Source organism: Sebaldella termitidis ATCC 33386, from assembly GCF_000024405.1.
In the GTDB taxonomy this organism is placed as follows: Bacteria; Fusobacteriota; Fusobacteriia; order Fusobacteriales; family Leptotrichiaceae; genus Sebaldella; species Sebaldella termitidis.
The window spans coordinates 230,687-288,357 of the sequence record NC_013517.1; the positions used below are offsets into that span (position 1 = coordinate 230,687).

Consider the following 57,671-nt stretch of genomic DNA (forward strand, 5'->3'; position numbering starts at 1 on the left):
GGATTCATTGGAAATAGTAAAAATGCTGAAAAAAGAGTTTCCAGAAGCCAGAATAGGAATGGGCACCATATTAAATGTGGAAGAATTAAAAAAAGCCGAAGAATCCGGGGCAGAATTTATTCTTACACCATCAGTGAATGAAGAGGTACTGAGATATTCCGGAAAAAATAATATTGATCTGATAACGGGAGTTTTTTCACCGAGTGAAGTCGCACTTGCTTTGAGATACGGCTTTAATTATCTGAAATTATTTCCTGCCATTGACCTTCCCGATTCATATATAAATAATCTCATGGGACCGTTTGATAAAGTGGAATTTATGGCTGTGGGCGGTGTAGAGAAAGATAATATAACAGATTTTTTCAAAGCAGGGTTCAAATCTGTGGGAATGGGATCAAGTCTTATAAAAAAATCGTATCTGGAAAGTAAGGATTGGGAAAAGTTGGAAAAGCATGTTAAGGAAATAGCAGAAATAATAGAAACTGTGTGAATTTCTCAGATAAATAAAAAAGGACTGTGCTGAAATAACAGCTGCATAGTCCTTTTTAATATTAAATTTTTATTTCCCGGTGTTATTCGGATACAACTGTAAAACGCTCCTGTAAATGCTTTGGGAGCTCGGCTTCATCAAGCATCGCTATTGCGTAATCTGCATAACTGATAGTGCTTAAACCTTTACTGTTAGTCATAAGTTCCTCGCCGCCTGCTTTATATTTCCCTGTACGTACGCCTTCAGCTGAAAAGTCTGCCGAAGGACTAAGATATGTCCAGTTAACATCTTTTCTTGTTCTAAGAGCATCAAAAGCCTCACCCATATTTGATGCCAGAGGCTTGAACATGTCCGGAAAATCAGGAGTATCCATTAAACGTAATTTATGTTCAGGATCAACGTACAGACTTCCAGCACCTCCTACCACAAGTAAACGAACTGGCTTTTCGGCCAGAATATCCGAAAGATGTGCAAGGGAAGTTTTATGCTGATACAGCTGATCTTCTGCCCAGACAGCAAATGCATCTATAACAGCATCATTTTCTTTTAGATCATCATAAGTAAGATCAAATAAGTCTTTTTCCAAAATTTTTACCTGTGTGTTATTTACTTTGCTGCTGTCACGTACCACTGCTGTTACCTCATGACCTCTCTCTAAAGCCTCCTTTACTATCAGACTTCCTGCTTTTCCATTCGCACCGATTACTGCTATTTTCATAATTTACCCTCCTGAATATTTATTTGATTTTTTATTTATAATAATATATTATAATAGTATGGATGAATTGTAAAGTAAGCACTTTTTTGTGCTATAGTATCTTTTGGGAAACTATTGTGATAAATAAAGACTTTTGGAGGAATGAAAATGAAAAAAGAATTACCTGCCTGCCCTGTTGAAGTAACACTTCAGTTAATAGGGGATAAATGGAAAGTACTGATTTTACGTGATTTAATGGATGGTACAAAGCGTTTTGGAGTATTGAAAAAAGGAATTAACGGTGTATCACAGAAAGTACTTACCGCGAATCTGCGTATGATGGAAACGAGTGGACTGGTTTCAAGGAAGGTATATGCAGAGGTACCGCCAAGGGTAGAGTATACTCTGACGAAGACAGGCTATAGTCTGAAGCCTGTTCTTGATGTGATGACTGTCTGGGGGGAAGAGTATAAAGAGAAAATGGAATAGATTTTTTAAAATAAAATGATCCTGTATAAACTAATTACACAGGATCATTTTATTTATAATTTACCTATATCGCACACACTTATCTGAACGACACATTTTTTACCGCCGTTTTTTTCACACTTTTTTATAGATTTTTCTTCTGCACGTTCTTTCTTTGTGGAATCTCCTTTAGTCCAGTAAATAATGGTATCATAGCCATAGATATTATCAGCTTTTGAATATGCAAGAGACCCGCATTGCTTGTAGCGTATTGTTCCTAAAAATTTACAGTTAGGACTTCCGCAGTTAGATAAAACATCAGTTTTAAGACTGTTTTTTGATCGGTAGGATGCTCCCCAGGCATATTCACCCGTGGAAGGATCAACAGCAATTGCTGCATAGTATTTGTCATCCGCAGTTTCGGTATATCCCCCGCCTGATGCAGGATAACACTGATTGTCACCGGGATTAAAGACTCCGTTGGGACCGCACATACTATCTGCTAAACTCATAACTCCGTTTAATAAAAATAAAGTTACAATAAAAAATAATATTTTTTTCATAGTAATCTCCTTTTAAAATCATTTTTTAAATAAGTTAATTATATAAATTATTTTTTTATTTGTCAATTGATTGTTAAATAAAGAATAATCTGGAATAATTTATAATTACAGAAGGTTCCATATAGTTTTAGAAGTGTATTTTTACAGTTGTTTTTCAGGAATAAAGAATTAAAAACGAAAGCATAAAAAACTAACCCAGAAACACAAATATATGATATAATTACATAACAGGAAAAAAAAGGAGAATATTATGAAACCAATAGTTGCAATAGTCGGGAGACCTAATGTAGGAAAGTCAACACTTTTTAACAAGCTGATAGGAGAAAGATTATCGATAGTAAAGGATGTGCCCGGAGTTACAAGGGACAGATTATATAGAGACGTTGAATGGTCAGGAAAAGAATTTACTCTGGTGGATACCGGAGGTCTGGAGCCTAAAACACAGGATTTTATTATGAGTAAGATAAAAGATCAGGCTCAGGTAGCTATAGATGAGGCAGATGTAGTTGTATTTCTTGTAGACGGGAAATATGGAATAACAGGTCTAGATGAGGAAGTAGCCGCTGTTCTGAGAAAGAAAGACAAGAAAGTAATAGTTGCAGTAAATAAAATAGACAATTATATAAAAAATCAGGATAGAATATATGAGTTTTTTGGTCTTGGATTCGAGGAAGTAATCGGGATTTCCGGAGAGCATAAGGTTAATCTAGGGGATCTTCTGGATGCAATAATAGGCAAGTTTGAGAAAATGAATACTGTTCAGGAAGAGGAAGTACTGAGTATAGCTGTTCTCGGGAGACCAAATGCCGGAAAATCATCACTTGTAAATAAGATACTGAATAAGGAAAGAAGTATAGTCAGTGATATAGCAGGAACAACAAGAGATTCCATTGACTCTGATTTCAGATATAAAAACAGAAAATACAGAATAATAGATACTGCCGGAATCAGAAGAAAATCAAAAATAGATGATTCTATAGAATATTACAGCGTATTGAGAGCGATAAAAGCTATTAACAGAGCTGATGTATGTGTACTTATGCTGGACTCTACAGAGCTTGTAACAGAGCAGGACAAAAGAGTGGCCGGCTTAATACATGATGAAAAAAAACCGCTGATAATAGCCATAAATAAATGGGATCTTATAGAGAAAGATAATTCTACTGTAAAGCAGTTTACAGAGCTGGTAAAAACAGAGCTTCCGTTTTTGAGCTATGCTCCGGTAATAACAATGTCTGCTTTGACAGGTCAGAGGGTTATGCCTATTCTGGATCAGATTAATGACGTATTTGAGGAATATAACAAAAAAATATCAACAGGTGTTCTTAATCAGGTACTTGGTGAGATGATTGCGGTTAATCCCGTACCTACCAGAAAGGGAAGAGCAGTAAAAATAAATTATGTAACACAGATCGGAGTGGCACCGCCAAGGTTTGTATTTTTTGCAAATGATCCCGAGCTTGTACATTTTTCATATAAAAGATATCTGGAAAATAAATTCAGAGAATATTTTGGCTTTGAGGGGTCACCTATCGAATTTATCTTTAATAAGAAGAGTGAAAGGAATTTTTAATGAATATTGAAAAGACAAAAGATAAGCTGGTTACACTTGTCTTGTGTTTGGTATGTTTATTTCTTATAACAAAGGTTCTGCCGTATTTTGTACCGTTTTTAAATGTAATACTCAGTGCTTTGATACCGTTTATTCTTGCTTTTGTTATTACTTATGTTCTTGAGCCGGCAGTGGAGTTTTTGGAGAAAAAACTGAATTTTAAGAGAATGAGTGCTTTTATGATAGTTTATTTTGTAGTGATGTTTGTTTTTATTGCTATGGTTCTGGCTCTTATACCGGAAGTGGTGAATCAGTTTAACAGCATGATAAGCTTTATAATAAACCATCAGGGAGAAATACAGCTGAAGGTCTCAAAATATATAGAGCACTCTCATATAAACATATCAGAGATAGTGTATAAGCTGAAGGAATGGTTTTTCAGATATATATTTAGTCTTCTGAATTCTGGAATTTCGCTTATAAAAGCATTTTTCAGTATAGTTTTTATGACTCCGATCTTTTTATTTTTACTTATGAAGGATTACCGAAGTCTGAAAATGAAGCTGAAGCTTCGGATACTGGAAGCTGACAGAAGAGATATAATAATAATAATGCGTAATATAGACGTGGTTCTGGGAAAATATGTCAAAGGCAAGCTGATAGACTGTTTTTTGGTTGGGACATTAGTGTATATTATTTTTTCAATATTAGGACTAAAGTTTGCCCTTTTATTTTCATTTATAATCGGGGTAACTAATCTGATTCCTTATGTAGGACCTGTGATTGGCGCAATTCCTGCCTGTTTGTTTGCTCTGCTTCAGTCATTTAATATATTTATAGGTGTTCTGATAGCAATAGTATTTATACAGACACTGGAATCAGTATTTCTTGTACCGTATATAACGAGTAAAACCGTGGAAATACATGAGATTACGACCCTTCTTGTTTTGCTTATAGGGGGAAGTCTTTTCGGGATAATCGGTGCCTTGCTGGCAATTCCGGTTTATCTTGTAATAAAAGTAATATATGAATATTATAAAAATAATAAAGGGGTATAAAATGAGAAAATACAGAGAAGTCAGAGAGATATTGATAATTCTGGTATTAGTCCTGCTGGCATTATATTTGTTTTTTCAAAATTACAAATATGTACAGAAACCGGTAAATATAGTAATAGGTGCATTGGTACCTTTTATTTCATCATTTATAATAGTTTATTGTCTTATGCCTTTTATAGACGTACTTTCAAAAAAATTAAGAATTAATAAAAAAATATCTATTGTTATAGTTTTCAGTATTTTTATTTTATTTCTTTTATATATAGTAATTTCGATACTTCCGTTAGTGATAAAGCAGTTTAACGGTCTGATCAGATATTTTGTCAATAATCAGGGACAGATTCAGAAAGAGATAAATGAATTTCTTGACGGAACAAATATTGACCTAAAATCAGTGGTGGGTAAAGTAAGGGAATATTTATTTTCCAATTCTATGAATCTCATAAATTCCAGTATAGCTTTATTTTCGGGATTATTTAGTTTTATGTTTATGACTCCCATTTTTACAGTTATGCTTCTGTTCAGTTATGACAGCATAAAAACAGGGCTTAGAAAAAGTCTTATCAGAAATAAAAAAAGAAATATACTTCCGCTTCTTAAAGATATTGATGACGCTGTAGGAAAATATATTAAGGTAACACTGCTTGACTGTTTTATAATAGGTACTCTTTCAAGCATTGTATTTTATTTTTTAAAGGTTGATTATATGCAGTTATTTTCAATAATAATAGGGGTAGGAAATCTGATACCGTTTATAGGGCCTTTTATAAGCATAGTTCCGGTTTTGATATATGCTGCAACTAAATCTCTGAATTTATTTATAAGTATTCTGGTGATTATTACAGTACTTCAGGGGATCGAAGCAAATATAGTAAAACCATGGCTGACAAGTAAATCTGTGAATATTCATCCTATAACAACTCTTCTTGTTATTTTGATAGGCGGTTCGCTGTTTGGAATAATAGGTGCTTTTATTGCTATACCGGTATATATCATAATAAAATTGATATTTCAGTTTTATAGAAAAAAAATTAAATAAGTAATAAAATAAAATATGAAGTGACGGCTGGAGTCCTTTATAAAAAGGGGAAAATAAAGAAAATAAATTAAAATCTTGACAAATGAGCTAAAAAGATATATAGTTGTAGATACAGGTAAGTGAAGGAAGTGAGAAATATGAGTAAATGTAGAAAAGAATCAAAATTTGATGACTGTCTATATTTCACTATTTCTAGATTATTCAGAATAGCGAATAAGTATGCAGAGGATGCATTCTCAGATCTAGAGATTTGCCCGACACACGGGTACCTGATGATACTTTTAGATGAACAGAGAGAAGGATTATCAGTTAGTGAAATAGCAGATAAGTTAGCAATTGCTCCATCCACAGTAACCAGATTTGTAGATAAACTTACAGAAAAGGGATTAGTGGAAAGAGAAAAAGAAGGAAAAAAGTCGTATACCAAAATTACAAAAAAAGGAATAGCAGAAATGGATTCAGTTTTTCAGGCATGGCAGAGAATTAATGACAAGTTCATAAGAAAAATTAGTAATCTTCCATATTTAAAAGGAATTTCAAAAGATATGGGACAGCTTGCTGACTATTTAGAGGAAGGCGAAAAATTTGAGATAGACTTTACAATTTAACTATGATTCATGTAAAATATTCCAGCTGTTACAGTTTGGGATATTTTTTTATTGATTGATTTTTGACTAGTTGTGTTATTATAAAAAATAATGTAATATATGAATACGGCAATATAAAATCAATCGGGAGGCGGACTTATGAAACTAAAAACGGCATTTATAGGATTTGGAAAAAGTACGACGAGATATCATCTTCCTTATGTTTTGAGACGGGATAATATTGAAGTAACAGCAATATACAGCAGAAAAAGAAAACCTGAACTTGAGGAAAATTATAAGGAATACAATATAGAATTTACTGATAATCTTCAGGATATTTTGAATAATAAGGAAATATTACTGGTTTCTGTGTGTTCTCCGCTTCAGACACATTATGAATTTGCTAAAAGATGTCTTGAAGCAGGAAAAAATGTGCTTGTAGAGAAGCCTTTTACAGAAACAACAGAAGAAGCAAAAGAGCTTTTCGATCTTGCAAAGGAAAAGGGACTGGTTATAATGCCTTATCAGAACAGGAGATTTGATTCTGATTTTTTGCTTTTTAAAGAAGCTCTGAAAAATAAAAATCTGGGAGAAATAGTGGAGATAGAGTCGCATTTTGACAGATTCAGACCTGAGGAAGCAGTAAAGCCCGGGACACCTGTAGATGGAGTATTCTGGGGACTTGGTTCACATGCATTAGATCAGATGATATCAATATTCGGAAAGCCGAAAAAAATATATTATGACATAAGAAGTCTGAGAGATAAAACAAAGCCCGATGATTATTACCATGTAGAGTTATTTTATGACAATATTAAGGTCATAGTAAAATCAAGCCATTTAGTACTGCTGGAATATCCCAAATTTATTATACAGGGAAAAAACGGAAGTTTTATCAAATATGGAATTGATAAACAGGAAGAATATCTGAAAGCCGGGACTATGCCATGGGAAAAAGGATTCGGGGAAGAGCCGGAAGAAAATTACGGACAGTTTGCATATATTGATAATGGAGGAAGAATGAGGAAAGATATTATGCACACTATTTCGGGTGATTATGGAAGAATATATGATAATCTTTATGAGGCTATCATAAATAAGAAAAAAAAGCTCATATCCGACGAGGAAGCACTTATGCTCTTGGAAATATTAACAATAGGAATAAAATGTCCTAATCCGAAAATTATAGACTTTAAATAGGGTAATTTTGTACAGGAGAGATGTTTTATAATTATGGATATTTAAATAATACTATAAAAGGGACTGTATCAAAATAGAATTTTTATAATTTAAATATGAAATAGTGTGATTTACACTATATTTATAAATAAATTCTGAATTAATTTCTACTTTGATACAGTCCCTTTTGGATGTTAGTAAATTTATTAATTAAAATACCGCTTTTAAGGATAATCCGATTCTAAAATCTTCCTGATCATGTTCTCCGGCTGAATATTCACCTGTTAAGAAAATTCCGTATCTTTCTTCTGCTTCAGTTCCTATTTCAGCTCTTGTTTTAAATGTACCGTATTCATCCTGCGGTTTTGCAAGATCGTGATATCCGTCTTCTATAGCTATTAATCTTGCTTTTTCTCTTTTATTTAAGTCAGCCAGCTCATATTCATATGCAATATCCAATACTCCTTTTAATTTCCATGCTGTTTTTGTTCCCAGCGGAATGGAGCTGTCTAATTTTATCCCTGCTTTTGGTTTTACACTCCAAGCATCATTTTTATCTATTTTTAGTCTCTCCAGTCCCTCTTCTTCGAATGTCGGTCTTATTACATACATAATTTCTAATCCGGCATACGGCATAATGTTACTATTTTTATTTATACCAAATTCACGCCCCAGAATATTATTCGATGTTAAGCTGTAAGTCTGGAAGCTTCCGTTAAGCTCCGATCTTTCTGAGGAATCCCAGTCTATATTTCTGTCTATATTATGATTGCTCAACCGTCCTGTAAAGTCATTTTTTACAATCCAGTCACCCGATTTGTATTTGCTGTGTATACCTAACTGGATAGTGTCTACCCATTCCTCACTGTCATTTCCGTCCTGGAATTCAAAGCCGGTATGAACATAGCCAAGTGAATATCCAAAGGTGTGTCTGTATGTTCTTTCGACTTCTCTGAGTGCCAGAGCACCTGCTGTTTCATAATCATAGTCTGTAACACCGCTTGTATTTTCCTTTACAGTTCCTTTTCCTGTGATTACATTTATTTTTACATTTTCTTTTGTGTTATTTTTGGAATTCTGCAATAAATCCAGCGAGCTTGTTAATATATCAGCTATTGTTTTTTCTCTTTGGTTTATGTTGGCGTAAATTTCTCCTGACAGGGCGGAAATATTATTTCTAAAGGCATTCTCATTGGTTATTTGATCAATTTTATCATAGATTTCACCTTTTTCATCCGTACCGCTTGAAGTCAGATAATTTTCCTCCAGTGTTCTGCCAAATTCTTCAAACCACAGCCCCTTTGTAAATAAATTATAATCTTTTCTTTCTGCATAAATATCGTAGCCGCCTTTTGAATTTTTTACCGTAGTTATATCCCATGTCAGCGATCCACTTTTCATAATTACTGCTCCTGTGGGTGTAGCTATTGTCCCGTCTTTTGTTAATATAACATTCTCTATTTTATATGTATTTGCTGTTGTTCCTTTTGTATAAGTGGGCGCTACTGTTATTGAGTCAGTTATGGTAAGAGAATTAGCCTGTAAATAGGGGTCTTTTGAAGTATAAATAATAAAATCATGCGGAACTGTAGTGTCACCCAGCTGTAATGTGGATGGATCAGGAGTTATAATAAGATTTAGACCTTCTAATTTGAAATTATCATTTACAACAACTAATCCGGATGTTTTCAATATAGGGTTTATATATATTGCGGCATCTTCATCTGCTTTGATTTCCTCTGATGTTCCTGTTACTAACGAATCTATGTAAATACTGCCGCTGTTTAAGACAATTGTTCCCGAGGCAGTTAATATTCCTGTACTGTTGGCTCCATATATCTGTATGCTTCCTTTATTATCTACCACAGAGCCGCTTAATGCATGGATTCCTACAGAATTATCACCTCTCATGATAATAGTTCCGTTATTTGTGATTGTAGAGTTTTGTAATGCTATCCCCGTAGAGTCATTTCCGGTTAATTCGATTAATCCGTTATTTATTGCATTTGAATTAATGGTATAAATTCCGAATGCGCCGTTTGAAGCTGATTTTATATTTCCGTTGTTTATTATCACAGGCTGATTGTCAATGTTTGCTTCAGAGCTGTCCGAGTATATTCCAACTCCGTTTTTACCTACATTTATATCAATACCTGCTCCGTTGGTAATTTTTGAATTGATTCCGTATATTCCTATGGAATAGTTGCTTGCTGTTGTATTAACTGAATTATCAGCATTAAGGACTACAAGTGAATCCCCTAAAGTTATGCTCCCTTTATTTGAAACAGTTCCGTTTTCCGAATATATTCCTGTGTTTCCTGTTCCGGAAATTCCTGTTATTGCTCCGTTATTTGTCAGGTCTCCGTTTAGTATGACAAAGCCGTTGCTGGCATTGCTTTTCATAAGGATATCCAGATTGTTTGTTATTCTGCTTGGACCTTCGGCATGAATATATGTGGAGCTGTCACCCAGTTCTACCTTTGCAGCTGTTGAAGCAGTATTAAGGATTCCGCCATTTTTAAAAACGAATCCAAATGAATTATCACCTATTTTTATATCATTAGTAGTGTTGATATCTATTGTTCCGGCTTGTCTGGAATAAACTCCTACTGACTGATTTCCTGTCTCCAGTGTGCTTCCGGCATTGAAAACAGCGGTACCGCCGCCGAAATATATACCGATTGATTCATTTCCTATTTTCAAAATACCGTTTTGATTTACTGTACTTTCCAAGTTATAAATACCTACAGATTTATTTCCTGCAATTATATTATTTGAATTAATGATTCCCGGATTTGAGCTGCTGTAATAAATTCCTGTACTGGAATTTAATATATCTGTAGAATCACCTACTGTAATAGTTCCATAATGATTAATAACTAAAGGATTATCACCTTTTGTATAAATACCTACTGACTGATCTCCTAAAAGCTTTATATTTCCGTAATTATCTACATTTCCGCTTATATTGTCAATATGTATTCCTATGATATCAGATTTTATTCCGTTTAAATCTCCATAATTGATTACAGTATTCCCGTTTTTCAGATATAGTGCATCTGAACCTTTTCCCACAGTTATATTTCCGGTATTTTCTATTTTAGAGCCTGCATCTTTTCCGCTGATTCCGGCAGAATTGTCTCCTACATTCAAGGTTCCGGAATTGTAAACACTTGCACCATTTTTAGCATATATACCTGTAGAATTATTTTGCAGATTGATATTACTTTCATTCACGGCTTCATATCCTGTATAACCTGCTATGAACGAAGCCAGAGACTGTCCGTTCACAGCTATTGCAGTTTGTCCGTCACCGCTTCCGTTAACTGTTACATTTGTTCCGAATCTTATTGTTGAATTTTGTCCTGTAATTCCAGTCACACTGCTGTTTCCCAGCTCTACTGTATTGTGATATGAATTGATAAAGTTAAATTGTGCTGTTTGCAGTACCCCTAAAATGAAAGAGGCTCCCGGGGCAGTATTTACTATACGCAGTTTTTCCCCTAGACTATTTATAGAACCGGCAGAATTAAAATAAAATACTGTATTGTCTGTTCCTGTTATATCTATGTCTATATTGCCGTTTGCTGTCAGATCTTTATCTCCTGTTATGTATAATCCCACTCCTTTGTTCCCGCTGAGATTCAGATTTAGTGAATTTATTTCGGTTTCAGTATTTTCAGTATATATTCCTATTCCTCCGTCGCCGGTATTTATTATCCCGTTTACTGTCAATACAGATCTTTGGGCAAATACTCCCACTCCGTTAATACTGTTTGACATATCAATTATTGAATTGCCGCCGAGAATAATTGCAGAATCTGTTATTGGTATTGCTGTATCTAAATTTCCTGCATATATTCCATAAGCCCTTTCATTTGTAGAATTTAATGTTATTAAGCCGTCATTTTCTATTTCTATTTTTTTATTACCATAAGACGGCGCAGATGTGCTTAATAAATTTGTCCCGTATATACCCACACCGGAAGAGCTTATATCTATAATACCGGTATTTTTTATTTTGGTACCGTTGGCACCTAAAAGTGCAATTGAATCAGAACCTGATATTTCTATTGTTCCGGAATTTATAATTTCTCCAAAATCGGCAGTTATTCCCACTGACTGATTTCCGGACAATATTACTGTGCCGCCGTTATTATTCAGGAGAATATCTGAACGAAGACCGCCGGGAGAATTCTTCTGTACTATTGCATATTGATTATCATCAGTTCCTGTTATTGTTATTCCAGAAGCTAAAGTTATCTTTGAGGAAATAAATTCAGACTTATTGTATGCATCGTATACATTATCCAGATTTACATTTTGGTCTATATTTAATTCTCCTTTATTTATAAGAAAAATATTATATCCCGGTGCTGAAGCAGAATCTACGCTTACCCTTGTTCCGGACAGCATACCAAGTGTTCCCGGAACCAGACTGCTTAAATTGCTTACTCCCCCTGTTGATTCTATTACAAATAATTTTGAGCTTTGATCTGTGAGCTTTATATTCAAAGCTCCGCTTCCTGTAAATATTGTATTCAAAAAAGTCTGAAGCCCCAGATCAGAGCTGTCTCCTTTTTGATAAAAACCTATTCCTCCGGCACCTATTTCTGCCTGTATAATTCCGGAAAGCAGATCAAAGGATCCCGTAGGAGTTGCTCCGGAAAAGGATGTATAAAATAAAATTCCATTGTTACCAGCTTTTAATAATGTGCCGTTGTCTAATTTTATTTTTGAATTTTCAGCATATAAAGCCACTGCTGACCCGGCAGTTCCTCCGGAAGCTTCTATAATTCCGCCGCTTACATTTGTTCCGGAAGGGGAATTTTTACTGTAAATTCCCACATTGTGATTTCCGCTTACAATTATACTTCCTGATGTCATATTGACATTTCCGCTGTTATTATATATTCCTACAGAATTATTCCCGTTTAGTGTTATTTCTCCGCTGTTTTCTGCACTGGCACCGGTCGTTACCACCATTCCCTGAACATTTTCGTAGTAGTTTCCGGAGCTGTCCTGCAAGGATTTGATGGTTCCGCTATTTACGGAAAGGGATGTTCCGTCAGCTCTTAAACCGGATGATTCTGAACCGTTCAGCAGTATTTTTCCTCTGTTTAATGCTTTACTTGATACTGTCTGATTAACAGCGTACATTCCTACAGAGGCTTCCCCTATTTTTATTTCTCCGAGAGTATCGTTTAATATTCTCGAACCCTCAGAAGCATAAAGGCCTACAGACTCGTTTTTCAAATTTATTTTTCCTTTAAATACCAGTTCATAATTCGGGTTCAGGGTGTCACTCCAGCTTCCGCCTGTATACAGTTCTTTTGAAGCAGCGCCTATTATTTTATTTTCTTCAGATGTTATCCGGAAACTGGTATCAAGTAACAAAGAAGCTCTGTCTCCGCTTATTACAGTACCGTTCAAACTATTATTCAAAGATTTTCTTATGATAATTTCATTATTCATAGCGAGGCTTCTGTTTTTTCCGATCATTCCTACAATAAAAGTCCCGCCGTCTGTACTTGTCAGCTCTATATTTCCTGTATTAAATGTATTAATACCGGCAGAGGTGTAGTCTTCGATGTTGTATACTGCCAGATCATTTCCGTTAAGCTCTATGCTTCCCATCTGCAGGAGTGAATTAACAATGCCTTCAAAGTAATATCCCACTGAATCCTGCCCCAGAGATTTTACACCGCCCGATCCTTCTAAAATACTGTCTTTAGCATATATTCCTATACCATGAATCCCTATTGTTATATTTCCTCCGTTATCTAGAAGGGCAGAATTAATTAATGAGATTCCTATATTTTTATTTACAGAAGCCGGGTTACTGTTCCCAACTATAATTTTTGAGTTTGTCCCTAAAGTCAAAAGAGACTTATTCGCAGGAACCGCACCTGAATTATCGAGATAAATACCGTATACCTCGGAATTCAAAGCTGATGAAGCAAGTATTTCCAATTTTCCGTTGTTGTTTATATTTATGGAGTTATCACCATAGCCAAGAACTGCTGCACTTGTAGCTGCTGTTCCGTCAAAGTAATTTCTGGCGTATATGCCTGCGGATTCCTTTCCGGATATATTTATAATACCGTTGTTTGTTACTATTGATCCGTTGGCAGCCAGTATTCCTGCCGAATCATCACCTGTGATGCTTATTATCCCTGTGGAGCTGTTATTTATCAAGCCGTAATCAACAGCTATTCCTGTTGCAGTTTTTTTTGTCAGGCTGATAGTACCGTTATTTGTTATTATTATATCATTTATGTCACCGGCTGACGGGACTGCTTTTTTATAGTTAGTCTGAGCAATGGCTGCCTGTCCGTCCTGCGAATCAGTTATTGTGTAGCCTGCTGCCAGAGTTACTTTTGATCTTGACATCTCTACACCGTCATAAGCATTTCCCAGAAATTTTAATGTGATATTCTTGTCTATTATCAAATCACCAAGATTTACAGAATATTCTTTATAGTCTGTTCCTGGGGCAGTGAGAGTAGTGTGATCTATCCCGTTCACGGTTCCTACAGAAGGGATTCCGGATAAAATAAGAGTATTCACCGGTTTATTCCATCTCAGCAGACTGGAACCATTCTTCATATTTAAAAACATAGTACCTGTACTTGCAGTACTTACCAGATTATTTAATATTCCTGATATTCCTGATAAAGATTCGCCTTCCACATAAAATGCCATTCCTCCGTTATCTATAACGGCAATAGGAGTATTGCTTATATTTAACTGACCAAGGGCTGCTGATCCGCCGGACAGGTAATTATACATAAGCAGACCCTCAGCACCTATGTAAAATGTACCGCCGGATACTTTTATAGTAGAATTATCTGCATACAGTGCCACAGAGCCGTCTTGGACTTCGATTGCCCCGCCGGAGATTTCTGTAACTGCCCTCTGTCCTTTTGAGTATACAGCCACTCCGCCGAGAGATTGTAATGAAACTGTTCCGCCGGACATATTAAAGTTTCCTTCATTAAATATTCCTGTTGATCCTTCGCCCTTGAAATTAATAATTCCGTTTTTTTGATATCCTTCATTCCCGGCTGTTATATATATTCCGGTTACACTATTTGAAAATATCCCCGGTGTTATTTCCTGAGCTGTGATATTTCCGTTGTTTACTGTTCCTGCTTCTGTCAGTGCACTTTTAGAGGCAGAGGAGTATAGACCGGCAGAACCCTCTCCTATTATTATATTTCCGTCATTTTGGGCTAATGAATCAATTCCTTCTGTATACATTCCTGCTGAATTTTTCCCTATACTGATTAGATTTCCAGCTGTTCCGCTGTTCAGAGCCTTGGCACCAGCTTTTGTGTATATTGCCGTCGAGTGTTTTCCTGTCAGTGTAATTATTCCGTTATTTATGATTTCGTATGCCCCGCCGGGATATGAAATCAGTGAATCCTTAGCTTCACCAGCTCCCGCTCCTATTGTATTAACACCATTTGATACCAGACTTGAGAGAGTATCCAGCAGGATAGTTCCGCCGCTGGTTCCAAAAATAGTAGCATTTTCAACATTTCCTATATTTAGAGAAGAATCATAGGTATAATTTATATCTCCGATGCTTCCTACGATAAATTTGTAAGGAGTAGTGAGCATATTTGTGGTGTTGTCAATATTTGCCGGACTAATATTAAATATTGAACCTGTTTCCGGACTGAATAAAGAAGCATTATCACCTGTTATGACAAATTGGGCTGTTTGAGAGCTGGTTTCATTATATTGGCTGTCCCCGGACAGGTATACTCCGACACCGCCGCCGTCGACTCTGATACTCCCTCCGGAAGCATTAATACGGCTCCCGTTTATTGCATAGATTCCTGTAGTATTCCCGGCTTCAATAACTCCTCCGTTTATGTTTATGATGGAATTACTGGTAAAAATGCCTACGCCTGTAGATGAAGAAGACATATTAATATTTGATCCTGTATTTAATGTTACTGTGGAATCTGTTAACAGGTTATCATTATGAACATATATTCCGGCTCCGGAAGAAGAGTTTTCACCGTTATATTTTATAATGCCGTTATTTGTTATATTTATCCGGCCGGTTCCATATGATACCGGAGTGCTGTCAAATTGATTTGTACCGTATATTCCTACTCCTGAACTATTGGCTCCGGCTGTATTCACATTTATAGTTCCGTTATTAGCAGTAATAGAACCGTTTGCTGTAAATATTCCGGTCGACTTGTTTCCTGATATTGTAATTATGCCGTTATTATTTATGGAAGTATAGTCTCCTGCTATTCCTGTAGAGTCATTCCCGCTTAAATATATAGTTCCGTCATTGGTTAATACTACTGCTCCGGTTCCTGAACTTCCTGTGTAGTTTCGCTGGGCTATTCCCAGCTGGCTGTTTTCTGTTCCGGTTATGGTATATCCGTTTGCAATACGAATAGAAGAAGATACGAGACTTATTCTCGGGAAATAATGATTTCCGGCTCCTGACAGAGAAATATTTTTGTCCACTATAATATCAGCTTTATTTATTACGAAATATTTATAAGTAGAGCTGCTTAAGTCATTTATGACAGCATTAGCAATTGAGGGTGTTCCAAGAGTGCCGGTAAGAGAATTCAGACTTAATACTCCTACAGGCTGATCCCATCCCACAAGGGTAGATCCGGACGACATATTTAAAGTTAAATTTCCGGAAGTTATTAATGTCGATATATCTGGTACATTACCTCCTGTTATGTAGAAAGCAGTTCCGCCGTTATTTATATTAACTGTTCCGGTTCCTGAAACGGCTCCTGTTCCGTTTTTATAAAAGAATAATCCTCCGCTGTTTACAGTGACCACAGGTCCCGCCATGCTGATAGTGCTGTTTTCAGCACTTAATGCCGCTGCACCATTGTTCACATTTATAGTGCCTCCTGTTATACTTGTGGTAGAAAGCGGTTTGGAATATATAGCAACACTCCGTGGTGAACTGGCTGTTATGCTTCCGCCGTCCATATTAAATGTACCTACATTATAAACACCGGCTGAGCTGTTTCCGCTGATATTTATTATTCCGGAATTTGTTCCTGCTGAAGTACTGTCAGCTACGACGATTCCCAGAGAAGAAGTACCTGATACTGATATTGTTCCTAATGCTGTATTTATTGTTTTTCCGCCGTTGGTAGAAAATAATCCCACGGAATTATTTCCTGATACATTTACGATTCCGGTACTTCCGTTATTTCCGACAGCTGTGTTGGCAGTACTTCCTCTGCCGTTTGCTATGATTCCTAAATTTCTGTTATCTTTTACATTTATTATATTATTATTTTGAGCTGTGGGGCTTCCGGCATTTCCGGTATTTACCGAGCCGTAATCCACCCTCATTCCTATATTGGATGTTCCGTTTATATTTATAATTCCTGAATTAATAATATTATCCGGTGCGGCGACCTTGAGAATCATCCCTGAATTTCCGTATCCGCCTGAAACATTTATGGTTCCGGAATTTTTAACTGCATTTGTATATGCTCTTATAGATTTAGTTCCGGTAAGATTAATATCTTCTATCACTGCCATTCCGGAAGAACGGGAGCTTTCGGTTCCATTATTACCGGATACATTTATAATTCCTGTATTGCTGAATACCATGTTTGTAGAATTTGCTCTTGAAGATAATTTTAATCCGTAACTTTCTATTCCGCCTATGTTTATTACACCCTGATTTGTTACTTTGATAGGCACATTTTCTGAACCCGGAGCATATATTTGCATTCCTATTGATTTTTCACCTCTAAAATCTATAAGCCCTGTAGGTTCATTTGTAAAAACATAGCTGTTTGATGAATTACTGTCAGCATCTTCATATGTGAGCATAAGTCCTATTTTATATCCGGTAAAGCCGGAAGAATCTCTGGCTACGGTTATTGTCCCGCCGCCGGCAAAGGGCGGGAGATTAAGATTAAGGTTTGAACCGACAGGAAGAATAGTATTCAATGCTGCTGAACCAGCTTCCTCCGCATCTGTTATCGTTTTTCTGTTTATTACCTCTCTTTTTCCCTGATTTTTACTGTAAGCAGCATCAGTCTGCACTTCAAAACCGATTACAAGCGGTCCTACTAAATTCATAGTTCCGTTATTTATAAGACTTGCATTATATACATTATCAAGAGTAGCGATTCTTGAGCCACCTACTAAAAAGCTCTGGGCATTCCATGATCTGCCGTTGTTTATTTCAGTAGTTTTTTGTGCAGCTGTAAGATTATTGACAGAATCAATGGTTAAGTTCGCAGTTAAAGTAGCTGAGCCTCCGGGGTTGCTTGTGACACTTCCATAATCAAAATATACTTTCAGTAAAGTAGAGTTATATGATGCTGTGCTTCCCCATGAGTAACGAATAGCCGGATTTCCGTTTGTTAACGCACCGCCGCCGAGATTTCCGATACTGCCTGCAGATATATTATAGTTGGTTCCGTTGCTTCCGAAAGAAATAGGATTGCCTCCAAAAGGACCGCCGTCAATTCCTTTGCTGTTACAATTTGTTATCATAAAATTGCAAAAGGAACCCAGTTTTATATTAAAAACCGGAGGACTTGCTAAAACCGGAGGGGTAATATTAAATGTAACCGGATTAAATTCATTCGCTGATACAGTTGGTACCTGGGGTGTTGATGGTTTCTTAACTTCCGGAATATCACTGACTTCAGGCGTCTGTATTTGAATTGTATTCGGCATTAATACAACAAATTTATTTAACTGCGGTGTGCCCACAGATATAACTGACGGAGAAGCCAGAACTTCTACATTAACAGTTTCCGGCATTTTCGGAGTGAATAAATTGATAATTACAGGTTCAAAATTTCCAATGTTTATTTCTGGGAAGGCGATGCTTTGTAAAGGGCTAAGATTAATCGAAGCTGGTGTATTTTCATTGACAATTATTGAAGATTTGTAGACTACAGAAGCGTTTTTTAAAGATTTTTGTATACTAGAAATAATTTCCCGTTTTGCTTCGGGAATTTCTAGGGAGTACTCACTCAAATAGCTGACATGGAAATCTTTTTGAGTGGAATTTCCGCCTCTGTGAGTATTTTCATAAAAACCGGTAAAAAATACCTGCCATTCCAAATATTCGGGCTTTACAATATAGTCTGACTGTTTGTACAGATCTTTTAATTCTTTGTTTTTAGCTGTTAAAATTTTTTCAATGATTTCATAATTTTTTTGATAAGTTAAATCTTCTGTCATAACATTATATAGTTTGTTATGATCAGAGATGGAATTTATGGTGCTCTGAGCTGATAATAAGGAACTGACAGCTATTAAAAATAAAAGCTTTTTCTTATTTTTCCACATAATAATCTCTCCAATCAACATAAAATTTTACGTAATTAAATATTTTTTGTAAAAACTAAAAACAATGTAAAACATTTTTATTCTTTACTATAAATAAAAAATAAAAATGTGTTCGTTTAATTAAATGGTAAAAATTTAGAAAAAAAATAAAATGTTGACTTGAAATAAAAAATATTTTTATTTAGTATATTTTTTATAAGTAATAATAGATTAAATAATATATGTGAAGATAAGTTATATTTTCTGATTAAAATAAAACTCGGTTAAATTTTATCATATAAATAAAACAAAATCAACTGATTATATATTTAATTAAATATTGCTGTAAATTATAAAATTATATATAATGCAGAGAAAATATAGTAAAGACAATAAAAAATAATACATAAAATATCTGGATTTAAAATAACCAAAAAGTAAAAAAAGAAATGTAGATTAGTAATATAGACAGGTTAGTATGCTTTTGAATTTTTATTTTGATTAATAAAAATAGTGAGTTATTTATTTTTTTATAATTTTTTTGGATAAATAGAGTAAAGAATGAAATTTTATAATGTTAATATATGAAGTTGATTAAGTAACTGAAAAATTAGAAATATAAAAAATAATATAGAAAAATCACATAAATAAATTTTACGATTATTTATTTATAGATGAGGTGGAAAAAGATTCTGAGGTATAAAAAAACCATCTCATAATATGTGAGATGGTTAAGATTCTTATTTTAAATTTATTTATCAGAAATTGCTTCTACACCCGGTAAAACTTTTCCTTCAAGATATTCAAGAGAAGCCCCTCCGCCTGTAGAAATATGTGTGAATTTATCTGCATATCCAAGCTGTATTGCAGCAGCAGCAGAATCTCCACCGCCTATTATTGTAGTAGCACCTTCAAGGTGTGCAATTGCTTCACATACACCAATTGTTCCTTTTGCGAAATTAGGCATTTCAAATACACCCATAGGACCGTTCCAAACAACAGTTTTTGCTCCGTTTAATTTTTCAGAAAAAAGCTTTATGGAATCAGCACCTATATCAAGTCCCATCCATCCGTCTTCTATAGCATCTACAGAAACAGTTTTGAACTCTGTATCATTTTTAAATTCTTTTGCAACAACTGTATCAATAGGAAGAACTAATTCTTTACCGTTTGCTTTTGCTTTCTCAAGCAGCTGCTTGGCAAGCTCGACTTTATCTTCTTCAAGCAGAGATGAACCGATGTTTTTTCCTTGAGCTTTAAGGAAAGTAAACATCATTCCCCCGCCTATAAGGATTTTGTCTGCTTTTTCGATAAGATTTTCAATAACACCTATTTTATCAGAAACTTTAGCACCTCCTAAAATAGCAACCAAAGGTCTTGCAGGATTATTTACTACCCCGCCTATGAATTCTATTTCCTTTTCCATAAGGAATCCGGCAGCAGTCTCAAGGTGACTTGCTATTCCTACATTAGAAGCATGTGCTCTGTGAGCAGTTCCAAATGCGTCATTAACAAATACATCTCCTAAAGAAGCCCAGTATTTACCTAATTCAGGATCATTTTTAGACTCTTTTTTACCATCAATGTCTTCAAATCTTGTATTTTCAAACATCATGATTTCTCCGTCTTTTAGTTCAGAAACAGCTTTTTCCAATTCAGCTCCTCTTGTTTCAGGAATAAATTTTACAGGCTGTCCCAGTAATTCAGATAATCTTTCAGCAACAGGTTTTAAAGATTTAGAAGCTTTATCTGCTTCCTCTTTTACTTTCCCAAGATGTGAAAAAGCGATAACTTTTCCTCCGTGCTCAAGTACATATTTAATAGTAGGCAGAGCTGCAACTATTCTGTTTTCATCAGTAATTTTTCCATCTTTCATAGGTACATTAAAATCTACCCTCATTAGAACTTTTTTTCCTTTTACGTCTAAATCTTTAACAGTTTTTTTTGCCATTTTATATTTCCTCCCTGATTTTTTAAAAAAGCGGAACAAACAATAGAGAATGTCCCGCCTTTATATTTATGCCCTTTGTGAGATTTACTTAGAAATTTCTACAAAGTACTTTAAAGTTCTTATTAATTGTGCAGTATATGACATTTCGTTATCATACCAAGAAACTGTTTTAACAAGCTGTTTTCCGTCTACTGTAATGATTTTAGTTTGTGTAGCATCAAATAATGAACCAAATCTGATTCCGATTACGTCAGAAGAAACGATTTCATCTTCAGTATATCCGAAAGATTCATTAGCTGCTGCTTTCATAGCTGCGTTAACTTCTTCCACAGTTGTATTTTTTCCTAAAACAGTAACTAATTCAGTAACTGATCCAGTAATAACAGGTACTCTTTGTGCTGCACCGTCTAATTTACCTTTTAAGTTAGGTAAAACAAGTCCGATAGCTTTAGCTGCTCCTGTAGTGTTAGGAACTATATTTGCCGCAGCTGCTCTTGCTCTTCTGAAGTCACCTTTTCTGTGTGGTGCATCAAGAGTGTTTTGATCTCCTGTGTAAGCATGGATAGTAGTCATTAATCCTTCTACGATTCCAAAGCTTTCATCTAATACTTTAGCCATAGGTGCTAAACAGTTTGTAGTACAAGAAGCTCCTGAAAGAACTGTTTCAGTTCCGTCTAAAGTAGAGTGGTTAACATTATAAACTATAGTTTTCATTTCCCCTGTAGCTGGTGCAGATATAACTACTTTTTTTGCACCTGCTTTTATGTGCTCTTCAGCTTTTTCTTTAGATGTAAAGAATCCAGTACACTCAAGAACTACGTCAATTCCTAGATCTCCCCAAGGTAATTCAGCAGGGTTAGGGTTAGCGAATGTTTTGATCTCTTTTCCGTTAACAACAAAAGCCCCTTCCTTAACAGAGATTTCCCCGTTAAATCTTCCTTGTGCAGAATCATATTTAAATAGGTGCGCTAACATAGCTGCATCTGTTAAATCATTGATTGCTACTACTTCAAATTCAGGATTCTCCACCATTAATCTTAATGCTAGTCTTCCAATTCTCCCGAATCCATTAATTGCAACTTTAACTGCCATTTTACTATACCTCCTAAATAATTTTATTTACAAAATAAGTATATCACAAGCGTTATAACTTTTCAATTCAAATTTTAAAGAGGAAATAAAAAAATATATGAAAATTGTTATCATAAATATTTTCTGCAAATAAAAAATACAGAAATAAAAGAAAAATTAAATGTTTAAATTTTCACCAAGCCTGAAAACCGGAAGCAGGACGGAGATAACAATAAGTCCGATAAAAAAGGCTATAAAAATAATTGAAACAGGCTCAAGAATTTTTAGAAACCTTTTGGTTTTTTCTTTTATACGCATAAAATAAATATCTGTAATATGAGAAAAAACGAAGCCTAGATTGCCGGTTTCTTCACCAATAAGTATATAATTTTTATATTCATTGTCAAAAAACTGCATATTTTCGATAATTGTGCTTATGCTATGACCCTGTTCCAGTTTTTTTACAAGTATTTTTAACTCTTTTTCGAGAAGACTGCCTGCGGTCTGTGCACTAAGTTCGATTGATCTTATGATTTCCACGCCGCTGTTCAGGAGAATACTCATACTTTGAGAAAAATATAAAATTCTGAATTCCTGATACAGTTTTTTTACAGCCGGAAATTTTATAAGCAGCTTTTCAAAATTTTCTTTATTTTTTTTACAGTATGTAATGGAAAAAAAGAATAAACCAATTACTGATATTGAGATTATGATAAAATATTTTCCGTATAAATTGCTGAGCTTTATCATAATTTTGGTTAAAAGCGGTATTTCTTTATTTAAATCATTATATATTCCTGAAAATTTCGGCACGACGAATTTGAATAAAATACTGATAATTATAATAGAAGTGCCTAATACCAAAGCAGGATACATACTAAGATTTATAATTTCTTTTTTTAGCTCCTGTTCAAATTCATATTTATTTTTTAGATTTTCGAGAGGGAGCAGTATATTACCGCTCTCTTCAGCTATTTCCATTGTATTAAGAAAAATTTTATCATCTGTAATAAAAGCAAAGCCTTCTCTGAGAGTTTTACCTGCTTTTAGTGCTGATACAGCATTGCTTATATTATCTTTCAAAGCTCCTGAAAAATTTTCCGCAAGAATAGACAGGGCATCTGCAATTCTTATATCAGCTTTTACGAGAAAATAAAGAGAAGTTATAAAGGTCGTGAATTCTCCGGTTTTTACCCTGCTTTTTAATGACAGGATTTTTTTATGATGAAGAAGTGTATACTTTTGTATCTTTATATAATCATAGAATTCTTTCTCATTTTTGAATTCTAAAACAGAGCTTTTTTTATTAAAGCCCTTATCCATATATTTAAATTTTATTTTCAATTAATCCCCCCGCTGATGCTGCCATCATTTAACTAAAAAAATGAGAGCTGACATCGGATTTATTATTTTTTAGAAAGTAAAACTACACAGTAAGATTTCATTCCCTCCATGTTTCCGGTAAACCCTAGCTTTTCTTCGGTAGTAGCTTTTACACTTATACAATCAAGCGGAATATTCAGCTCTTTTGCAAAGTTTTTTCTTATTTCATCTATATAATCTCTTAATTTAGGTTTTTGTGCTACTACAGTAGCATCTATGTTCACTATATTGTATCCTTTTTCAGAAACTACGCTTAAAATTTCCCGAAGTAAAAGAATACTGTCGGCATTTTTAAATTTCGGATCGTTATCAGGAAAAAATTTTCCGATATCTCCAAGAGCAAGAGCTCCTATAAGAGCATCCATAACTGCATGGGTAAGAACATCAGCATCTGAATGTCCGTCTAAGCCCAATTCAAAAGGGATTTTTACTCCCCCCAGAATAAGATCTCTATCCCCGGCAAATTTGTGTACATCGTAACCTTGACCTATTCTAAACATTTTTACTCCTTATTTTCCTTGATATTTTTATCGTCTTCACTTGTATGATCTTCTTTTTTCATTCTGCTTATGGCAATATAAGAAGGCAGAAAAGCTGTAATTCTTTTATTCATTGCAGATCTAAGCGGGAGAGTACCGCTGTATTTGAATTCCTTTTGGAATGAGTTAATGCTTGTAAGCCTCAGAATAGAAAATAATCTTAGCAGAAATCCTATTATGAAAGCCAGTTTTATAGTATAAATTTTTTCACCCATCAGATAAATAAAGCCTTCATTAATAAAAGTTCCCAGAATACCTGCAAATAAACCGGCAAGCATAGCAGTGATCCCCACGACCGCAGAATAAATACTGACATATCCTTCTACAGGATCTTTGGAGACCTCCATAAGCAGATTTAAAAAGCATAAGTTTATTGCAGTAAATCCTACAGCATCAAAGATACCTGAAAGAACAAGGGACACCTTAAAATTATCATCTGTTAATGTGAAGTATAACAGGGCATTATAAGTGGCAAAAAATATACCAAGTCTTAAAATAGTACGATTCCCGTATTTATCTGAAAGTTTTCCGTAAATTATAAATAAAAACATAGAGATAACAGCAGTAAGAACACCTATGTTAGCGAGAAACCGCGGATCAGAACCTAATGTTTTTACTCTGAAATATTCAAAAAACGGTTTCAAAAACTCCAGTGAAAACAACCAGACAGATACAAATTTCAGGTAAGTGATAAAATCCTTGTTTTTAAAAATTTCTTTATAGCTGATTTTTTGCGCTGTAGGCTTAAAGTCAGGAATATGGTGTCTGTTCATAAGAAAAATGGTGCTTACAGCTGATATAGCTATTGACAGGGATAAAATAAAATATCCCGTTTTTTTATCAGGCATAGCAAGAAAGATACCATAAATCAGAGTGAAGAAAATAGAGGAGATAGAAATAAAGAAATTTCTCTTTCCAAAATATTTTCCTCTTTCTTTGTTGTTTATAATTTCTACCATTGCAGCAGTCCATGTATTGGTAACAAAAGGTGCAAACAGCGAATAAATAAGTATAATTGCTGTATAGATATATGGATTTCTCAGATCCAGAAATACTGCAACAGGAAGAAAAATCATTGATGTTCTTGAAATTATTATAGAAACCATCAGAGTTTTTTTTCTGGTCTTAAAGAGGGCATATAGTTTTTTGGTGAAAATTTGGAGTACCTGAGTAGCTGTCGGCAATATAGAAATAATTGCTATAAAAAACGGATTTGCATTAAAATATAATGCAAGATTAAGCATAATAAATCCTTGAGTACTCAGATACATACCATTAAAAAATATACCTTCTAAAATGGAAAACTTTTTAGTTTCTCGAACAGCAGTCTCAGTCAAGACAAAGCCTCCTTAATTAACGATTTTCCAAAGCCAGACGTCCAAGTGCAAGGCTTCCCATTAATCCGGCGTTTTCTTTTAAACCAGGATATACAATATAGTTATCAATATCTTCAAGTATTTCTTTTTTGTGTACATAACCGTTCAGAGTTTCTCTCACCATTTTTCTTATCAGTGGGAATAAATGACTCTGCTTCATGACTCCTCCGCCCATTATTATTTTTTGCGGCGAAAGAATAAGTATATAATTTACAAGAGCCTGTGAAAGATAATAAGCTTCCATTTCCCAGACCTCGTTACGCTCTTCAAGGTTATAAGCCTTATCTCCCCAACGTTCTTCTATTGCAGGTCCTGCTGCAAGTCCCTCGAGACAGTCTTTGTGAAACGGACATTTTCCTGTATACGGATCATTTTTATCTCTCTTTACAAAGATGTGACCCATCTCAGGATGTGTAAGTCCCTGAAGCATTTTTCCGTTAATAACGGCTCCGGCACCTATTCCTGTACCTACAGTGATATATACAACACTGCTTAAGCCCTGACCGGCTCCCCATAGAGACTCTCCAAGGGCTGCACTATTTACATCTGTATCAAATTCCATAGGAACATCAAAGTGTTTTTTTAATTCCCCCACTATGTCATAATCACTCCAGTGCGGTTTTGGAGTCTTAGTAATATAGCCGTATGATTCGGAACCTTTAACCGGGTCGATAGGACCGAAACATCCAATACCCATAGCTTCAAATTCTTTGTCTTTAAAATAATCAATAACCATTTTCATTGTCTCTTCGGGTGTTTTGGTAGGAATACTTGTTTTATCCAGTATTTCACCATTTTCATTTCCAATTCCGCAGATGAATTTTGTACCTCCGGCTTCAATTGCTGCAATTTTTTTCATAATTTTCACTTCCTCATAAAAAATTTTTATCCGGTAATAAAGCCGTTAAGCTGAGTGTTGTATAATTTGAAGTAGTGTCCGTTTTCATTCCGGATGAGTTCACTATGGGTTCCAGATTCCACAATGCCGTCTTTGTCAAGTACGATTATCTGATCAGCCTGTTTTATAGTGGAAAGTCTGTGAGCCACGACTATAACAGTTCTATTTTTTGTAAGTTTTTCAATATTTTCCTGAATGATGGCTTCAGTGATGTTGTCAAGAGCACTTGTGGCCTCATCCAAAATAAGAATCCTAGGGTTTTTCAGAAAGATTCTTGCAAGTGATATCCTTTGTTTCTGACCGCCTGACAGTTTAACACCGCGTTCTCCTACAAAGGTATCATATCCTTCCGGAAGTGACATTATGAATTCATGTATTCCTGCATGCTTTGCAGCAGTAATAACTTCTATATCGGAAGCTCCCAGTTTTCCATATTCTATATTATCTCTTATTGTTCCCCAGAAAATTACTACATCCTGCTGAACATATCCTATATTTTCACGGAGTGAGTGCAGGTCAGCCTGTCTTATATCAGTGTCATCGATATAAACATTCCCGGATTCTATTTCATAAAAACGGGGAATTATCTGTGCAATTGTAGTTTTTCCCACACCGCTCGGACCTACAAGAGCCACCATTTTACCGGCGGGAATATTAAGATTAAAGTGTTTCAGTATAGTTTCCGTACCTGCTTCATATTTGAAAGTAACATTTTCAAAGTTTATATTACCTTTTATATTTTTTAGCATAACAGCATCAGGGGCATTTTTTATAGGCTCTGGTTCGTCTATAAGTTCCTGAAATCTGACAAAACTTACCCATCCTTCCTGAATTGTCTCAAATGATCTGATAATTAACTTCATCGGAGCCATAAGCAGGTTAAAGTAAACAATATATGCCAAAAGATCTCCGTAATTGATAACCCCTTTTATTACTGCGGTTCCTGAAATAGTAAGTATAACTATATTCAAAAGTAACGAGAAAAAGTTATTTACTGCAGAAAACATTGCAAGTGCAAAATTAGTTCTTTTAGCCATTTTTTCCTGCAGCTTTGCCCCGCTTCTAAAGTCCTCCAATTCACGGCCTTCATTGGCAAAAGCTCTTGTGAGACGGACTGCTGATATGCTGCTTTCCAGCTTTGCATAAACAGAGCTTGTTTTTTCCCTTGCTTTTCTGAAAATATTCTCCATATGCTTTCTTGCCATGGCAGTTGCAATCAGCTGAACTGCAACAAAAGCAAATATAAGAAGAGTAATAGGGATATTAATCTGCAATAAAAGTATAAAACCTACTATTGAAACAAGAAAAAATGTAAGAAAGTCTTCTAATCCGTGGTGAATCATCTCTGATATGGTAAAAAGATCATTAGTAACACGGGATAAAATAATTCCGACTTTGTTCTTGTCAAAATATTCAAATGGGAGAACCTGTAATTTTTTAAAGGCTCTTTCTCTCATATCCTGATGCAGTCTTAAGCCCCAGATATGACCAAAGTAAGCCTGTGAAAAATTAAGCCCGGTATAGATAATTACCAGTCCTGTGAATATCAGACCGCCTTTTATAATTGCTTCTGAATTATTTTCAGGTATATAAACATTTAAAATCTGCCTTGAAAAAAAGGGAAGTATAAGATCAATAGCTGTGATTCCCATAACTACCAATAAAACAAGGCTCATATTCTTTCTGTATTTGAGTATGTAGTCTAAAAATTTGCGAAACATTGTTGACTCCTTTATAGATTTTTGCGATAACTGACAGTGTTTAAGAGTTGTATAATTCATCATAGAATTCTGTGATCTGTTCTGGTGTTGCAGTAGCAGTTCCCATTTTACCTACAACAATTCCTGCAGCGGTATTTGCAATTCTTGCAGCTTCAAACCATGTAGCACCGGCAACTTTTGCAAGAGTAAATACTGAAATGACAGTATCACCTGCTCCTGTTACATCATAGACTTCTTTGGCAACAGTAGAAATAGTTTCTGCTTCATCATTTCCAAATAATGTCATTCCTTCCTCACTTCTTGTAAGCAGAAGATTATTCAGATGAAGCTTTTCCTTTAATTTGAACATCTGGGCTGTAAGATCTTCTTCATCACTGAAACTTTCGACCTCAAGACATTCCATTGCTTCTTTTCTGTTAGGAGTAATAGAAGTAGCCCCGAGATAGTTCATATGATTTTTAGGCTTTGGGTCTACTGTTACAATTTTATTGTTTTCATTTGCCAGTTTGATGATTTCACTTGAGAGTCTTGCTGTAAGAACTCCCTTATCATAATCAGAAAGAATAAAAGCGTCAATATTGTCTATATTATTTTTTATTTTTTCCAGAATTTTATCTTCTACGTCAGCAGTAATATTTGCTTTATTTTCCCAGTCAAGTCTCAGAAGCTGCTGGTTTTGTGCGATGACCCTTCTTTTTACGGCTGTAGGTCTTTTTTCGTCAATTATAATACCATCTGTATGAATACTCTTTTCTTCCAGTACATTCAAAAATCTTTTTCCGTTATCATCATTGCCTATAACTCCGAAAGCAAATACTTTTGCATTAAGGCTGTTCAGGTTATTCAGAACATTTGCCGCTCCGCCCAGAACAAAAGTTTCTTTCTTTACATTAACTACAGGCACAGGAGCTTCGGGAGATATTCTGTCTACACTGCCAAAGATATAATCATCCAGCATAACATCTCCGACTACTGCGATTCTAGCGTTACTGAAGTTGTTTAATATTTCTTCAAGTCTTTTTTTACCTACCATTATTTTGTCTCCTATCCATAACTCAATTCAAAATTTAAAACTATGTCTATTATACAATATAAATTAAGGATTTTAAAGAGACATTCCATATTATTTTTTATTAAAAATTTTCAGATCGATACATTCTGCCATAGCCTTTATTCCCTCATCATTAATATAAAAATATTCTTTTTTGTCAAAATCTTTTTTTAGTTTTTCCGGTTCTTCGGGATTGCATAAAAAACTGTCAAAGTCAGCAACAGAATCGAACTCTTCAGAGGTGCGGATCCAGAAATTGACAGCTGTACGGATACTCTCCATTTTGGCAGAATAATATTTACATCCATAAACAGGCGGAATTGTACATCCGATAATGCTGATCTGTCTCTCTTTTGCAATTGTGCTGCAAATTTTCAGGGCATTTATAATGTCATTTCCGTTTAAGGATGAGATTTCCTCGGTTTTGCATGAAGAAATAAGATCGTTGATTCCCGGAAATAACAGAAGAAATTTTATTCCGGTTTGATTAAGCACGTCTTTTTCAAATCTTGATAAACCAGAGGAGCCGTAAAGTCCTTTTAGCTGATCGGGACAGCTGTGGAGAAGCCTGTTTCCGTTAATTTCCTGACTTAAAACGGCAGTATTGTGAATATTATTTTCTTGGAAACGCTTAACAAGATGATGGTGCCAGCCGTTTGCAATACCAGAATCTCCGAATATAACAAGGGAGGAATAACTGCCCTCATCGATTACCTCTATATTTGTGACAAACGGAATAAGATGGTTTCTGTATTCATTTTTATGCAGAATATCTGAATTCTTATTTTTTAGTTCATCAAGAATATTTCCTTTTTCTGAAATATAATATGATAAAAATGAAAAATTGCCTGTACTTAGTTCTGTAAAATTTTCTATATAAAGACCTACCCAGTAATTTTCATCTGCTGTAACAGAAAATTCCAGAGGGTCACTGTATATTTCTTCTTTTACAGGTATTATTACTTCATGACCGCCGTTAAAGAAGATATCAGAGTAAGCTGAATTTTCTTTGAAAATACAGGCCTCTTTTATTTTTAACGGAAGACTGCCGTAAAGATTGGAAAATTTTATTTTTATATTTCTTCCTTTTAGCGTAATATTTAATTTTATAAGAATTGTTTCATTTTTAAACTGTATATTTGTAAGGGTAAGATTAGTAGCAGATACGCTGAAAGCTCCTACCCATTTAATTTTACTATTCATAAACCTCCTAATTACAGTATTTTTATTCTGTCTGTATTTCTCCTTCTATTTCAATATAAATATCTCGGATTTCTTTATTTTTTCTCTTATATCTGAATAAAGAACCCAGAATTGGTATTTTGCTTAATACAGGGACTCTTTTTTCAGAATCTTTCTGTACATTTTGTTTTAAACCGCCTATAAAAACAGAAGTTCCGTTTTTGAAAGAAACTATTGAATTGATTTTATTTTTCTGTTTTGCACCCTGATCGGCATTAAAATTAGAGCTTAGCTTAAAATTACTTATTTCGGAATCAATGTAAAGTATGATTTCCTGAGAATCGCCGAAACCTCTTATTTCAGGTTTTATCTTAAAAACAACACCGGCCTCTGCAAAAACAGGCTCTATATACTCTGTATCCTTAATAGTAGATTTTTTTTCGCCGACAATTACCTCCTCAGTGACTCTGAGTTCTCCCTCACTGCCTTCAAGAATGAGAAGGACAGGCATAGCTTCTATTTTTATATCTCCATTTTCTTTAAGAGCGTCTATATTGATACCTAAAAAATTTCCTCCTGTTTTCAATAAACCGGACAATGAAAGATTACCGTCTATAAACGAACTGAGGAAATCCGAAGCTTTATTATCATTGTTTTTTCCGGCAGAAAAATCAACGCCCAGTCTTTCAAAAAGATTGTCACTTGTATCAATAATAGTAGCTTTTATTTGAATTTGCTTTTTAGGACGGTCAAATTTTTCTATAATATATTTTAGTTCATTGATCTCTTCCATAGTTCCTTTCAGAATAAGTTCTTTTCCAAGCCCGGTTATTTTAGAGGTGTTAATATCCTTGAGCTTCGGGATCAGCTCAGAGGTATCGATATTAACAAGTCTTATGCTTTCCCGGGTAACAGGCGGAGTTTTATTTTTCTCACTGTTATTTTGCAGAGAAGCAGGAGAAGAAATTTCACTTTTTATTTCTGCAGTATTTTGTACTTTTTCAGAAGCTTTTTTTATTTCTTCCTTAGGCTTAACAATAAAAATTCTCTTTGAAGCTTCATGATCTTCTTTATTTACGTAATTACTGATTTCTGTACTGTATGCAGGCAGAAATATCAACAGAATAAGAAAAATATATTTTTTATTCACTTTTTCTCCTCCTTCATTAAATTTGAATTTTTTTCCAGATATCCCAGAGAAATTTTAAAACTGTCTCTTGTAAGCTCTATATATGATTTAGTCATATCAATGTATACTTTGCTTTTATTGATAAAATATAGAAATTTTGTCATTCCGGCAAGATCTCCTTCAAATGTAAAAAAAATATATTTTAGTGAATAGCTCTCTTTTTTCCAGATATACTCAGCCTTTCCTATTTCCCTTAAATCAAGTCCGCTTTCTTCGGAAAATAAATAGATGATTTTTTTAAACTCAGTTTCATTTTTCAGTGTACTGGAATTAAGATTTAGTGTTATATTATTAATTGTTTTCAGCTGTTCTTCCGACTCTGTTTTCTTTTGAGAATTTTCTTCATTAACATGTCTGAGTTTTTCTTTCAGTTCATTTTTTTCATTAAGCAGGATATTATAATTATTTTTTAGTTCTGTTCTTCTTTCATATTTTTGAAATAGAAATATTAATAAAACGACACTCAGGAAGAGCAGCGTGTATTTATTTCTGTTTAATTCCATATGATATCCCCGATTTTATACTGAAATGTAAGAAGCTTGCTGCGGCTTTTTATAAATATCAATTCGATATTCTGAGCATATCTCGCTAATTTTATTTCAAATTTTTCTATATTTTTAAATTTTAATGAATCACCTTCAATAGTCCAGAAATTATTCTCATAAATAATTTTTGAAAAACCTGTATCGGTATTTGATTCCTCAATAAGAAATTTGAGAAATTTATAATGATTCTGATATTTCATATTTTGGATAATTTCTTTTAATTCATTTAGATCTTTGGAATAGTCCGGAATATTTTCATTCTTTGCTGCAAGAAAACTTTGCTGTATGGTTTCAACTTCATTTTTTATTTCATCATTTTTTTTCTCCAGTTCGTTTGTGGATAAAAATAAATTTAACAGGATGCATATCAGAATGATCAGGAAATAAGGAAAAATATTTTTCATTTTTATATTTTTAAATATAGGAATACGGGTATTTAAAAAGTTTATATCGTTGGATAGTTCACATCCTTTAAAAATAATTTCTATATTTTCAGGCTGATAGTCTAAAAAGATCATCGTCTCATCATCATTTACAAATTCGTAGGAATTTATGTTATCACTGTCATTTATATTAAGATTAAGGCTTTTAAAGCCTTGAATGTTCCTGTTCCGTACAGAGAGAAAAGAACTGAGTTCATCCCCGAAGGTAAGGACAGAGACATCTTCATTTTCATAGTATCTGTATATTCCAATAATATCCGCCTTACATTCTGTGATTATAAATCCGTATTTTTTTAACAAGGCAGCAAGATTGACAATAAAATCTCTTCTGATACAAAAAACTAGACTTTTTCTTAACGGATGATCAAGATAAAACTGTTTTGTAATAAAATTTTTGATACTATAATTTTCAATTTCATCTGATAAAAAAGATTTTAAAAGATTTTGCTCTTCCTTGCTATTGGAAGAAGGTGCTTCAAAAAAACTAATATAAAATCTTGAAAAATCAAGAATAAGTGAGACTTTTTCTTTTTTTATGCCATATTTGTTTTTTATGTCATTAATAACCTCAAGGATATTATCAAATGTATAAGCAGTGATTTCTTCATGGTATTTCAGAAAAAGTCTGTTTTCGCTTTTTAAATAAATTTCCAGCATTATTCCCCCTCAAAATAGAAACTAATGGTTTCTATATTTATTTCATCGTTATTTTTTCTAATAAATTTTATATTTTCTGCAGCAGAGATATTTTCATTTAGAATATTTTTTCCATATATTATTATTAAATCCGGATACAGCATATTTTCTTTTAATGGCAGATGATAACTGTTGCCGTTTTGATCTTTTATATCTGTAATATTAAAACCGCCTGTGCTTTTTTCATTTTGCTTGAAGTATAAAAGTCTCTTTAGATTAGTTTTACCGGTGCTGTCTTCCGCAACTCCGGAATTATAATATTCATATTTATTATTCAGCGAGATTTTGTTTCCGGCAATCAAAATACCGCTTTTGTAAATAGAAGCCGAGAAAGCTTTTTCATTTTCTGTAAGCTTTATTTTTAAAGCATAAGAGTAAGCAGAATTAAGGGTCAAAATTTTATATCTGTTTTTGGTAAAAAAGATAAATCCTGTAAGAAATACAGATAAAACAGATAAGATAATTAATACATACAGTAAGGAACTTCCTTTATTTTTCATTTTAGATTTATCACCTGCTCTGTTGTATTTCCGTTTATCTCAAAAATTATCAGCAGGAGATCACTCTTAGTCCGAAATACTAATGAATCAAGCTTTGCAAGAGTATCATATTTTTTGAAGCTTTCCGGAGTTTGGGAACTGGAAATAAGCAGTTTCGGTTTATTGAATTTTATCAGGTAAAATTCTCCGTCGGCTTTATAAAGCAATGAATTGCCGGTATCGGAAACTCCATTTTCATTTATAATAAAAAAATTTGATTTTTTCCCTTTATATAAAAATTTTTCTTTATCTCTTTCTTTAATGTTTTTTTTTAATACATTAAAAAGGTAAAGTGTATTTTCACCGGCAGTTCTGACTTTAGTTTTGTAATTTTGAATAATGACTATTCTTTTCATAAAAGTAAACAGTAAAAGTAATATTATGGAAAAAATAAATATATTGAGAATAAATTCCAGCAGCAGGCCTCCTTTATTTTTCATAATCCTCCAAATAGGGTATATAATATAATTCTTTAGTATCAGTGGTAATTTTAAAAATAAAAAGCTTTTGTAAATTTTTATTTAAGTAATAGTATTCTGTTTTTTGAATATCAATATTGATAAGAGTGTTCTCTTTTTCCTTTGTTTCAAAGCAGCTTAAGTGAAAGAAATTACAAAAATCCTTAAAGGAAGTAAAGCTTTTTTTGCCTGTCTTTGTTTCAAGATTTTGGTACCCTGTATTTTCCAGATATTCCGGTATATTCTCCAAAAAAACAGACTCACGCTCCTTTTTTTCCAAAAGTATATTAGTCTTAAAAACCTTTATATACAAATGCGAAAAAGGAAGAAGGACAGCTGTGATATATAAAAGTGCCAGAAGATTTTCAATAAGAAGGCTTCCTCTTTTGTTTTTGTATTTCATAAGTACACTTCACTTATAAATACCGAAAAGCATATAAAAGGAGCAAAAGCCACATAGCATTTCAGAGTCCTTTTTCTAAAGAAAATGAGAAAAAATGAGAAAATCCCGGCACTGATATAAAGTATTTCATAAAACCACAGCAGATTTTTTAATCCGGAATATGAAATAAAGCCGCCGGCAGCACATATTAATTTCACATCTCCGAATCCGATGATTTCTTTATTTATAAAATCAGAAGCAGAATAAAGTAAAAGTACGGGTAATCCGTAAGAAGCCGCACCAAGGAACCAGTTTTCCGGATTATTCCGTAAAACAGAGTAAAGAAACCCTGTGATCAGCAGTATAATGAAAAATCTGTCAGGAATAATATGTGTTTCAATATCAATAAATGAAGCTGCGAGTAAAATTGAGTAAACAAATGCCTTGTAAAAAAATATAATAGAGAAACCATGAGAAAAATATAATATCAGAAATAAAACAGGAGTGAGTATTTCCAGAATAAAATATGATCTTTTGATTTTTATCCCGCAGCGGTGACATTTTCCGTGCTGGAGCAGGAAAGAAAATACAGGTATGTTACGGTAAAAGGCAATTTTTACTGCGCAGCGGTCACATTTGGAGCCCGGGAAAATAATGCTTTCATTTCTTGGAATTCTGTAACAGATAACACCTGTAAAACTTCCGGTGATTAATCCCAGTATCAAGGCTGCAATCATTTTGCCACCAGGGTTTCATCCTTAAAAGATCTGCTGTCACTGTCTATTTTAGCGGATATTTCCCCGTCATCCAGAAAAAATTTTCCCTTGATATTTCCAAGTTCAAAACTGGTATCTGTTTTCAGATTAATATTAAGTTTTTCAATATCTCCGTGTTCCTGAAAGACTTTCTGGATATCATCCGGAATACTGCCGTTATTTTCAATACTCCATGAAAGCGAAGAATTATTCAGATCGGAGATAGCACCTAAGATTTTACTTTTATTGGCTTTGTCCAGGTATTTATTTACTTGAGGAATGGCAATAGTGGCAATTATAGAGATAATAGCCAGAACAAGAATGACTTCGACAAGTGTGAATCCTTTTTTCATAAAAATTTCCCCCTTTAAAATTTTATATGCTTAATGTACAATTTTTTTAATTTTAAGTCAATTGTTATATTTTAAATAATTTAATTTTTTTGTGTAAAAATAAGTATGAAATTAGAAATAAAAGGGTGTGTTTTAAATGAAAGAAAGTGTTTAGAAAGATAAACAACTCTCAAAACAGCAGATTCAACCTTGAAATACAGTAAAACAAAATATGAATGACTAGTCATTTTTTGATTGAAATGATTATTCTAATGTGTTAAAATGAACTAATTAAATAACATCAATCTAACTTTTTTATAATTATCAGTCTTTTTCAATAACACTTCATGCAGGTTTTCATAAAATAATTCTGCTTACAAAATATACACTATAAATATTGGTAAGAATACTGCAAAATTCAAGATTACTGTATGAAAATTATTCATAGGTTTTGCAGATTAAGGAATAAAATTTGAGGAGGTTAACTATGGAAGAACTAATACAGGCAGGAGCTTTACTTGGAGCCGGAACGGCAATGATAGGAGGTATAGGTTCAGGAATAGGGCAGGGATTCGCAACTGGGAAAGCCGTAGAAGCAGTATCAAGACAGCCGGAAGCTAAGCAGGATATATTACAGGTATTGTTTATAGGGTGTGCAATAGCGGAATCAACAGGAATTTACTCGCTGGTTATAGCATTTTTATTGATTTTTATGAAAAGTTAGGATATCTAAACTGATATGTATATATTTTTTATAAAGGCTCATTACTAAGTAACGGCGGTTTTATAAAAAAACAGGGGAAACATTGGTCAAAAGACTTTTTGTTTCTCCTGTTTTTTATTTAGAACTTTGTATAATTTATTTGGCTTTATCATGAATATAAGCAATTTTAGGCATTCTTCTCTTAAATTCCGAATTTTTTATTTTTTCAAGAATAGAGTCTACTACTTCGGATTTGAAGCCTAAAGTTATTACTTCATTTCTGTCTTTTTTTCTGTCGATCAATTCAAAGAGAATATCATCTGCATCGTGATATGAGAATCCAAGCTCTCCTTCGTCCGTCTGTCCTTCCCAGAGATCAGCACTTGGTTTTTTTTCTATAACTTCTTTAGGCACACCAAGATATTCAGAAAGACTCCAAACCTGTGTTTTATAAAGGTCTGCAATTGGCAGCAGTGCACAGGCAGCGTCACCGTACTGTGTAGAGTATCCAAGATACATCTCGGTCTTATTTCCCGTTCCCATAACAAGAGAACGGTCTCTTGCAGATAAATCATAAAGGATACACATTCTTTCCCGTGCCATTCTGTTACCTTTTCTAAGAGGACTTGCATCAGGGAAGAAGCTGAAATATGAGTCTACCATATTTGTAATTTCTACTTTTTCCCAGCTGATTTTGGCAGCTTCGGCTACTTTTAGCGCATCTTCCTCACTCTTAGGGCTGGAAGTCCTGTAAGGCATTATTACTCCGTGTACATTTTTTTTCCCAAAGGCTTCTTTTGCAAGAAAAGCAACCAGACTGGAATCTATCCCCCCCGACAGACCGAGAATAACTTTCTCAAATCCCGAATTTCTTACTTCTCTTCTCATGAATTCTATAATTCTTCTGCTTACATATTCATGGTCAATAGCGAGTTTATTCATAGTTTTCTCCTTTATAAAATTGAGTTTTTAGTTTATTTTAGTAATCTATGTACATTATAAATATTATAGAGAGTAGTGTCAATTTTTTTATGGAGATATAAATAAAATCCTTTAATGATTCGTGAAATATATGAATTAGCAGGTCAAATATAAAATAAAAAAATCATTATTTAATTATATATTCCATCCTGAATTACTTATAAATAAAGAAAAAACTGATGAAATGAGCATACAGATAATGATTTTAAAAAATTGAAAAATATATCGGAATATTGTATAATTGATAAGAAAAAAGTTTATACTCGCAATGGAGGGAACAAATGTCGAGAAAAAAGAGTATATCCCCTTATTGGATATTACTTGACTCATTTTTGATAATAATATTTATAGGAACAGTTCTTCTTACACTGCCGATATCCAGTGCTACAGGAGAGAGAGTGCCGGTAATAGACAGTCTGTTCACTACAACATCGGCTGTAGCGGTAACAGGGCTAGTGGTAAATGATGTGAGTACAACTTTTAGCCTGTTTGGAAAAACAGTAATTATAATACTGATCCAGCTCGGCGGTCTTGGAATAATGACTTTTTCATCAATAATAGTACTGCTTATATCAAAAAAAATAAGCTACCGTACGAAAAAGATAGTTCAGGAAGACCTTAATTACAACACTCTGTTTGATATACAGAAATATATAAAAAATGTAGTAAAGACAGTTTTATTTATAGAATTTTTGGGTGCATTCTGTCTGTTTTTTACTTTTATAAAGAAATACAGTTTCTGGAAAGCGGTTTATTATTCTGTATTCCACTCGGTTTCGGCCTTTTGTAATGCAGGATTTTCATTGTTTTCCGATAATCTGGGTGGATACAGATCAAATATATCGGTAAATATAGTCATATGCTCTTTGATTGTTCTCGGAGGTATAGGATTTGCCGCTTTGAACAATATACATCTTTATATAAAGAAAAAAATAAAACGGGACAAAAATAAAATAAGGCTTAATCTTACTACAAAAATGGCAGTATTAATGTCTGCTATTTTAATAGCAGCTGGAATTCTGGTGACATTTGTGATAGAAGCAAACAATCCAGCTACATTACAGAATTTTTCAATGCATGATAAAATACTGGCCTCTTTGTTCCAGAGTGTTACCACAAGAACTGCAGGATTCCAGACGATGGATCTGGCTAATATGAGAATAGCTACTTTGATTTCATATATTTTTTTCATGTATATAGGAGCTTCGCCGGGATCTACAGGCGGCGGTATAAAAACTACAACAATAGGCGTAATAATACTGGGGGTTTACAGTACACTGACAAACAGGGAAGATATAGAAATAAAGAAAAAGAAAATAGCATGGGATGTATTTAACAAAGCAACATCCATAGTTTTTATCTCTTTGACATATATAATCTGCATAGTTTTTTTTCTGAGTCTTTTGGAGAAAAACAAAGGCTTTCTGGAACTGGTATTTGAAACAGTGTCAGCTTTTGGAACAGTGGGATTATCACTGAACATAACACCTGATCTGGGAAGTATATCGAAGCTGCTTATAGCACTGACTATGTTTATAGGAAGAGTAGGGCCGCTTACAGTGGCAATGGCTTTATCAGCACACAGCAAGAGAAGAGGAGCATATAAATATCCCGTGGAGGATGTACAGGTAGGATAAATTTTGGAGGTATAAATGGCTAATTATTTAGTAGTGGGGTTAGGAAGGTTTGGAAGAAGCGTAGCCAGAACACTTTATGAAAATAATCAGGATGTTCTTGCAATAGATGATGATGAGGAAACAGTTCAGCAGGCTATTGATTCTGATTTGGTAAGTGAAGCAATTGTACTGGATGCAAGTGATGAAACAGCAATAAAAAATGTAATTAAAGATAATTTTGATGTGGCTTTTGTATGCATAGGATCAAATATGCAGGCGAGTATTATGGTTACTCTTCTTTTGAAGGAAGCAGGAATACCCAAAATCATAGCTAAAGCACAGAGCAGGGCACAAGGAAAAGTACTTGAAAAAATCGGTGCCGACGAAGTAATATACCCCGAGGAATTTATGGGGAAACGGACTGCAAACAAGATTTTGAGACCTACAATAGTGGAGCATTTTAAGCTTTCCAATAAATATGCAGTGGTGGAGGTTCTTGCACCAAAAAGTTTCAGTGATAAAACTCTGATACAGCTTGATGTGAGAAAAAAGTACGGGATAAATATAATAGGGATAAAGGATAAAAATAACGAAGTAAATATTTCACCGGCTCCTGATACCATGATAAAAGAAGGGGATACACTTATAGTAGTGGCAGACAATAAAAAATTAAATGAATTAAATAGAATGAAGTAGTTTGGAGGAACAGATGAGAGATTATGATGTTATTGTAGTGGGAGCAGGTCATGCAGGGTGTGAAGCGGCACTGGCAAGTGCAAGACTGGGAATGAAAACTGCAATATTTACAATAACACTTGATAATATAGGAATGATGTCGTGTAATCCGTCGCTCGGAGGACCCGCAAAAAGTCATCTTGTAAAAGAGATAGATGCTTTAGGCGGTGAAATGGCATGCAATATGGATAAAAGCTTTATACAGATGCGTATATTGAATACTAAAAAAGGGCCTGCGGTAAGATCACTGAGAGCTCAGGCTGACAGAAAAGTATACAGCAGAGAAATGAAGAAAACTGTGGAAAATCAGGAAAATCTTGATATAATACAGGATATAGTGACGGAATTAAAAACGGAAAACGGAAAGGTTACCGGAATAAGTACAAAAACAGGACTTGAATTTACTGCAAAGGTAGTAATTCTGGCGACTGGGACTTTTTTGAAGGGGCTTATGCATATAGGGGACAGAAAAATAAAAGGCGGACGTATGGGCGAGCTTTCAAGTGAAGAACTATCTGATTCTCTTGCAAAAGAAGGATTGAAAATCGGACGTTTTAAAACCGGGACACCTCCAAGAGTAGACATAAGGACGATAAATCTGGATATTCTGGAAGAGCAGCCGGGAGAAACAGAAAAATTATTAAAATTTTCTGCAAGGACAAAGGATGAGGATATAAAGGGCAGAAAGCAGCTTTCATGCTATCTTACGAGAACAACGCCGAATATACACAGCATAATTTTGTCGAATCTGGATAAAGCTCCTATGTATAACGGTTCTATAGATAGTACAGGTCCGAGATACTGTCCTTCAATAGAAGATAAAGTAGTAAAATTCAGTGAGAAAGACAGCCATCATTTATTTTTGGAGCCGGAAGGCTTTGATACTTCAGAAGTATATATAAGCGGTCTTTCTACAAGCTTTCCTGCAGAAATACAGCAGAAAATAGTAAATAATGTAATCGGACTTGAAAATGCACATATAATGAGATACGGTTATGCAGTGGAGTATGATTATGTGGACCCCAGCGGATTAAAATATACTCTGGAATCAAGAGCTGTTGAAAATCTGTATCTGGCGGGACAGATAAACGGAACAAGCGGCTATGAAGAGGCAGCAGCTCAGGGGCTTGTTGCAGGAGTAAATGCCGTGCAGAAGCTGAAAAATAAAGAGCCTCTTATATTGGACAGAGCAGATTCTTACATAGGAACTATGATAGATGATTTAATTAATAAAGAAATAATGGAGCCGTACAGAATGTTTACGGCAAGATCAGAATACAGACTAATTTTGAGGGAAGATAACGCTGATCTGAGACTGGCAGAGACCGGTTATAAAATAGGGCTTGTGAGTGAAGAGGAGTATAAAAAAACTGTACATAAAAGAGAATCTGTAAAAAAGATTATAGAAATACTGGAGAATACCAAACTGGGAACAAGCAACGGAAGACTTGTGGAGATACTTGATAAATACGGAGATTCTTTAAAAAGCGGAACTACCCTTAAAGAAACTCTGAGACGTCCGAAGGTAACTTATGATGACATAAAATATATAGCAGGAATAATGAACGATGTACCTGATCTGTCTTATGACGAGGATATTGAATATCAGACTGAGGTTCAGGTAAAATATGAAGGTTATATACAAAAGTCATATCAGATAATAGAAAGACAAAAGAGACTCGAGGAAAAAATGATTCCGGAAAATTTTGATTATAACAGAATGCTGGGAATAACAAGGGAAGCAAAGCAGAGGCTTGGCGAAAAAAGACCGCATAATATAGGACAGGCATCAAGAATAGTCGGGGTTACACCTGCGGATGTTTCTGTCTTACTAATGTATTTAGAAGGAGTGTTAAGCTGATATGAAGGATTATTTTGAACAGCTTCTGAAAAAATCAAATATAAAGCTGGATAATTCTAAAGTAGAAATATTGCTTAAATATCTCCGGCTGCTTACAGAAAAAAATAAAGTAATGAATCTTACAGCAATAAGGGATGAAAAAGAGATACTGGAAAAGCATTTCATAGATTCACTGCTTTTATCAGAATTATTTTTACATACAGATAAGAAAATTATAGATATAGGTACAGGTGCCGGGTTTCCGGGACTTGTACTGGCTGTTGCATTTCCGGAAAAAGATTTTCTGCTTGTGGATTCAGTGAGAAAAAAAATATCTTTTATAGATGAAGCTGCAGAAAATTTGGGACTGACAAATGTAAAAACAAGCTATGAAAGAGCTGAGGATCTTGTGACAAAAAGCCGGAGTTCTTTCGATCTGGGCTTATGCCGCGGAGTAGCAAATCTCAGAATAATACTTGAGTATATGATACCGCTTTTAAAAGTAAACGGAAGATTTTTACCTCAAAAATTAAATGAAAACGAATTATCAGAGTCTGAAAATGCATTAAAAACACTGAATTCCAAAATTTTAAAAATTCACAAATTCAGACTTCCTGAATCAAATGATGAAAGAATAATAATAGAAATTCAAAAATTAAAAGAAATAAGCAGCCGATATCCGAGAAAAACAGGCATACCTGCTAAAAAACCATTATAGGGAGAAAATATGAAGCTCTTAAATCTGGATTCCGGAAAAATAATTTTAAATTCAAAGCAGCCCAGAAAAAAGTTTGATGATGAAAAACTTGAGGAACTTTCAAAATCTATAAAGGAATATGGAATAATACAGCCTATTATTGTCAGAAAAATAGTATCGCTGAATAAGTATGAGATAATAGCAGGAGAAAGAAGATTTCGTGCTTCACAGATGGCAGGACTCAGTAAGATACCTGTAATAGAAATAGCAAGTGACAATATAAAAAGTTTTGAAATAGCTGTTTTGGAAAATGTGCAGAGAGAAAATCTGAATTCCATAGAGGAAGCAGAGGCTTATAATAATTTGATTGAAGTGTATAATTACACTCAGGAAGAACTCGCGGAAAAATTAGGGAAAACAAGATCAGCGATATCAAATAAGCTTCGTCTTCTGCATCTTCCGGAAAAAGTGAAGCAGATGGTAAGAGAAAACAAGCTTTCTTACGGACAGGCCAGAACACTTCTGGCTTTTAAGGATAATACACAGATAGAAGAACTTTCCGATGAAATTGTAAAAAAACAATATTCGGTGCGGGAATTAGAATTAATGGCAAAGAAAAGCCAGAAAAAAGATAAAACACCTAAAAATAAAAAATCAGAGTCTGTTTTTGAAGGAAGCTCTGACGAAATAGAGTATTTGAAAAGTAAATTAATAGAATTTTTTGAATCAAAAGTGGAAATTAAACTGTTAAATGAAGATCAAGGGAAACTGGAAATAGAGTTTTACGGTTATGAAGATCTCGAAAGAATTCTGAATATTTTAAAGCTTGATCTGGAGTAACATTCCATTCATAGTTAGCCAAATGCCGCTGTCTGTTTACTGTGTATTGCGGGGTAATGTGATATAACGCTTTGTTTAACTAAGAGTAACCAGAATATTGTATCAGGATAAAACTACAGAAAAATAAAATCAAAAAAACGGAGGGAGAAAATAATCATGAAATATCTTAAGAAAACAATAGTAGTATTTATTCTCCTTTTAATGGTTATAACAGGAGTAGTCACATATATTAACAGTAAATTGTTCAGCAAAGATATTCAGGGTATTATAAAAAGTCTTAATCTTGATATAAAAGTAGGAGATGCAAAGTTTGTAGGCTATGGTAAAATAAAAGTCACTGGACTGGTTCTTTATGACAAAGAGAAAAGGCCTGCAATCGAAGCAGACGAAGGTTACATATACATTAATCCGCTTAGTATATCCAGAGTCAGAAAAATAGATGTATATTCCCCAAATGTAATTCTGGAAAAGCAGGATGGAATGAAATTTAACATTGTGGAGATGTTTTCAGGGGAATCTGATAAGATAGACAGAACCTCAAGGATAGGCAGGATTAATTTTTATAATGCAAAACTGGACTACAGGGATACTTCATATAAGAAACTTATCCAGAAAAATCTTGATAATGTAAACGGATATGTAAATTTTAGCAAAGCTAAAGGTATATCCCTTGAAGCTGCAGGAAATAATGATGATGAGAAAATAGGAGTGGTACTGAAAATATTTCCTTCCCAAAAGAAATCACCGGAAGCATTTTTGCAGAGAAAGGCAATCCGTGAGAATAAAATATATTTTGAGCTGAATTTTGATAAATTCAGAATATTTCCCGAGGCAGTACAGTATGTTCCGTTTGAAGGACTGGAAGTTTATGACGGAAAAATTTCGGGAAAGCTGAAAATGGAACTTAACAAAAAGTTTTCAGGAAATCTGAATATCGAAAATGGTACATTAAAATATGTAGATTATGATGAAATTTTGAAAAATGTAAATGCTAATGTAGTGTTAAAAGACAATAATGTAGATATAGCAACAGGAGCAGAGCTTAACGGAGGAAAGCTCGATCTGGGTATAAAGTTTCTGGAAAAGACAAAAACAGTTAAGCTGGCAATAAAATCAGATAACATGGATTATTCGGATATTAGAAAATATAAACTTGTTAAGGAACAGAATATAGAAGCTTTTGGAAGGATAACAGGGACTTTTAATGCAAATCTGGATTTAGACAAAAAGATATATGAATTTGACGGCTTTTTATCTTCTCCGAATCTGCAGTACAGCGGTTATAATTTTCGGAATCTGAAAACTAATCTGGTTTATGATAAAAACAGTATTTTGACTCTGAGCAATATAAGCTTCGGCTTTAATGAAACTATATCCGATATTCATATAGCAGCAGATGCAAGAGCTTTGTTTTCATATAATACAAAGCTGAAAGCAGGAAGCGGTACGTACGAACTGGATAATAAAGGGTCTGATTTCAGTATAAAGAAAATAAACGGAAATTTTGAAATAGATAAAAATAATGTGGTAAGAAGTGACTTTTTCTCTGAAGAAGCAGATGGGAATTTTGCTTTTGACACAAAAAATAAATTACTGGAAATAAGTACAGGAGGAAAACAGTATTTTGACCTGAAATATGGGGAGAATAAATTTACATTAAAGCCAGTAATACGAAATCTGAAAATCAGTCTGGATAAATTTCTTCTGGTTTCGGGAGCTGCTGATATAGACATAGCAAAAAACGAATATTTTGATACAGCAAGAGTGTCGGCAATAGTAAGAAACGGAAATTTTGATGTAAATGCTGCGGCAGCTATAAGCGGACAGAATGTAAGAGCGACAGGGACTACTGACAATAAATTTAATCACAGATACAAAGTAAGCGGTTCAAATGTAAGAATAAAGCCGCTTCTTGACAGATTCGGCATAAAAGTTGCCGGAATGGAACAATCGGATCTGGTAACTGATTTTAATGCTAATATATACGGCAGCGGCGCAAACTTAAAGGGAGACTTTAATATTGCCAGTCAAAGAGGAAAATACTTTGTGGAATATGAGAAATTAAATGTAAGCGGAAATATAGAAGACCTTCTAAAAGGAAGACTTCAGGCAAAGGTAAATGCAGGGGAAATATGGCTGAATTATCAGCGTTTTAAGAACCTCAGCGGAGATGTGAAATATGAAAATAATGTAATTACACTGACAGATTTTAAAAATGAAGATTTAAATGCCAATGTATCATTTAATATAAAGGATCAGTATGTTAATCTTAATGCACAGATAAATAATTATGTGCTTTATAATGTAAGCAAGCCTGAGTTTAACCTGAAGCTCTTGAAACTTGACGTAAATCTCAGCGGAAATGTAAACTCACTTAATGGTTCTATGTTTATAAGTCCGTCAATGGTAACGATAGATAACAGATACAGCGGAGAGCTGAAAGGTAATGTAGATGTAAGAAACAGTGTCTTGATTCTGGATCAGCTTGCTTGGAGAAAAAATACGCTGAAAGGAACATACGATCTAAATACACAGACAGCTGATGTTTATGTACATATAGATGAGGAGAAGCTTGAAGAATTATACGGCATGGATAATATTATTGTTTCCCTGAACAGTGATCTGAGACTTCAGGGAAGACTTGATGACTTCACCATAACGGGTGATATTAATATAGGACATATGCAGTATGGGGATATAAAGCTTCCGGCAGTGGAATCTGTCATAGCTTATAAAAACGGCGACATAAAAAGTATTCTTAAAAAGGGAAGTCTTGAGGTATCGAAGTTTATACTCAGAGGTGAAGAAGGAGAGGAAATACTTCATACAAGTACGAAAATAGATGATCTGTCAACATCACAGCTGGATTTTGTACTTAATGATAAAGAATTGGATCTGACTTCAATAAAAGGATTCAAGGAAAAAGGCTATACCGGAATTATAAATTATTCACTTATATTGAGAGGAAATATAGACGACTTCTTTGTGGATATAAAAGCTGAGAGTGATAATTTCAGCGTATCAGGATTTAGTTTTAATAATCTGTCAATAGATGCACAGATCAATAATAAGGGTCTGAATATAGGACAGTTATATCTGGAATATGAAAATAACCCGCTTCTGGTAAATGGTTATGTAACATTCACACCGATAGATTATAATATAAATGTTCTTGCCGAAAACTTTAATCTTGATTTCCTAAAAGCAGGAAACGGAATGAAGGATGCAGGCGGAATAGCGAATCTGGATGTAACATTTACACCTGAAAATACATCAGGGATTATTGATCTTCAAAATTTTGTATTTAAAGATCAAAAGGGGAATGTGGATATATCTGAATTAAATGCCAATATAGATATTAATAACAGAAAATTGGTAGTTAATAATTTTAGCGGAAACTATAACGGCGGAACTGTTAATATATCAGGTAACCTGGATGTGCCGGGACTTGCTGCTGATTTTGCGGATAGTAAAAAGCTGGATCTGGGAGACTTTGATCTAAGAATAACACTGGATAAAACAAATATTAAGTATGGTAAGACATTCGACGGCGTACTGTCAGCAGATCTGTCATTTACCGAGAAAGAGCTTTTGGGATCTGTAATTGTGGATAAAGGTAAGATTGCTGATATATCTCAGTTTATAGGTGATAAAAAAGAAGAAGAGGAAACTTCCGGAAAGAAAAAAGAAAAGTCTATAATTGACGGATTGCAGAGTGAAATAGTAGATATCATAATGGGGCAGTATTCTGCCAACATAAGAATAAATATAATGAAAGGAATTGATCTGGAAATACCTAGTGTAAGTCTTGTAAGAAATATAAGAGGTGTTCTGAAGGGTGAAGGTGTAATAATGCTTAACTCCGGAAATATCTCAGCATCTGGAGATTTCTACGTAACAAAAGGTAAATTTACTTTAAGCGACAGAAATTTCGTTCTGGATCAGGCAGAGTTTTATTACGGCAGCGGCGGTTTCTCAGGATCAGAAATAGGAAATCCTTTTGTAGTAGTACTTGCTACCACAAATATAAACAATGATCAGGTAAGTGTAAGTATTAGCGGAAACTTAAGTGATCCTCAAATAAAGTTTAATTCAAGTTTAGGATTGAGTCAAGAACAAATATTAGCATTATTGATTTTTGATGCCAGAACTGCTGAAAATAGTGAATTTGAATCAAGAGATCAAAATCAGCAGTTAGGAAATCTTGCAGATCCTATATTAAATCAATTGATTTTTGGTTCCGTAATTGGTACAATAGAAGAAACTTTTGGATTATCTGCAGTATCTCTGAGAACAAATGTACAAACTCAGAGTACGGATAAAAATGCAAATGGTCAGGACTTTGGAGCAACAATAGCACCATCTGTATATATCCAGGATAATCTGTATAAAGACAGATTATACTGGAATGTTGAATTAGGTTATGGAGAAGAAAGCACGGCAAGTGCTGGATTAGATTATAATTTCTGGATTACTTATAAGGTAAGCGAAAAATTTGGAGTAAATTTAGGATTACAAAATTTAAGAGGAAATGACAGCCTTGTAGATAAGACAGACTATTATCTGGGTGTGGAATTTTCCACAAGGTTTTATACTTTTGGAGATTTTTTAAAGAGTCTCAGAAAACCTAAACTGGAAGTTATTCCTGAACAGGATAAACTAAAATGAATTTGGAGGTAATTATGAAAGGAAAGTTATCATCAATTATAATTGTGATGGTTATACTTATTTTGGCAACATTTAATATTCAAGCCGCAGAAAATAACGAACTGAGGGTTAGAAATATTCTCATCTCTAACTTAAGGGAACTGCCAAGAGAATTAGTAATGAGCAAATTAAAAATAAGAGAAGGAGAAACATACAGTACAAAGAAAATAAGTGATACTTATCTGGCTCTTAGGGAATTACCCTACATCAATGATGCTAACTTTTACACACAGGTAGAAGGCGACAATATAGATATCAGAATAGAAGTAGATGAAATGCCTAATGCGCTGGAAATAGCGAAAAGGGAAGAATCAAGAGAAGAGCTTAGTAAAAAAACTGAATTTATAATATCAAATGTAAGTATAACAGGATTACAGTCTCTGAAAGAAGCTGATTTCATAAAAGACATTCCTCTTAAAACAGGAGAGTTTTTTGTGCCGCAGGATGCCATAGACGGAGCTTCAAAATTATTTAATTCAGGATACTTCAGTAGTGTAGAGCCTAAGGTAGTTAGAGGAGCAGATAATACTATCAGCATAGAATACGTTGTTGAGGAAAATCCTAGAGTAAATAATATTACAATAGAGGGAAATACAATATTTACTGAAGCAGAATTATTAAGTGCCCTTGAGGTAAAAAAGGGAGATATTCTAAATATAGAGAAAATGGATCCTTCTAAAAACGGTGTAATCAAAAAGTATCAGGACAGCGGTTATACTCTGGCAAGAATTGATGATATGAAGCTTGATGACAGCGGAAATGTAAGAATAATCCTTTCTGAAGGTACAATTGAAGCAATAGAATACAGAAAGATAGGTAAGAAAAGAGAAGGTGAAAGAAGAACACCAAAAAGTACAGATTTAAGAACTCAGGATTATATCCTTGAAAGAGAAACAAGAATGAAAGTAGGGGAAATTTTTCAGAGGGATAAAATGGAACAGACAATAAGAAATATATACAGAACAGGACTTTTTACATCAATACAGCCTAACTTTAAACCAAGTGCTACAGATCCTAACGGAAGAATAATAGAGATGGAGGCTGAAGAAAGACCGGCAGCATCTATTAACGGTAATATATCATACGGAACTTCAGTAGGATTCTTAGGAGGTATTAACTATACAGATTCCAATTTCCTCGGAAGAGCACAGGAATTCAAAGCAGCTATTGAAATTTCAGATGAAGGTGACCAAACATATGAAATAAGTATTTTTGATCCTTGGATAAGAGGAACGGAAAGACTTCAGGCAGGAGCAAGTATTTATTACAGACAGACAGAAGATGACGATGCTAACGGAACAGATTTATATAAAGTAAAAAGATACGGTACAAGATGGACACTTGGACAGGGACTTAACGACGACATATACGTAAGAGGGGCAATCAGATACGAAGATGTTAAGGAATATTACAGAAGTGGTGCTAAAAGAGATGACTATGACTTAGTAGCTTTTACTCCGACAATTACATATGACACAAGAAATAACAGATTTAGTCCTCAAAAAGGTTTATACTTAAGTTTAAGTGATGAAATAGGTAAAATAGTATCAGATCACAGAAGCTATAATCAGTTTGAAATTGATTTGAGAGCATATCACAGAACATTCTTTAAAGATAAGAATACAATGGCATATAGAGCAGTTTGGGGAACAACAGGATCAGAAACACCGGAAGCACTAAGGTTCAAGATGGGTGGAGCAGACTCTATAAGAGGATATGATTATGGTGACTTTGAAGGATATAACGAATTTTACTTTAACGTGGAAAACAGAACACAGGTAACTAACAGTATACAGGTAGTAGCTTTCTTCGATATAGGTAATGCTTGGCAGACTAATGATAAAAAACCTGACAGAGACGGAGCAGATAAATTTAAAGATCTGAAATCCGGAGCAGGAATAGGAGTAAGAATATTAACACCTGTAGGACCGCTAAAATTTGACTATGCATGGCCGCTTGATATAGCACCTGGAGATTCCAAAAAAGATAATGGTAAATTCTACTTTAACTTTGGGCCAAGCTGGTAAAAACTGGAGGAGAAATGTATCATATAAATGAGATTTCAAAATTAATAAATGGAAAGATCATAGGGGAGGATAACTTAGAATTTTCTAAGTTATCTCCTTTTTTTGAAGCAGATCCTGAGGATCTCACATTTGCAGCTGATGAAAGCATGCTGAAAAATATAGCCGGGACAAAGGCAAAAGCAGTTATAGTTCCTGTTATGGAGGAGTATCCTGACGGAAAAGCTTATATTGTTTTGGAACAAAATCCAAGAAATGTTCTTCCTATACTTCTTAATTTTTTTAAACCAAAAATGCAAAAACCTGAAAAACAAATAGAGGACAGCGCTAAAATAAGTGAAAATGTCCTGATAGGGATAAATTCATATATAGGGCATAATGTGGAAATAGGAGAAAATACTGTTATTCATCCCAATGTAACTATTATGGAAGGTGTAAAAATAGGGAAGAACTCTATAATATATTCCAATGCAGTAATAAGAGAGTTTTGTGTATTGGGAGAAAATGTAATATTACAGCCGGGAGCAGTGATTGGTGCAGACGGTTTTGGTTTTATAAAAGATAAAAACGGCGATAATGTAAAAATAGAACAGATAGGAAATGTTATTCTTGAGGATAATGTAGAAATAGGCGCTAATTCATGTGTAGACAGAGGAGCCATAGGATCTACAGTTGTAAAAAGAGGTACAAAAATAGATAACCTTGTTCATATTGCCCATAATGATATAATAGGAGAAAATTGTTTTATAATAGCACAGACAGGAATTTCCGGAAGTGTAGAGGTAGGGAATAATACTGTTCTTGCCGGACAGGTAGGAGTAGCAGGGCATTTGAAAATAGGAAATAATGTAGTGGTAGCAGCGAAATCCGGAATTACCAATGATATACCGGATAACTCGAAAATGTCAGGTTACCCTTTAAGACCGCATATGGAAGACCTTAGAGTAAAAATGTCTATGGGTAAAGTTCCGGAATTGATTAAAAGGGTAAAAAAACTGGAAAAATTATTAAAAAATGAAGAAAAATGATGATTTATGACTGTTTAATATTTTTGTAAAGAGAACAGCGGCAAAGTGAACGGAGCACTACACTGGATGTAAGTTTATCTTGACTATGAATAATAAATAATGTAAAATTAAATCACCATAAATAAGAGGGAGTTGTATAAATGAAAAAGATTTTTTTTCTGATCATAATATGCCTGTTCATGGTGAGTTGTGGAAAACAGGCAGATAATACCGTGGAGAAATTTATAGACAACATTAAAAATAAAAAAATTGATGCAGCTATGAAATATGTCAAAAATGAAGATGTTGCTAAAAACATGGAAATAATGGAGATATCTTATAAAAATAAAACACAGGAAGCTATTTTTGAAGCACTCTTTAAAAATATGAATTATAAAGTACTTCAGACAAAAAAAGAATCAGACGAGCTGACTATAGTGAAAGTAGAAATAGAAAATGTAGATATAAAAGGTGTTTTTATGAGACTGTTTGAAGAGACAATACAGGATATGTCAGCAGGCGGCGAAGGATCAAAAGCAGATGATCACAGTTCACTGGAGAAGAAACTCATAGAAATTCTGAATGATAAAAATGTACCTAAAATAAAAGCTGTGACTGAATTTGCAGTTTATAATACAAAAGAAGGCAATAAAATAGAGCTGACTCCGGATAATGTGAATATTATGTTCGGGCAGATTTCATCACTCGGAGGTTTTGCAAAATCAGATGAAACTACTGAAGAAAAAAAGACGGAGCCTGAGGATATTCAGCCAAAACCACAACCAATGCAGAAAAAATAAGGCACATAAGTGCCTTTTTTACTGCACGGAATTTTGTTAATTAAGTAACTTATTGGAGAGATAAGGAGATAAATATGTATGATAATGTGACGGAAGCTAAAAGATGTATAGCTTGTAAAATACCTTTCTGTGAGAAAGGATGTCCTGTAAGCACACCTATAAAAGAGATAATACAGATGTATCTGGGGAATAAAATACTTGAAGCAGGAGATATTTTATTTAAAAATAATCCTCTTTCAATAGTATGTTCTATAGTATGTCCTCATGAAAAGCAATGTGAGGGAAGCTGTATTCTGAACAGAAAATCCAAAGGAGTAGAGTTTGGAAAAATAGAAAATGAGATTTCAAACTGCTATATTGATAATGTGGATTTTGCTATACATAAATTAAATGACAGAAAGTCAAGAGTAGCAATTATAGGGGGCGGACCCGCGGGAATTGCTATTGCATTTATACTTGCCTTTAAAGGTTATGATATCACAATCTATGAATCACACTCACAGATAGGGGGAGTCCTTAGATACGGTATTCCTGAATTCAGGCTTCCGAAAGTTACGATTGATAAGCTGGAGAAAAAATTAATGGAGATAGGTGTAAAAATAAGACCAAATATATTGATTGGTCCTACATTAACACTGGATGATATTTTTAATGATGGCTACGGAGCTATTTTTATAGGAACGGGAACGTGGAATCCGAGAAAACTGAAAATAAAAGGAGAAGCTCTCGGAAATGTTCATTATGCCATAGATTATCTAAAATCGCCTGAATATTACAAGCTGGGAGAAAAAATAGTAATAATCGGGGCTGGAAACGTAGCAATAGATGCAGCCAGAACGATGATAAGAAACGGAGCTAAAGAAGTTCTGCTTCTGAACAGAGAAGGAGAGGCGGGAATAACCGCTAACAGAAAAGAATTTAATGATGCAGTGGCTGAAGGTGTGCAGGTAATGAATTTTAAGACTGTACTTGAAATAAAAGATGACGGTGTAGTAATTGCAAATACAGAATTAACTGAAAAAGACGGTATTACAGATTATAGTGTAGATTATGACAGCGAACGTTTTTATAAATGTGATTCTGTAGTAGTAGCAATAAGTCAGGGACCGAGATCGAATATAGTTTCTACTAATAAAGAGCTGGAAATAAATGAAAAAGGTCTTATAGTGACTAATATAGACGGAAGTACTACTAAAAAAGGTGTTTTTTCCGGCGGAGATGTGGTTACCGGAGCGAAAACTGTGGTAGAGGCAGTAAAAATGTCGAAGATAATAGCGGAAAAAATGGATGAATACATGAGGAACGAATATAAATGAACAGGAAAGGACAGACAAAATGGGAAAATTAATTAAAGGTGTCAGCAAAAATGCCAGATTTTTTATATGTGATACAAAAGATATGGTTCAGGAAGCAATGGATATACATTCATGCAGTCCTACAGGAATATCAATACTGGGAAGAGTTCTTACAGCAGCCGGAATGATGGGATCAGATTTGAAAAGTGAAAATGATTCAATGACAATAAGAATAAATGGTGACGGTCCGGCAGGGACAATCATAGCTACTGCTAATATGAAAGGTGAAGTAAAGGGATATCTGAGTAATCCTCAGGTGGAAACTGACGATCATGATTCCGCGCATATACACATAGGAAAAGCAGTAGGAAACGGGACAATGTACGTAATAAAAGATATGGGACTGAGAGATCCGTTTTCAGGACTTGTCCAGCTCCAGACCGGAGAAATAGGTGATGATCTTGCATATTATTTTTACACTTCGGAACAAATACCTTCTGTGGTAGCATTAGGAGTAAAAATAAATAAAGATTATAAAGTATCTTGTGCAGGAGGATTTATTATACAGCTTCTTCCCGGGGCAGAAAATGAATTTATAGACAGGCTCGAAGAAAAGCTAAAAGCTATAAGACCTGTAACAGAGCTTTTTGAGGGCGGCTTTGACATATACAGAATAGCACGGCTTCTTTATGAGGATATGGGAAGCGATGAAGAAGGAAAGCTGGTAGAGGATTATGAAATACTTGCAGAATCAGAAATTACATATAAGTGTGACTGCTCCAGAGAAAGATATCTGAGAGGACTCATAACACTCGGAAGAAAAGAAATAGACAGTATTCTAGAGGAAGACGGCGGAAAGATGGAGGTAGAATGCCATTTCTGCATGAAAAAATATGAATTTACAAAAGAAGATTTTGAGGATATAGAGTTTTAGCATAATATTCTGTTTTGAGAAAAATCACAGCAGGATAAATATTTTTAAATTAACAGACTTAAAAGCTTTTAAAATATGATATAATAAAATTCAGGAGGTAAAAATGGAAGACAGATTTTTATATAGTGAGGCAGATGATACTATTTTTATAAAAATAGAAGGAAATGCCACTATGAAGAACAGTAAGACACTTTCAGATCTTTTAGCCAAAATATTCAAAGGCGAGAAAAAGAATCTGGTTTTTGAGATGTCTGCTTGTAACTACCTGGATAGTACATTTTTGGGACTGATAGCCAAATGTGCCCTTGAAATAAAAAAAACATGGAATTCTACATTATACATAATGAATGCCTCAAATATGGTACTAAGCGGTTTGAAGCAGACAGGAATAGATAAGTTCGTAGAAAAAATAGAGGACAGTTCGCTTCAGTTAAAAACATCAGAGCTGGAAAACCAGGATTTTAGTGATAGAAAAGAAAAAACGCTGCATATTTTGGAAATGCATAAGACTTTAATGGAATTAAATGAAAAAAATAAAGAGACATTTCAAAATGTGGTAAACATGATAGAAAAAGATTTGAATAAATAAAAAAATCAAAGCTTGGACAAAATCATGAACCGGTATCATATCTTATGATTTGAGATATAATACTGATATATTAATAAAAGGAATTTACTGATAAAGAATAGGACTCTTTTTCAGTTTTTCTTGTTTTGGAATATAGTGAAAAAGATAATTTGCCGGATTTGGACAGTATAATAACAGATTACAGACTGAAAAAGACAGGCTGTGAAATAATAAATATATTGGTTTGATGGTTTTGTATAACAAAGAATACAAAAATATTATCTGATTATAAAATTTATATAAAGGAGATTAGTCGGAAATGTCAAAACTTAAAATAGGTGTTGTAAGAGGAGGAATCTCTTCCGAGAGAGAAGTATCGCTTAAATCCGGTGAAGGAATAATAAGAGAACTGAATAAAGATAAATATGATGTAAAAGATATAGTATTAAATGATAAAAATGATATTTTTACTTCTTTGGACGGAGTGGATTTTGTATTTTTGGGATTACACGGAAAATTTGGAGAAGACGGTAAAATTCAGGCAATATTGGAAACAATGGATATACCTTATACAGGCTGCGGTGTTCTGGCTAGTTCTTTGTGTATGGATAAGGATATTACAAAACATATAATGAGAAGCTATGGAGTAAGAACTGCCAAATGGATTTCTGTGAGGGAGGGTGAGGAATGTGACTATTCCGAGGCAGCTGCCTATCTCGGGGAAGATATAATAGCCAAGCCGAATTCAGGCGGTTCCAGTGTAGGAGTTCATTTTATAAAAAACGAACAGGAATTTTATGAGGCGTTAAAAGATATATTTACTATAGATAAAGAAGTAATGATAGAAGAAGTTTTGAGAGGTGTAGAGATATCAGTTCCTATTATTGACGGAAAAGTTTACCCTACGCTGTGTATCGAACCAAAAGCAGGTACTTTCTTTGATTATGCATCAAAATATGAAGTTGGCGGAGCTGACGAGTATGTGGTAGAATTTGAAAAAGAGCTTCAGGATGAGATAAATGAGCTCACAAAAACAGCTTACCATGCTGTAAAATGTGAAGGTTATGCAAGAATAGATTTTATGCTTAAAGATAACAAGCCTTATCTTATGGAAATAAATACACTTCCGGGCATGACAATGACAAGTCTTGTTCCAAAAAGTCTGAAGCATCTCGGAGTTAGTTATTCAGAACTCCTGGATAAGCTTATTGAAGTATCTTTAAAGATAAAAAGATAAATATTGTTTAGAGAGGTGATAATATGGAATTAAATAAAATACCGAGTTTTACAGTAGATCATATTAAACTGGAGCCGGGAATTTACATTTCAAGAATAGATGAAGTAGGCGGTGACTATGTTACTACTTTTGATATAAGACTGAAAAAACCAAATGCAGAGCCTGTTATTAATATAGCAGAGCTGCATACAATAGAGCATTTAGGAGCTACTTTTCTGAGAAATGACGAGGAATGGAAAGATAAAGTGGTTTATTTCGGACCTATGGGCTGCAGAACAGGGTGCTATCTGCTGTTAAAAGGAAGACTTGAACCAAAGGATATACTTGATCTGATAAAAAGACTGTGGAAATTTATCAGCACATTTGAGGGAGAGATTCCGGGAGCTGCTGCAAAAGACTGCGGGAATTATCTCGATCAGAATCTTCCAATGGCAAGATATGAAGCGAAAAAATATCTGGAAAAAATGGAAAAATTCACGGAAAGCAATTTAGCATATCCTGAATAAAAACATAATATAAAGATAGTGAAAGTGAAGAAGACAGAGATTTGAAAATTATGTCTTCGGAAGTTTCACTTTCCTTAAAATAGGAGAAAAAATATGAAATTAGCAGACACACATGCACATATATATGATGAGAAGTTTAGGGATGATTTCGATGAAATAATGGACAGAATTAACAATGAGCTGGATTTCGTGGTGAGTATCGGTTATGACATGGAATCATCAGAAAAAAGTATAGCTTTATCGGAAAAGTATGAAAAAATATACAGTGTAATAGGATTTCATCCCACTGAAATAAAAAAATACAGTGAAGAAGCGGAAAAAAAGCTTGAAGAGCTGGCGAAAAATTCTAAGGTGACAGCAATAGGAGAAATAGGACTTGATTATTACTGGATGGAAGATCCGAAAGAAAAGCAGATGGAAATATTCAGACTGCAGATGGAGCTCGCAAGAAGGGTGAAGCTTCCTGTAGTTATACATACGAGAGATGCAATTGAAGATACTGTAAAAATACTCGAAGAATATAAAGATCTCGGAGGGATAATGCATTGTTATCCGGGTTCTTATGAAACTGCCAAGAAACTAATGGACAGATATTATTTTGGAATAGGGGGAGTAGTTACTTTCAAGAATAATAAGGTAACAAAAGAAACTGTAAAAAAACTTCCTCTGGAAAGAATAGTGATAGAAACAGACTGTCCGTATCTGACTCCTGAACCGTTCAGAGGAAAAAGAAATGAACCGGTATATGTAAAATATGTGGCTGAAAAAATTGCAGAAATAAAAGAAATATCTTTGGAACAGGTTATAGAAGTCACTACAAACAATGCAAAAAAGATTTATTCAATATGATTTTCTGAGAAAAATTTGACAAAAAAACCTTAAAATGTTAACATGTAACGGTGTTAATTATTAAAAAAAAGGAGAGATTTATGGAAAAAAACACGAAACTAATGTACATTTTAGCGATTTTCATTGGCTTAATTTCATCTTTGATTTTCTTTATAAATGCAAAATCAGATGAAGAGAAAGAGGCTGCAAAATTAAGTTTAAATTTTGAAATATCTTTTACAATAGTAGCATTTATTGCTAGTTTTGTTATAGGATTTATTTTAGGAATGGTTGGTTTAGGTTTAGTTGCGCCATTAGTATCATTAGCAATTTGGCTATATCATGCATTTATTGATTTCAAAGCAATGAAAGCAGTTGAAGAAGGAAAAACACCAGGATTTCCTATCAATTTTAATTTAGTTAAATAACAAAAATTGTATATTTTTGAAAAATATATTAACAATTAAAATCTGGATTAAAATTTTTTATTTTAATCCATTTTTTTATGAAATAAAATTAGTATTGAAAAAAGTTATGACAAGAGGTAAAATAGTATGAAGAATGGAATTCTAAATTTTTTTGGCATATAAGGAGAAGTCATGGAAATAATAGGAATAGGAACAGACATAATAGAAATAGAGAGAATAAAAGATGCTATAAATAATGTAAAAACATTCAAAGGAAGAGTTTTTACCAAAAATGAAATAGAGCATGTGGAAAAGCGTAAAAATCCATATCCCAGCTATGCAGGCAGATTCGCAGCAAAGGAAGCTGTATCTAAGGCTGTAGGAACAGGTTTCAGAGGATTCAATCTGGTAGATATAGAAATATATAATGACGAGCTTGGCAAGCCTTATCTGAAATTTTATAATGATCTGGAGAAAATAATGGAAGGAGTGAAG

46 protein-coding genes (2 of these 46 running past the window's edge) are annotated in these 57,671 nt (G+C 34.1%); 25 read left to right on the top strand and 21 right to left on the bottom strand.

Annotated elements, in window-relative coordinates:
- On the top strand, positions 1–490 hold the 3' portion of the coding sequence (locus tag STERM_RS01110; protein ID WP_012859703.1) for a bifunctional 4-hydroxy-2-oxoglutarate aldolase/2-dehydro-3-deoxy-phosphogluconate aldolase. 119 nt of this gene lie to the left of the window's left edge; 490 of the gene's 609 nt are visible here — the last part of the coding sequence; its start codon lies off the left edge, out of view; its stop codon occupies positions 488–490.
- Between the two features lie 82 nt (positions 491–572).
- Here STERM_RS01110 and STERM_RS01115 read toward each other — a convergent pair whose 3' ends face one another.
- The gene (locus tag STERM_RS01115; RefSeq protein WP_012859704.1) at positions 573–1,208 is read right to left on the bottom strand and encodes an NAD(P)-dependent oxidoreductase; all 636 of its coding nucleotides are present in this window, start codon (positions 1,206–1,208) and stop codon (positions 573–575) included.
- Positions 1,209–1,355: 147 nt separating this feature from the next.
- Between STERM_RS01115 and STERM_RS01120 the strand changes: the two genes are divergently transcribed.
- Entirely contained in the window at positions 1,356–1,676 is a 321-nt protein-coding gene (locus tag STERM_RS01120) for a winged helix-turn-helix transcriptional regulator (protein WP_012859705.1), read from the top strand.
- A 53-nt stretch (positions 1,677–1,729) separates the two neighbouring features.
- On the opposite strand, the gene STERM_RS01125 is transcribed toward STERM_RS01120, so the two are convergent.
- Positions 1,730–2,218 (bottom strand): DUF4189 domain-containing protein, encoded by a 489-nt coding sequence (locus tag STERM_RS01125; protein ID WP_012859706.1) that lies wholly within the window; start codon positions 2,216–2,218, stop codon positions 1,730–1,732.
- Between the two features lie 250 nt (positions 2,219–2,468).
- Between STERM_RS01125 and der the strand changes: the two genes are divergently transcribed.
- The 5 genes from der to STERM_RS01150 all read left to right on the top strand — a co-directional run bounded on the left by der (position 2,469) and on the right by STERM_RS01150 (position 7,654).
- Positions 2,469–3,791 (top strand): ribosome biogenesis GTPase Der, encoded by a 1,323-nt coding sequence (gene der, locus STERM_RS01130; RefSeq protein ID WP_012859707.1) that lies wholly within the window; start codon positions 2,469–2,471, stop codon positions 3,789–3,791.
- On the top strand, positions 3,791–4,828 hold the full coding sequence (locus STERM_RS01135) for an AI-2E family transporter (RefSeq protein ID WP_012859708.1): 1,038 nt from the start codon (positions 3,791–3,793) through the stop codon (positions 4,826–4,828). The genes der and STERM_RS01135 overlap by 1 nt, the downstream gene beginning before the upstream one ends.
- A gap of 1 nt (position 4,829) precedes the next feature.
- Positions 4,830–5,867, top strand: coding sequence for an AI-2E family transporter (locus STERM_RS01140; RefSeq protein WP_012859709.1), 1,038 nt, complete (start codon positions 4,830–4,832; stop codon positions 5,865–5,867).
- A 137-nt stretch (positions 5,868–6,004) separates the two neighbouring features.
- Positions 6,005–6,475, top strand: a complete 471-nt coding sequence (locus tag STERM_RS01145) for a MarR family winged helix-turn-helix transcriptional regulator (protein ID WP_012859710.1) — start codon at positions 6,005–6,007, stop codon at positions 6,473–6,475.
- Between the two features lie 138 nt (positions 6,476–6,613).
- Positions 6,614–7,654, top strand: coding sequence for an oxidoreductase (locus tag STERM_RS01150; protein WP_012859711.1), 1,041 nt, complete (start codon positions 6,614–6,616; stop codon positions 7,652–7,654).
- A gap of 189 nt (positions 7,655–7,843) precedes the next feature.
- Here STERM_RS01150 and STERM_RS01155 read toward each other — a convergent pair whose 3' ends face one another.
- The 18 genes from STERM_RS01155 to STERM_RS01240 form a co-directional block, all read right to left on the bottom strand.
- Complete coding sequence (locus STERM_RS01155) at positions 7,844–18,961, bottom strand: outer membrane autotransporter barrel domain-containing protein (protein WP_012859712.1); 11,118 nt, start codon at positions 18,959–18,961, stop codon at positions 7,844–7,846.
- Between the two features lie 730 nt (positions 18,962–19,691).
- Entirely contained in the window at positions 19,692–20,891 is a 1,200-nt protein-coding gene (locus STERM_RS01160) for a phosphoglycerate kinase (protein WP_012859713.1), read from the bottom strand.
- 84 nt (positions 20,892–20,975) lie between these two features.
- Entirely contained in the window at positions 20,976–21,983 is a 1,008-nt protein-coding gene (gene gap / locus STERM_RS01165) for a type I glyceraldehyde-3-phosphate dehydrogenase (protein WP_012859714.1), read from the bottom strand.
- A gap of 156 nt (positions 21,984–22,139) precedes the next feature.
- Entirely contained in the window at positions 22,140–23,306 is a 1,167-nt protein-coding gene (locus tag STERM_RS01170; protein WP_012859715.1) for a type II secretion system F family protein, read from the bottom strand.
- Between the two features lie 62 nt (positions 23,307–23,368).
- A complete protein-coding gene (gene ispF / locus STERM_RS01175) occupies positions 23,369–23,845 on the bottom strand; it encodes a 2-C-methyl-D-erythritol 2,4-cyclodiphosphate synthase (protein ID WP_012859716.1) in 477 nt (158 codons plus the stop codon).
- Between the two features lie 2 nt (positions 23,846–23,847).
- Positions 23,848–25,221: an MFS transporter gene (locus STERM_RS01180; protein WP_012859717.1), complete on the bottom strand. Its 1,374-nt coding sequence runs from the start codon at positions 25,219–25,221 to the stop codon at positions 23,848–23,850.
- Between the two features lie 16 nt (positions 25,222–25,237).
- On the bottom strand, positions 25,238–26,119 hold the full coding sequence (locus tag STERM_RS01185; protein ID WP_012859718.1) for an ROK family protein: 882 nt from the start codon (positions 26,117–26,119) through the stop codon (positions 25,238–25,240).
- A gap of 26 nt (positions 26,120–26,145) precedes the next feature.
- A complete protein-coding gene (locus STERM_RS01190; RefSeq protein ID WP_012859719.1) occupies positions 26,146–27,879 on the bottom strand; it encodes an ABC transporter ATP-binding protein in 1,734 nt (577 codons plus the stop codon).
- A gap of 40 nt (positions 27,880–27,919) precedes the next feature.
- Positions 27,920–28,912, bottom strand: coding sequence for a D-glycero-beta-D-manno-heptose-7-phosphate kinase (rfaE1, locus tag STERM_RS01195; RefSeq protein ID WP_012859720.1), 993 nt, complete (start codon positions 28,910–28,912; stop codon positions 27,920–27,922).
- 90 nt (positions 28,913–29,002) lie between these two features.
- Positions 29,003–30,133 (bottom strand): SGNH/GDSL hydrolase family protein, encoded by a 1,131-nt coding sequence (locus tag STERM_RS01200; RefSeq protein ID WP_012859721.1) that lies wholly within the window; start codon positions 30,131–30,133, stop codon positions 29,003–29,005.
- A gap of 22 nt (positions 30,134–30,155) precedes the next feature.
- The gene (locus tag STERM_RS01205) at positions 30,156–31,262 is read right to left on the bottom strand and encodes a type II secretion system protein GspD (protein ID WP_012859722.1); all 1,107 of its coding nucleotides are present in this window, start codon (positions 31,260–31,262) and stop codon (positions 30,156–30,158) included.
- Entirely contained in the window at positions 31,259–31,804 is a 546-nt protein-coding gene (locus tag STERM_RS01210; protein WP_012859723.1) for a hypothetical protein, read from the bottom strand. The genes STERM_RS01205 and STERM_RS01210 overlap by 4 nt, the downstream gene beginning before the upstream one ends.
- Positions 31,795–32,946 carry a hypothetical protein gene (locus STERM_RS01215; RefSeq protein WP_012859724.1) on the bottom strand — a complete coding sequence of 384 codons (1,152 nt, stop codon included), beginning with the start codon at positions 32,944–32,946 and terminating at the stop codon, positions 31,795–31,797. Before STERM_RS01215 ends, STERM_RS01210 begins: the two co-directional genes overlap by 10 nt.
- Positions 32,946–33,485, bottom strand: coding sequence for a hypothetical protein (locus tag STERM_RS01220; RefSeq protein WP_012859725.1), 540 nt, complete (start codon positions 33,483–33,485; stop codon positions 32,946–32,948). Before STERM_RS01220 ends, STERM_RS01215 begins: the two co-directional genes overlap by 1 nt.
- Positions 33,482–33,964, bottom strand: a complete 483-nt coding sequence (locus tag STERM_RS01225; RefSeq protein WP_012859726.1) for a hypothetical protein — start codon at positions 33,962–33,964, stop codon at positions 33,482–33,484. Before STERM_RS01225 ends, STERM_RS01220 begins: the two co-directional genes overlap by 4 nt.
- Entirely contained in the window at positions 33,954–34,385 is a 432-nt protein-coding gene (locus STERM_RS01230) for a hypothetical protein (protein WP_012859727.1), read from the bottom strand. The genes STERM_RS01225 and STERM_RS01230 overlap by 11 nt, the downstream gene beginning before the upstream one ends.
- Entirely contained in the window at positions 34,382–35,101 is a 720-nt protein-coding gene (locus tag STERM_RS01235) for a prepilin peptidase (RefSeq protein ID WP_012859728.1), read from the bottom strand. The genes STERM_RS01230 and STERM_RS01235 overlap by 4 nt, the downstream gene beginning before the upstream one ends.
- Positions 35,098–35,472, bottom strand: a complete 375-nt coding sequence (locus tag STERM_RS01240; RefSeq protein ID WP_012859729.1) for a prepilin-type N-terminal cleavage/methylation domain-containing protein — start codon at positions 35,470–35,472, stop codon at positions 35,098–35,100. The genes STERM_RS01235 and STERM_RS01240 overlap by 4 nt, the downstream gene beginning before the upstream one ends.
- 466 nt (positions 35,473–35,938) lie before the next feature.
- Here STERM_RS01240 and atpE point away from each other — a divergent pair, with 466 nt between their 5' ends.
- Positions 35,939–36,175, top strand: coding sequence for an ATP synthase F0 subunit C (atpE, locus tag STERM_RS01245; protein WP_012859730.1), 237 nt, complete (start codon positions 35,939–35,941; stop codon positions 36,173–36,175).
- A 135-nt stretch (positions 36,176–36,310) separates the two neighbouring features.
- Here the strand turns inward: atpE and STERM_RS01250 are convergent, their stop codons facing one another.
- Positions 36,311–37,096: an NAD+ synthase gene (locus STERM_RS01250; RefSeq protein WP_012859731.1), complete on the bottom strand. Its 786-nt coding sequence runs from the start codon at positions 37,094–37,096 to the stop codon at positions 36,311–36,313.
- Positions 37,097–37,416: 320 nt separating this feature from the next.
- Between STERM_RS01250 and STERM_RS01255 the strand changes: the two genes are divergently transcribed.
- From STERM_RS01255 to acpS, 17 genes are all read left to right on the top strand, one after another.
- Entirely contained in the window at positions 37,417–38,772 is a 1,356-nt protein-coding gene (locus tag STERM_RS01255) for a TrkH family potassium uptake protein (RefSeq protein ID WP_012859732.1), read from the top strand.
- Between the two features lie 15 nt (positions 38,773–38,787).
- Positions 38,788–39,447 carry a potassium channel family protein gene (locus tag STERM_RS01260; RefSeq protein WP_012859733.1) on the top strand — a complete coding sequence of 220 codons (660 nt, stop codon included), beginning with the start codon at positions 38,788–38,790 and terminating at the stop codon, positions 39,445–39,447.
- A gap of 13 nt (positions 39,448–39,460) precedes the next feature.
- Positions 39,461–41,347 (top strand): tRNA uridine-5-carboxymethylaminomethyl(34) synthesis enzyme MnmG, encoded by a 1,887-nt coding sequence (gene mnmG / locus STERM_RS01265; protein WP_012859734.1) that lies wholly within the window; start codon positions 39,461–39,463, stop codon positions 41,345–41,347.
- A 1-nt stretch (position 41,348) separates the two neighbouring features.
- Entirely contained in the window at positions 41,349–42,044 is a 696-nt protein-coding gene (gene rsmG / locus STERM_RS01270; RefSeq protein ID WP_012859735.1) for a 16S rRNA (guanine(527)-N(7))-methyltransferase RsmG, read from the top strand.
- Positions 42,045–42,053: 9 nt separating this feature from the next.
- On the top strand, positions 42,054–42,863 hold the full coding sequence (locus STERM_RS01275) for a ParB/RepB/Spo0J family partition protein (protein WP_012859736.1): 810 nt from the start codon (positions 42,054–42,056) through the stop codon (positions 42,861–42,863).
- A gap of 156 nt (positions 42,864–43,019) precedes the next feature.
- Complete coding sequence (locus STERM_RS01280) at positions 43,020–47,531, top strand: translocation/assembly module TamB domain-containing protein (protein WP_012859737.1); 4,512 nt, start codon at positions 43,020–43,022, stop codon at positions 47,529–47,531.
- A 14-nt stretch (positions 47,532–47,545) separates the two neighbouring features.
- Complete coding sequence (locus tag STERM_RS01285; protein WP_012859738.1) at positions 47,546–49,597, top strand: BamA/OMP85 family outer membrane protein; 2,052 nt, start codon at positions 47,546–47,548, stop codon at positions 49,595–49,597.
- Between the two features lie 14 nt (positions 49,598–49,611).
- Positions 49,612–50,622: a UDP-3-O-(3-hydroxymyristoyl)glucosamine N-acyltransferase gene (lpxD, locus tag STERM_RS01290; protein WP_012859739.1), complete on the top strand. Its 1,011-nt coding sequence runs from the start codon at positions 49,612–49,614 to the stop codon at positions 50,620–50,622.
- Positions 50,623–50,762: 140 nt separating this feature from the next.
- On the top strand, positions 50,763–51,401 hold the full coding sequence (locus tag STERM_RS01295; RefSeq protein ID WP_012859740.1) for a hypothetical protein: 639 nt from the start codon (positions 50,763–50,765) through the stop codon (positions 51,399–51,401).
- A 74-nt stretch (positions 51,402–51,475) separates the two neighbouring features.
- Positions 51,476–52,717, top strand: coding sequence for an NAD(P)-dependent oxidoreductase (locus STERM_RS01300; RefSeq protein ID WP_012859741.1), 1,242 nt, complete (start codon positions 51,476–51,478; stop codon positions 52,715–52,717).
- A gap of 19 nt (positions 52,718–52,736) precedes the next feature.
- Positions 52,737–53,630 (top strand): Hsp33 family molecular chaperone HslO, encoded by an 894-nt coding sequence (hslO, locus tag STERM_RS01305; RefSeq protein WP_012859742.1) that lies wholly within the window; start codon positions 52,737–52,739, stop codon positions 53,628–53,630.
- Positions 53,631–53,733: 103 nt separating this feature from the next.
- Positions 53,734–54,219, top strand: a complete 486-nt coding sequence (locus tag STERM_RS01310; RefSeq protein WP_012859743.1) for an STAS domain-containing protein — start codon at positions 53,734–53,736, stop codon at positions 54,217–54,219.
- 298 nt (positions 54,220–54,517) lie between these two features.
- Complete coding sequence (locus STERM_RS01315; protein ID WP_012859744.1) at positions 54,518–55,435, top strand: D-alanine--D-alanine ligase; 918 nt, start codon at positions 54,518–54,520, stop codon at positions 55,433–55,435.
- Positions 55,436–55,458: 23 nt separating this feature from the next.
- Complete coding sequence (locus tag STERM_RS01320) at positions 55,459–55,941, top strand: S-ribosylhomocysteine lyase (RefSeq protein WP_012859745.1); 483 nt, start codon at positions 55,459–55,461, stop codon at positions 55,939–55,941.
- A gap of 93 nt (positions 55,942–56,034) precedes the next feature.
- Entirely contained in the window at positions 56,035–56,790 is a 756-nt protein-coding gene (locus tag STERM_RS01325) for a TatD family hydrolase (RefSeq protein ID WP_012859746.1), read from the top strand.
- Positions 56,791–56,870: 80 nt separating this feature from the next.
- Positions 56,871–57,197, top strand: a complete 327-nt coding sequence (locus tag STERM_RS01330; RefSeq protein WP_012859747.1) for a magnetosome magnetite crystal formation protein family — start codon at positions 56,871–56,873, stop codon at positions 57,195–57,197.
- Positions 57,198–57,368: 171 nt separating this feature from the next.
- Positions 57,369–57,671 carry the 5' portion of a holo-ACP synthase gene (gene acpS, locus STERM_RS01335; protein WP_012859748.1) on the top strand. The gene runs 93 nt beyond the window's last position, so 303 of the gene's 396 nt are visible here — the first part of the coding sequence; its start codon is at positions 57,369–57,371; its stop codon lies beyond the right edge, outside the window.

Coding starts and splice junctions, on each gene's coding strand:
- STERM_RS01115 (WP_012859704.1), bottom strand. CDS start 1,208: ATGAAAATAGCAGTAATCGGTGCGAATGGAAAAGCAGGAAGTCTGATA.
- STERM_RS01120 (WP_012859705.1), top strand. CDS start 1,356: ATGAAAAAAGAATTACCTGCCTGCCCTGTTGAAGTAACACTTCAGTTA.
- STERM_RS01125 (WP_012859706.1), bottom strand. CDS start 2,218: ATGAAAAAAATATTATTTTTTATTGTAACTTTATTTTTATTAAACGGA.
- der (WP_012859707.1), top strand. CDS start 2,469: ATGAAACCAATAGTTGCAATAGTCGGGAGACCTAATGTAGGAAAGTCA.
- STERM_RS01135 (WP_012859708.1), top strand. CDS start 3,791: ATGAATATTGAAAAGACAAAAGATAAGCTGGTTACACTTGTCTTGTGT.
- STERM_RS01140 (WP_012859709.1), top strand. CDS start 4,830: ATGAGAAAATACAGAGAAGTCAGAGAGATATTGATAATTCTGGTATTA.
- STERM_RS01145 (WP_012859710.1), top strand. CDS start 6,005: ATGAGTAAATGTAGAAAAGAATCAAAATTTGATGACTGTCTATATTTC.
- STERM_RS01150 (WP_012859711.1), top strand. CDS start 6,614: ATGAAACTAAAAACGGCATTTATAGGATTTGGAAAAAGTACGACGAGA.
- STERM_RS01155 (WP_012859712.1), bottom strand. CDS start 18,961: ATGTGGAAAAATAAGAAAAAGCTTTTATTTTTAATAGCTGTCAGTTCC.
- STERM_RS01160 (WP_012859713.1), bottom strand. CDS start 20,891: ATGGCAAAAAAAACTGTTAAAGATTTAGACGTAAAAGGAAAAAAAGTT.
- gap (WP_012859714.1), bottom strand. CDS start 21,983: ATGGCAGTTAAAGTTGCAATTAATGGATTCGGGAGAATTGGAAGACTA.
- ispF (WP_012859716.1), bottom strand. CDS start 23,845: ATGTTTAGAATAGGTCAAGGTTACGATGTACACAAATTTGCCGGGGAT.
- STERM_RS01185 (WP_012859718.1), bottom strand. CDS start 26,119: ATGAAAAAAATTGCAGCAATTGAAGCCGGAGGTACAAAATTCATCTGC.
- STERM_RS01190 (WP_012859719.1), bottom strand. CDS start 27,879: ATGTTTCGCAAATTTTTAGACTACATACTCAAATACAGAAAGAATATG.
- rfaE1 (WP_012859720.1), bottom strand. CDS start 28,912: ATGGTAGGTAAAAAAAGACTTGAAGAAATATTAAACAACTTCAGTAAC.
- STERM_RS01200 (WP_012859721.1), bottom strand. CDS start 30,133: ATGAATAGTAAAATTAAATGGGTAGGAGCTTTCAGCGTATCTGCTACT.
- STERM_RS01210 (WP_012859723.1), bottom strand. CDS start 31,804: ATGGAATTAAACAGAAATAAATACACGCTGCTCTTCCTGAGTGTCGTT.
- STERM_RS01215 (WP_012859724.1), bottom strand. CDS start 32,946: ATGCTGGAAATTTATTTAAAAAGCGAAAACAGACTTTTTCTGAAATAC.
- STERM_RS01220 (WP_012859725.1), bottom strand. CDS start 33,485: ATGAAAAATAAAGGAAGTTCCTTACTGTATGTATTAATTATCTTATCT.
- STERM_RS01225 (WP_012859726.1), bottom strand. CDS start 33,964: ATGAAAAATAAAGGAGGCCTGCTGCTGGAATTTATTCTCAATATATTT.
- STERM_RS01230 (WP_012859727.1), bottom strand. CDS start 34,385: ATGAAATACAAAAACAAAAGAGGAAGCCTTCTTATTGAAAATCTTCTG.
- STERM_RS01235 (WP_012859728.1), bottom strand. CDS start 35,101: ATGATTGCAGCCTTGATACTGGGATTAATCACCGGAAGTTTTACAGGT.
- STERM_RS01240 (WP_012859729.1), bottom strand. CDS start 35,472: ATGAAAAAAGGATTCACACTTGTCGAAGTCATTCTTGTTCTGGCTATT.
- atpE (WP_012859730.1), top strand. CDS start 35,939: ATGGAAGAACTAATACAGGCAGGAGCTTTACTTGGAGCCGGAACGGCA.
- STERM_RS01250 (WP_012859731.1), bottom strand. CDS start 37,096: ATGAATAAACTCGCTATTGACCATGAATATGTAAGCAGAAGAATTATA.
- STERM_RS01255 (WP_012859732.1), top strand. CDS start 37,417: ATGTCGAGAAAAAAGAGTATATCCCCTTATTGGATATTACTTGACTCA.
- STERM_RS01260 (WP_012859733.1), top strand. CDS start 38,788: ATGGCTAATTATTTAGTAGTGGGGTTAGGAAGGTTTGGAAGAAGCGTA.
- mnmG (WP_012859734.1), top strand. CDS start 39,461: ATGAGAGATTATGATGTTATTGTAGTGGGAGCAGGTCATGCAGGGTGT.
- rsmG (WP_012859735.1), top strand. CDS start 41,349: ATGAAGGATTATTTTGAACAGCTTCTGAAAAAATCAAATATAAAGCTG.
- STERM_RS01275 (WP_012859736.1), top strand. CDS start 42,054: ATGAAGCTCTTAAATCTGGATTCCGGAAAAATAATTTTAAATTCAAAG.
- STERM_RS01280 (WP_012859737.1), top strand. CDS start 43,020: ATGAAATATCTTAAGAAAACAATAGTAGTATTTATTCTCCTTTTAATG.
- STERM_RS01285 (WP_012859738.1), top strand. CDS start 47,546: ATGAAAGGAAAGTTATCATCAATTATAATTGTGATGGTTATACTTATT.
- lpxD (WP_012859739.1), top strand. CDS start 49,612: ATGTATCATATAAATGAGATTTCAAAATTAATAAATGGAAAGATCATA.
- STERM_RS01295 (WP_012859740.1), top strand. CDS start 50,763: ATGAAAAAGATTTTTTTTCTGATCATAATATGCCTGTTCATGGTGAGT.
- STERM_RS01300 (WP_012859741.1), top strand. CDS start 51,476: ATGTATGATAATGTGACGGAAGCTAAAAGATGTATAGCTTGTAAAATA.
- hslO (WP_012859742.1), top strand. CDS start 52,737: ATGGGAAAATTAATTAAAGGTGTCAGCAAAAATGCCAGATTTTTTATA.
- STERM_RS01310 (WP_012859743.1), top strand. CDS start 53,734: ATGGAAGACAGATTTTTATATAGTGAGGCAGATGATACTATTTTTATA.
- STERM_RS01315 (WP_012859744.1), top strand. CDS start 54,518: ATGTCAAAACTTAAAATAGGTGTTGTAAGAGGAGGAATCTCTTCCGAG.
- STERM_RS01320 (WP_012859745.1), top strand. CDS start 55,459: ATGGAATTAAATAAAATACCGAGTTTTACAGTAGATCATATTAAACTG.
- STERM_RS01325 (WP_012859746.1), top strand. CDS start 56,035: ATGAAATTAGCAGACACACATGCACATATATATGATGAGAAGTTTAGG.
- STERM_RS01330 (WP_012859747.1), top strand. CDS start 56,871: ATGGAAAAAAACACGAAACTAATGTACATTTTAGCGATTTTCATTGGC.